The 57,671-nt window shown below is 46.7% G+C and carries 45 protein-coding genes (2 of these 45 running past the window's edge); 26 read left to right on the forward strand and 19 right to left on the reverse strand.

Going from position 1 to position 57,671, the window contains the following annotated elements; genetic code table 11:
* Window positions 1-10, forward strand: the end of a protein-coding gene (locus tag LEPBO_RS0133825) for a hypothetical protein (protein WP_144056467.1). The gene continues 503 nt to the left of window position 1, outside the view; only the last 10 of its 513 coding nucleotides appear in the window; the start codon falls outside the window, past its left edge; it ends in the stop codon at window positions 8-10.
* Between the two features lie 6 nt (window positions 11-16).
* Window positions 17-1,204, forward strand: a complete 1,188-nt coding sequence (locus LEPBO_RS39345; protein ID WP_017292030.1) for a relaxase/mobilization nuclease domain-containing protein — start codon at window positions 17-19, stop codon at window positions 1,202-1,204.
* 352 nt (window positions 1,205-1,556) lie between these two features.
* On the opposite strand, the gene LEPBO_RS0133835 is transcribed toward LEPBO_RS39345, so the two are convergent.
* Window positions 1,557-3,956, reverse strand: a complete 2,400-nt coding sequence (locus LEPBO_RS0133835) for a hypothetical protein (RefSeq protein WP_017292031.1) — start codon at window positions 3,954-3,956, stop codon at window positions 1,557-1,559.
* Window positions 3,957-4,643: 687 nt separating this feature from the next.
* Here LEPBO_RS0133835 and LEPBO_RS44700 point away from each other — a divergent pair.
* Window positions 4,644-4,775 carry a hypothetical protein gene (locus tag LEPBO_RS44700; protein ID WP_017292032.1) on the forward strand — a complete coding sequence of 44 codons (132 nt, stop codon included), beginning with the start codon at window positions 4,644-4,646 and terminating at the stop codon, window positions 4,773-4,775.
* Between the two features lie 455 nt (window positions 4,776-5,230).
* Here LEPBO_RS44700 and LEPBO_RS44705 read toward each other — a convergent pair whose 3' ends face one another.
* Complete coding sequence (locus tag LEPBO_RS44705; protein WP_263970857.1) at window positions 5,231-5,362, reverse strand: hypothetical protein; 132 nt, start codon at window positions 5,360-5,362, stop codon at window positions 5,231-5,233.
* A 36-nt stretch (window positions 5,363-5,398) separates the two neighbouring features.
* Between LEPBO_RS44705 and LEPBO_RS0133845 the strand changes: the two genes are divergently transcribed.
* Entirely contained in the window at window positions 5,399-8,581 is a 3,183-nt protein-coding gene (locus tag LEPBO_RS0133845; protein ID WP_017292033.1) for a plasmid replication protein, CyRepA1 family, read from the forward strand.
* A 563-nt stretch (window positions 8,582-9,144) separates the two neighbouring features.
* On the opposite strand, the gene LEPBO_RS45525 is transcribed toward LEPBO_RS0133845, so the two are convergent.
* A complete protein-coding gene (locus LEPBO_RS45525; protein WP_026149119.1) occupies window positions 9,145-9,339 on the reverse strand; it encodes a helix-turn-helix domain-containing protein in 195 nt (64 codons plus the stop codon).
* A 93-nt stretch (window positions 9,340-9,432) separates the two neighbouring features.
* On the opposite strand from LEPBO_RS45525, the gene LEPBO_RS39350 reads away from it, so the two are divergent.
* The gene (locus tag LEPBO_RS39350) at window positions 9,433-11,097 is read left to right on the forward strand and encodes a ShlB/FhaC/HecB family hemolysin secretion/activation protein (RefSeq protein ID WP_017292034.1); all 1,665 of its coding nucleotides are present in this window, start codon (window positions 9,433-9,435) and stop codon (window positions 11,095-11,097) included.
* 52 nt (window positions 11,098-11,149) lie between these two features.
* Here the strand turns inward: LEPBO_RS39350 and LEPBO_RS0133860 are convergent, their stop codons facing one another.
* The gene (locus LEPBO_RS0133860) at window positions 11,150-11,974 is read right to left on the reverse strand and encodes an FkbM family methyltransferase (protein WP_026149120.1); all 825 of its coding nucleotides are present in this window, start codon (window positions 11,972-11,974) and stop codon (window positions 11,150-11,152) included.
* 301 nt (window positions 11,975-12,275) lie between these two features.
* Between LEPBO_RS0133860 and LEPBO_RS0133865 the strand changes: the two genes are divergently transcribed.
* Complete coding sequence (locus LEPBO_RS0133865; RefSeq protein WP_017292036.1) at window positions 12,276-14,756, forward strand: two-partner secretion domain-containing protein; 2,481 nt, start codon at window positions 12,276-12,278, stop codon at window positions 14,754-14,756.
* A gap of 5 nt (window positions 14,757-14,761) precedes the next feature.
* Window positions 14,762-17,245 carry a CHAT domain-containing protein gene (locus tag LEPBO_RS0133870; RefSeq protein WP_017292037.1) on the forward strand — a complete coding sequence of 828 codons (2,484 nt, stop codon included), beginning with the start codon at window positions 14,762-14,764 and terminating at the stop codon, window positions 17,243-17,245.
* Here LEPBO_RS0133870 and LEPBO_RS0133875 read toward each other — a convergent pair.
* From LEPBO_RS0133875 to LEPBO_RS0133885, 3 genes are all read right to left on the reverse strand, one after another.
* Window positions 17,206-18,153: a hypothetical protein gene (locus LEPBO_RS0133875; RefSeq protein WP_017292038.1), complete on the reverse strand. Its 948-nt coding sequence runs from the start codon at window positions 18,151-18,153 to the stop codon at window positions 17,206-17,208. The genes LEPBO_RS0133870 and LEPBO_RS0133875 overlap by 40 nt on opposite strands.
* 150 nt (window positions 18,154-18,303) lie before the next feature.
* A complete protein-coding gene (locus LEPBO_RS39355) occupies window positions 18,304-20,019 on the reverse strand; it encodes a protein kinase domain-containing protein (protein WP_071596269.1) in 1,716 nt (571 codons plus the stop codon).
* Between the two features lie 52 nt (window positions 20,020-20,071).
* Window positions 20,072-21,484 (reverse strand): AAA family ATPase, encoded by a 1,413-nt coding sequence (locus LEPBO_RS0133885; protein WP_017292040.1) that lies wholly within the window; start codon window positions 21,482-21,484, stop codon window positions 20,072-20,074.
* 337 nt (window positions 21,485-21,821) lie between these two features.
* On the opposite strand from LEPBO_RS0133885, the gene LEPBO_RS0133890 reads away from it, so the two are divergent.
* Complete coding sequence (locus tag LEPBO_RS0133890; RefSeq protein WP_017292041.1) at window positions 21,822-22,685, forward strand: PAS domain-containing protein; 864 nt, start codon at window positions 21,822-21,824, stop codon at window positions 22,683-22,685.
* On the opposite strand, the gene LEPBO_RS39360 is transcribed toward LEPBO_RS0133890, so the two are convergent.
* Window positions 22,680-23,657: a SpoIID/LytB domain-containing protein gene (locus LEPBO_RS39360; protein WP_017292042.1), complete on the reverse strand. Its 978-nt coding sequence runs from the start codon at window positions 23,655-23,657 to the stop codon at window positions 22,680-22,682. The two genes, LEPBO_RS0133890 and LEPBO_RS39360, sit on opposite strands and share 6 nt — an antisense overlap.
* 127 nt (window positions 23,658-23,784) lie before the next feature.
* Between LEPBO_RS39360 and LEPBO_RS0133900 the strand changes: the two genes are divergently transcribed.
* The gene (locus LEPBO_RS0133900; protein ID WP_017292043.1) at window positions 23,785-24,495 is read left to right on the forward strand and encodes a tyrosine-type recombinase/integrase; all 711 of its coding nucleotides are present in this window, start codon (window positions 23,785-23,787) and stop codon (window positions 24,493-24,495) included.
* A 182-nt stretch (window positions 24,496-24,677) separates the two neighbouring features.
* Window positions 24,678-25,703 (forward strand): hypothetical protein, encoded by a 1,026-nt coding sequence (locus tag LEPBO_RS0133905; protein WP_017292044.1) that lies wholly within the window; start codon window positions 24,678-24,680, stop codon window positions 25,701-25,703.
* A gap of 201 nt (window positions 25,704-25,904) precedes the next feature.
* On the opposite strand, the gene LEPBO_RS0133910 is transcribed toward LEPBO_RS0133905, so the two are convergent.
* Window positions 25,905-26,804: a transposase family protein gene (locus LEPBO_RS0133910; protein WP_017292045.1), complete on the reverse strand. Its 900-nt coding sequence runs from the start codon at window positions 26,802-26,804 to the stop codon at window positions 25,905-25,907.
* A gap of 377 nt (window positions 26,805-27,181) precedes the next feature.
* On the opposite strand from LEPBO_RS0133910, the gene LEPBO_RS0133920 reads away from it, so the two are divergent.
* The 5 genes from LEPBO_RS0133920 (at window position 27,182) to LEPBO_RS0133940 (ending at window position 30,357) form a co-directional block, all read left to right on the forward strand.
* A complete protein-coding gene (locus LEPBO_RS0133920; RefSeq protein ID WP_225904001.1) occupies window positions 27,182-27,553 on the forward strand; it encodes a DUF1326 domain-containing protein in 372 nt (123 codons plus the stop codon).
* Window positions 27,550-28,317, forward strand: a complete 768-nt coding sequence (locus LEPBO_RS0133925) for a DUF2182 domain-containing protein (RefSeq protein ID WP_017292048.1) — start codon at window positions 27,550-27,552, stop codon at window positions 28,315-28,317. The genes LEPBO_RS0133920 and LEPBO_RS0133925 overlap by 4 nt, the downstream gene beginning before the upstream one ends.
* A gap of 291 nt (window positions 28,318-28,608) precedes the next feature.
* Complete coding sequence (locus LEPBO_RS0133930; protein WP_017292049.1) at window positions 28,609-28,899, forward strand: hypothetical protein; 291 nt, start codon at window positions 28,609-28,611, stop codon at window positions 28,897-28,899.
* A gap of 122 nt (window positions 28,900-29,021) precedes the next feature.
* Entirely contained in the window at window positions 29,022-29,585 is a 564-nt protein-coding gene (locus tag LEPBO_RS0133935; RefSeq protein WP_017292050.1) for a helix-turn-helix domain-containing protein, read from the forward strand.
* On the forward strand, window positions 29,578-30,357 hold the full coding sequence (locus LEPBO_RS0133940) for a transposase (protein ID WP_017292051.1): 780 nt from the start codon (window positions 29,578-29,580) through the stop codon (window positions 30,355-30,357). The genes LEPBO_RS0133935 and LEPBO_RS0133940 overlap by 8 nt, the downstream gene beginning before the upstream one ends.
* Before the next feature lie 69 nt (window positions 30,358-30,426).
* On the opposite strand, the gene LEPBO_RS0133945 is transcribed toward LEPBO_RS0133940, so the two are convergent.
* The 4 genes from LEPBO_RS0133945 to LEPBO_RS0133960 are packed head-to-tail and all read right to left on the reverse strand — an operon-like array spanning window position 30,427 to window position 36,215.
* A complete protein-coding gene (locus LEPBO_RS0133945) occupies window positions 30,427-30,942 on the reverse strand; it encodes a DUF1822 family protein (protein WP_017292052.1) in 516 nt (171 codons plus the stop codon).
* 32 nt (window positions 30,943-30,974) lie between these two features.
* A complete protein-coding gene (locus LEPBO_RS0133950) occupies window positions 30,975-32,444 on the reverse strand; it encodes an HlyD family efflux transporter periplasmic adaptor subunit (RefSeq protein ID WP_017292053.1) in 1,470 nt (489 codons plus the stop codon).
* A gap of 13 nt (window positions 32,445-32,457) precedes the next feature.
* A complete protein-coding gene (locus tag LEPBO_RS39365; RefSeq protein ID WP_017292054.1) occupies window positions 32,458-35,460 on the reverse strand; it encodes a peptidase domain-containing ABC transporter in 3,003 nt (1,000 codons plus the stop codon).
* Complete coding sequence (locus LEPBO_RS0133960) at window positions 35,457-36,215, reverse strand: peptidylprolyl isomerase (protein WP_190711068.1); 759 nt, start codon at window positions 36,213-36,215, stop codon at window positions 35,457-35,459. Before LEPBO_RS0133960 ends, LEPBO_RS39365 begins: the two co-directional genes overlap by 4 nt.
* A 226-nt stretch (window positions 36,216-36,441) precedes the next feature.
* Here LEPBO_RS0133960 and LEPBO_RS0133965 point away from each other — a divergent pair, with 226 nt between their 5' ends.
* From LEPBO_RS0133965 to LEPBO_RS0134020, 11 genes are all read left to right on the forward strand, one after another.
* The gene (locus LEPBO_RS0133965) at window positions 36,442-37,923 is read left to right on the forward strand and encodes a hypothetical protein (RefSeq protein WP_017292056.1); all 1,482 of its coding nucleotides are present in this window, start codon (window positions 36,442-36,444) and stop codon (window positions 37,921-37,923) included.
* A 344-nt stretch (window positions 37,924-38,267) separates the two neighbouring features.
* Window positions 38,268-39,119: an outer membrane protein assembly factor BamD gene (locus LEPBO_RS0133970; RefSeq protein WP_017292057.1), complete on the forward strand. Its 852-nt coding sequence runs from the start codon at window positions 38,268-38,270 to the stop codon at window positions 39,117-39,119.
* A 40-nt stretch (window positions 39,120-39,159) separates the two neighbouring features.
* Window positions 39,160-40,116 (forward strand): hypothetical protein, encoded by a 957-nt coding sequence (locus LEPBO_RS0133975; RefSeq protein ID WP_017292058.1) that lies wholly within the window; start codon window positions 39,160-39,162, stop codon window positions 40,114-40,116.
* 15 nt (window positions 40,117-40,131) lie between these two features.
* Window positions 40,132-41,055: a hypothetical protein gene (locus LEPBO_RS0133980; protein ID WP_017292059.1), complete on the forward strand. Its 924-nt coding sequence runs from the start codon at window positions 40,132-40,134 to the stop codon at window positions 41,053-41,055.
* A gap of 9 nt (window positions 41,056-41,064) precedes the next feature.
* The gene (locus tag LEPBO_RS0133985; protein ID WP_017292060.1) at window positions 41,065-41,901 is read left to right on the forward strand and encodes a CHRD domain-containing protein; all 837 of its coding nucleotides are present in this window, start codon (window positions 41,065-41,067) and stop codon (window positions 41,899-41,901) included.
* A gap of 48 nt (window positions 41,902-41,949) precedes the next feature.
* Window positions 41,950-43,821, forward strand: coding sequence for a serine/threonine-protein kinase (locus LEPBO_RS0133990; protein ID WP_017292061.1), 1,872 nt, complete (start codon window positions 41,950-41,952; stop codon window positions 43,819-43,821).
* Window positions 43,818-45,527, forward strand: a complete 1,710-nt coding sequence (locus LEPBO_RS0133995; RefSeq protein ID WP_017292062.1) for a hypothetical protein — start codon at window positions 43,818-43,820, stop codon at window positions 45,525-45,527. Before LEPBO_RS0133990 ends, LEPBO_RS0133995 begins: the two co-directional genes overlap by 4 nt.
* 3 nt (window positions 45,528-45,530) lie before the next feature.
* Window positions 45,531-47,096 (forward strand): FHA domain-containing protein, encoded by a 1,566-nt coding sequence (locus LEPBO_RS0134000; protein ID WP_017292063.1) that lies wholly within the window; start codon window positions 45,531-45,533, stop codon window positions 47,094-47,096.
* Window positions 47,097-47,200: 104 nt separating this feature from the next.
* Window positions 47,201-48,337 (forward strand): calcium-binding protein, encoded by a 1,137-nt coding sequence (locus LEPBO_RS39370; RefSeq protein ID WP_017292064.1) that lies wholly within the window; start codon window positions 47,201-47,203, stop codon window positions 48,335-48,337.
* A gap of 348 nt (window positions 48,338-48,685) precedes the next feature.
* Window positions 48,686-49,129: a hypothetical protein gene (locus LEPBO_RS0134015; RefSeq protein WP_017292065.1), complete on the forward strand. Its 444-nt coding sequence runs from the start codon at window positions 48,686-48,688 to the stop codon at window positions 49,127-49,129.
* 5 nt (window positions 49,130-49,134) lie between these two features.
* Complete coding sequence (locus tag LEPBO_RS0134020; RefSeq protein ID WP_017292066.1) at window positions 49,135-50,148, forward strand: tyrosine-type recombinase/integrase; 1,014 nt, start codon at window positions 49,135-49,137, stop codon at window positions 50,146-50,148.
* A gap of 533 nt (window positions 50,149-50,681) precedes the next feature.
* Here the strand turns inward: LEPBO_RS0134020 and LEPBO_RS39375 are convergent.
* The 6 genes from LEPBO_RS39375 to LEPBO_RS0134050 form a co-directional block, all read right to left on the reverse strand.
* Window positions 50,682-50,927, reverse strand: coding sequence for a helix-turn-helix transcriptional regulator (locus LEPBO_RS39375; protein WP_017292067.1), 246 nt, complete (start codon window positions 50,925-50,927; stop codon window positions 50,682-50,684).
* Between the two features lie 475 nt (window positions 50,928-51,402).
* Window positions 51,403-52,566 carry a ParB/RepB/Spo0J family partition protein gene (locus LEPBO_RS0134030; RefSeq protein WP_017292068.1) on the reverse strand — a complete coding sequence of 388 codons (1,164 nt, stop codon included), beginning with the start codon at window positions 52,564-52,566 and terminating at the stop codon, window positions 51,403-51,405.
* Window positions 52,566-53,414, reverse strand: coding sequence for a ParA family protein (locus LEPBO_RS0134035; RefSeq protein ID WP_017292069.1), 849 nt, complete (start codon window positions 53,412-53,414; stop codon window positions 52,566-52,568). Before LEPBO_RS0134035 ends, LEPBO_RS0134030 begins: the two co-directional genes overlap by 1 nt.
* 708 nt (window positions 53,415-54,122) lie before the next feature.
* Entirely contained in the window at window positions 54,123-54,707 is a 585-nt protein-coding gene (locus tag LEPBO_RS0134040; protein ID WP_017292070.1) for a hypothetical protein, read from the reverse strand.
* Between the two features lie 112 nt (window positions 54,708-54,819).
* Window positions 54,820-55,785 carry a tyrosine-type recombinase/integrase gene (locus LEPBO_RS0134045; RefSeq protein ID WP_017292071.1) on the reverse strand — a complete coding sequence of 322 codons (966 nt, stop codon included), beginning with the start codon at window positions 55,783-55,785 and terminating at the stop codon, window positions 54,820-54,822.
* Window positions 55,786-56,555: 770 nt separating this feature from the next.
* Window positions 56,556-57,671: the 3' portion of a Na+/H+ antiporter gene (locus tag LEPBO_RS0134050; protein WP_017292072.1), read on the reverse strand. 504 nt of this gene lie beyond the right edge of the window; only the last 1,116 of its 1,620 coding nucleotides appear in the window; its start codon lies beyond the right edge, outside the window — the gene reads right to left on this strand; the stop codon is at window positions 56,556-56,558.

Consider the following 57,671-nt stretch of genomic DNA (forward strand, 5'->3'; position numbering starts at 1 on the left):
TCGCCTATGAGTTGGGATGAAAATTAATTATGCTAAAGGCAATGACCCGATGGGACTGATGCTGTACTTACATGAGCCAGCAAAGCAGATCACTCCCGAAGCGAATCCAGTCCTAGCAACGAACATGAGTGGGCGTGATTGTGAGGAGCGAGCCGAAGAGTTTCGCTTTTCGCATGACCTAAACCCTAGAGTGAAAAAAACAATGGTTCACTTTGCAGTCTCACTACCACCTGGAGAAACTGTGTCACATGATCAAATTGCTCAGATTTCGCGATCGCTGCTGCAAAAAACTGGGCATCAAGATTGTCAGTATCTTGTGGTGCGACATCACGATCGCGAACACCGAAATCATGTGCAGCACTGGCACATTGCAACGTCTGCTGTCTCCCTCAAAGCGGGATGGGTTAGAGATAGTTTTGTCAAGCTCAAACTTCTACAGATTGAACGCCAATTGGAGGAAGAATTCAGATTGAGCAATCACCCGATTCGTCCAAAGGCTCAAAGACAGAATCTCAGCACTGGAGAGTACCGACTAAAAGAGCGCACAGGAAAGCCGATTCCGAAGGAAAAACTGTGGGACATCATTGATCGAGTGTCAGCCGATCCCCCGTCGATGACAGAATTCGTGGCTCGCTTAAAAGAAGAAGAAGTCGAAGTCAGATTTCGCCAAGCACAGGGCATGATTCAAGGGATTAGCTATGAAATCGATGGGGTCGCGTTCGCTGGCTGTAAGTTGGGACCTGCCTACAGCTTTGGAGGACTGCAAGCACACCGACAGATCGAGTACGACCCCGCTCAAGACCAGTTACTATTGCTAATGCAGAAAATGACGCGAGAGAAATGTCAGCAGTGGTTGAGAGACCAGGAGCAGCGCAAAAAGTATCAAGCGTTGTATCGACAATACTGGCAGACTGTCTTGCGGCAGTCAGAGACTAATTTGGCGGAAATTGAGGCAGAACGCCGTGATGTGATCGTCGCGGCTCGATCGCTTTCTGACATCCATCAAGATGAGACAAGCTTGATGATATTCTACGGGGACAAAGCCCAGAAAGTTGAGCAGCAGCAAGGACGACGTTCAGCGATCGTATACGTCAACCAAGTTATTCAGCAAGCGATCGTTTTTGCAGAGCTACTGATGCGGGACGGAACTAATTATCTCAAAACACTAGGAAACGTTAAAAGATCTGATCAGGAGCACTACTAGCAAGCAAACTCTTCTAAACTTAGGGAACATAAGAGGCGGTTTGCACCCTAAGTTTTATGCTAAAAAGATGTCGCACCAGCCCTATTTTGTACAAATCCACGATTCCTGAAAGACCATTGCGATTTCCGCAGGCAACAACTTCATCAATCTTCTGTCTCTAGCAAAGCTCCAAATATCGTTAACTGCTGGCATCTTTTTTCTGCAAGTTTCAAATAATCTAAGCTCAGATCAATACCGATACATTTGTGTCCAAGCGCTGACGCGACACAACCAGAGACCTCTCCATCTCATAAAATCACTTTTCCTAAAGGTGAAAATTAGCGCTGTAAGTTAGTGACTACTGTTTTTTCACTTATCTTTTTTTTTCGTTGACCTGTTTCAACGCTTCACGAAAAGCATCTACATCCGCCTGAGTCACTTTTGAATTCGCGTGATCGATCTTTCCATCAGCATCGAACAGTATCGGCTCTTTGCCTCGATCGTTCGAGTAGATCTTCAACGTATTCGTTCGCACGTTTAGCACGATCGTATATTTGTTTTTACCAGCGATGGTTTTATCACCATCCGGATCGGGAGGTTTAAGTGCTGCAATACTTCTACCCAATCGAGCCAGCGTTGTATTTAACTTTGCTTGTTCTGTTGATACAGGGACGGGAACTTCAACTTTTATTTCCGATGGTTCTTGAGTTGGCTCATTGCTGCTAGAAGCTTCGCTTACTGCTGCGTGATCTGTGCTAGTAGATTCTGAACGATCGTGTTCCTGTGTACTAACATCGACAGCAGGAGATCGATCTTCGACATCTTCCTCACTGCTTGGTTCAAATGGCTTTGTTTGAGAGTTCGGAATCGATGCAATGCGCGTCGGAGGAGGCAAAACTCGCTTCTTTGGCTCAGAGGTTTCGACACTAACCGTCTTCTCCACTCGCTCTCGGTACTGACGGATAGCATCAAGGACTGCTGGCTTGAGTTCGTCCGGACACGCTGCTTGAAAAACCATTTTATCGAGGTGATAAATTTGAACCCATGCAGGCACTTCTGAACCATCCGCTTTGTAAATCACACCAGGAATATGCTGATCCCCAATTTCATCAACTCGATCAAGAATTGCTGTGACTTTCTCTGGTGACAATTCAAGAACATTGGCAGCTTGATCAACGAATGTTTGAGCAGCTTGATCAAGGCGAATCTGTTTGCTTTGAGTCCAGTTTTGCCAGCCTCGTAGTTCTCGCGCCACCTGGTACAAAGAGCCTTCGGTATTGTTCTTGTAAAGCTGTTTCCCTTGAATAATGTTCTGTACAAGCTCTGAAGCTAGATTGAACAGCGGCAGGGGCGCTGATGGCGACTGAAGCATTGTTTGAGTCATCGGTTTAGGTTGCCTGTATAGAATTGCTGGTTCAGGCTGAGAAGATGGTGCGGCTAGAGGTTGCGAACTGCTTGGTGCAACCTTGGTGTTTGTCGGTCGAGTTCTCAGAATCGGTGTTCGCACTTTTGAAGAAGTTGAATTAGAGCGAGAGACTCGATTTGAGTTTTTAAATTCTGGGTGATCCGCCCACCATTGTTTCGACCAACTCGATAAATCAAACCGAAGTCTTTTCGCGATCGCAAGGGTCAAACTGATTAGTTCGTTGCCAGATGACACTTCAGCTCGCTTCCAGTCCCACTCCATCTCAGTCGCATATTTGCGCTCTGTTGGAAGTTTGTTTGCCCAAGCTTTGTCAAAACCAAGGCGATCATTGATCGATTTGTAGAAGGCGGCAATTAAAATTCGCTCTTCTCGATCAAACTCACCTACATCAATCCGATCCGCGATCGCGTTAATTAGATCTTGATTTTTTTTGTCGGCGGCTGGGTGAGATGCGTGCAGATTCGGAACATAGACCGACTGACGTTCCGTTTGAGCTTTAGCTTCTTTGGTTTGTTGTTCCTGAATTGCTTCGGCAACCCACTTGAAATTTTCAGGCTTTACTTCAATAAAGCGAGCGCATCCATCATCACAGGCAACCCATCGTCCTTGGCGATCGTAAAATACCATCAACTTTACGTCGTATCCAATTTTCCGCAAAGCAATAATATTCTTTGCTGTATTTGCTGCAACAGAACGATTAATTTCGGTGTCAGAGTCCTTTCTAAAGGGACGATCAAGGCAAAGAATGAATTTAGTCCATCCGTTTGCTTCTTTGTCTACCTTGATCGATTCAATATCTCGATAAATTGCACCTGCACTTCCTAATCCTTGATAAGTGGGCAGGCGAAACGCTCGATTCAGATAAAACGATTGAAAATCTGCACCCTCACAGCCAAGGCAGATTTTACTATGAGAATCCCCAGGCAGAAAGCCAGCTCTTTCTTGCCAAAGCTTCCCAGCACCGCCAAGCCGAACGGTTTTGATATCGTCTTCGTTTAAATACGCCTTCAGAAACCGTAAGTTGATCCCCACTGCTGTTCCTGTTCCATCACGCATTAGCGTTGCGATCGCGGGACTCCAGCTATGGACTTTTCTGTTGGGGTGAATTCCAGGAGTATCAGCTACTTGAGCATGAACCTCAGGGAGAAGTACCGGGTAGGGCGCGATCGCAACGAAGTCTGGAGGAGTCAAATCTGCTCCTGCTAATTGCGACCTCTCGGCGATCTCGGCAATCGCTTGGGAACGATACTGCTGCAATTCTTGCGATCTCAGTGCATCAAAAATGATCACCCAAGGATTGTTGAGATCTGGAGAGACATCAGCAGTTGAGGAGGTTTGCAACGGCACAAATGATTCCAAAGAAGGACGATAAAATGACCCGGAAAGGCAATGCGTCTCTAACATCGTAGTGGAAGATCAAAACTTAAACACCAAGCTCAAATAATGCAATAACCAAGGTTATTGAACATTAAAGTAGATTCAGCATTGTGATTTCGTACAAAAGCAGGAGTAATCTAGAGCGATTAGAGACGATCGACCTTCTAAAGAGGGACTTTTAGAAGTCGGTTTAAAATCAGGTGATTTTGATGTATCTTTGTAGTCAGTCGATTAAAAGTCTTATATGGCAGATTTCTGATCAACTGAGGAAGTATTCAGTGCCAGTTAAACGCTCTGGGGATTAGAAGTAGTTCATTGATAACAAGGAGTAGCTTGACCCACAAAAATTTTTAGCCGAAGCGATCCGAACAAGTCTAGAAACTAATTGCTTGAATCATCTAAGCAGCAAAGAATAGGAAGGGGAGAGATATTGAGCCTTGTGATCATGCTCTTAATCTCTAGCAAAAGCTAGAACAATAGCTTGTCCTTTTCTGCTCCTTGCTGCGTGGATAGGGTTTGTACTGGGATTGTGCTTTTTCATCATGCAGACACTTCTCTAGAACTTTCAGTGCCTCTTTTGAAAAAGTGAAAGATTGCCAAGTTATGAGGTCAATTCGCTTTGCTGTAGAGAAGCCATTTCCGTTAAAGATATTGGTCATGAAACAAGTTGCGACTAGAGAAACTGTTCTGGCACGCTTTGCCTCACTTCAGAAGCGTGAAGGAGCTTTCATGACGCGCCAAGTTTTCACCTTTGAAGCGGGAGGTCAACATCATGCTCTAGAACTTTAGGAGCAAAAATCCCCCTCTGTTTGCAGCAGAGAGGGATTTGAAAGCTCAAATATTCAGTTTGAATAACCGAGGGCGGGGACACTAACCGAAAGCTTTGGACGGCGAAAAGTTAGGTCTCCCAAAGTGCCATGTCTAGTATTATGCGGTAATTTGACCAACTTGGCAACAGTTTTTGCTGGTCATTTTTCAAGATTTAATCTGCGTGGTTCTCTCCCCCTCGCTTCGTTACCGGGATAGAGAGCAATTGAAAGTTTTTGAGATCCGGGCTAAATCGATAAATCAGTGAAAGCGAACGTATCTCGTCGCTGTAATTGCTTATGAACGCGATGCTGCCTTGAGCATGGCATCTCTACTTCATTGCTCTTTGTCCAACTGCCCCCTGTTGGACTTAGAACCATGATTCACTGTAAAACCTGTTTGTCTAGGAAAGTTATTCCTGGACTTAAACGCTCGTTCTATAAAGATTGTGAGCGGTGGATGCCCAATGATGCAAATTTTGAGTGGGCACCCATAATCCAATCTTCATCTGTCAAGACATCGCTCTCACCGAGTAAGCCCTGCTCTAAGCCAACGAACCTAGAACTCATAGTGGCTAGCCAACTGAGCCTGCTTGGAGGGGGATCATGATTGCAACCGTTCCACGTGGGTTCAATGTCAACCCTAAACTGTTTAGCGGTCACTCCGGCACTGCTGACTCTCTCTCTTTCGAGCAATTCAAGGAGAAGATGACTTCGGAGTTCTTAACGGGCAGCGTGATTCATCCGGCACTCTACCAAGCCTCGATCCGACTGGTTCGAGATCTTGAAGTCGCGTTTGGCGGAGAAGTCAGCACTCCGATTCACGATGCACTTGGATGGAGCTACACCCGATTTGGCAATTCTGTTCAGCCGACTTTGTATGCGGCACTGTTCAAGAACGAAGATGGATCGTTCTGGCAAAGCAAACTCAGCCATCCCCGCATCGACGATCGCGGAAAAGAGCGCAAATATGAATGTCGAAAAGGTGGAGGCTCAACCGCTTTCTTGCCACCGATTCCTCCGGCGATTCGAGAGATTATGGCTCAACATCTCCAGACTCCGGTTCCAACAGACGGCAGCTTCTGGAGCTGGGTTGCAGACACTCCTCAGACCCCGATCGTCATTACCGAAGGGGGGAAAAAAGCAGAGTGCGCTCTGTCACAAGGCTACATCGCGCTCGCATTGTTCGGCTGTACAGGTGGCTATCGCTCAAAAGATGCACTTGGTAATCCAGTAAAGCCCTATCTCATTCCTGATATAGAGCGATTTGCGGTTCCAGGTCGTCGGATTGTATTGGCGTTTGACCAGGACGAGCGCGAGAAGACTAGGCGGCAGGTTGGCGTTGCGATCGCCAGGTTCGGTCGATTGTTGGTTGAGCGCGGCTGCGAAGTTCTGGTTGCCACCTGGCGATCGCAGCAAGGCAAAGGGCTGGATGATTTAGTCGCGAATGCTGGTGCAGACGCATGGCACACCGCCTACGATAACGCGCTCCCCTTAATTCAATGGGAATTTACACAGCGACTAGAGCGCAGACTAACGTATCCGGCTAATTTGCTCACAGATATCGGGGATCTCTCAAAACTGCCAATCGCCCAAATCGAGCAAACTCCCGAAGCAGGAATCGTCGGCATTTCCAGCGAAAAGGGCACAGGTAAAACCAAATTGCTCAACCTCCTGATCCAGGATAATCCCAAAGTGCTGTCACTGTCTCATCGAATTGCTCTAGCACGAAATTTAGGAGAACGCTTAAATCTGACTTATCGCAGTGATGCCGATAAAGTGCAAGGTCGATTTATCTCAGAAGCCGGATTTACTCAGCGGATTGTTTCAGTCGTCGATGGGCTACTTGCGATCGATCCCGCACAATTCACAGATTGCGACTTGATTTTAGACGAAGTAACTCAGGAGCTGCGGCATCAACTCACGTCTGCGACTTGTGCCACAGATGGCAAGCGCCCAGTGATTCTGGCACGATTCACCGAACTGGTTCGCAATGCACGGCGCATTATTGTCGCAGACGCAGATTTAGACAACGCTGCATTAAACTATCTGCGAGACCTGCGCAGCGAGGAGCAAAAACCGTATCTAATTCGGAATCTGTTCAAGCCTGAGCCTTATGATTGTCGATTCATCATGGCTCGCGATCGCACCGTCATTACCGCAGATTTTCTCGAAGAAGTCACAACGCTACCCCAAGGAAAAGTGCTATTTGTTGCCACCGACAGCAAAGCCACAAGCAAATCGCTGACGAGACTCTTAGCCGAACAGCACCCTCAAAAACGGGTATTGCTGCTCAACTCTGAAACCAGTGGTGGCGAGTGTGAGCGAGCTTTTACTGCTGCACCGGATGCCGAGATTCAGCACTACGACATTATTATCTGCTCACCTTCATTAGCTACTGGGGTCTCGATCGAATGTCAAGGAATTGTCCATCGCGTATATGGCATTTTTACAGGTGCAAGCTCGAACGATGGCGACATTGCTCAATCACTGAGCCGAGTGCGGGAGCCTGTAGCTCGGGTGGTGTGGGTTGCAAGATTTGGGTCGAACCGTTCAAAAGTTAGCCGTTCTGCAAATCCCCTCGAAGTGCGTCACCATCTCCAAACTCTATCAACGGCAACTGTGCAACTGATTCGGACTAGCTTGAGAACTGAGGCGATCTCTGGCATCGAGCAATATAATTGGCAGTCTGATCCCCACATCTCGCTGTATTGCCACCTAGCAGCCGTACAGAATCGCTCAATGCAGCACCTTCGAGATGCCGTGTTAGCCAGAATCAGATTCGAGGGCAATCATGTGATGCTTGAAGAACGAACCCCAAATTCTGTCATTAGGCAAGAATTGGCGCGATCTCGCCAAGAAGCGCAAATCTTGGAAGCCGAAACCCTCGTACAGGTACCATCGCTCACCTATTTGCAAGTTCGGCAACTCGAAGAAAGGCAAGCATCTGGATCTGCGATCACACCGGAAGAGCAAGCAGCACTCTCCAAGTTTTACCTAATAGATTTCTACTGCCTTGAGGATCTGACGATCGACGATTGCCTCTGGGACAACAATGGACGACGGCGCGGAGAGATTCTGAACCTAGAATCACTTTTGTTTCCAGATGTTGCGCTTGATCGATCAGCAAAGTCTCTAGAAAGGCAAGCGACCTGGAATCAAGGCTATTGTCCTTGGGACTTCTCTCATACTGAGTTGCGGCGACGGGTGCGTGAACAAATTGGCTTAACTGAACTTCTTGATCGTGCTCGCAATGGAGAGCAATGGTGCAAATACGATCTGCAAGTGTATGCAGATCGTGCGCGGCAGTTTAGCGCCGATATCAAACTCACACTACACTTCACGATTAGCGATCGCGTTTCCGATGTCCAAATCATTCACCAACTGTTGTCCCAATTGGGCATTGTTCTCAAGCAACAGTGGTCGCGCTCAGTACCCGGTCACGAAGGCGAGAAGCTGCGAGTTTACTCGCTCGATCAAGCACATTGGCAGAATCTTTGGGGCATTCTTCAGCGCCGGGATCTCAAACGGCAACAGTTTCAAGCACAAATGCAAACGGAAAGCGCGGAGGACTTTGGATCATCCCCTCCATTAGAAAATTCTCAAGGAGGGGGTGATCCTTCTGGCTGGTTGAGTGAAGAGTGTTTAGATGATGTTCGCGAAATGCTTGAGGCAGCACAATCAGATCCGGAGCAATTAGCCGCAATCCGAGAATCAATACCGGAGCCAGTCTTGCGCTATTTAGCTCAAATAGCCAAAGCCTCGCACGTACGACAGGAGACGAAATGAATGGAGGTGAAGAGCGTTTTTTGACTAATGTAAAGTGAGAGCAGGAAACGCAGACAGTAAAGAAATCTGCTGACCTTTACAAATTTCGAGACACTCGTTAAAATTCTAGGAAATCACCTGATTTTCTAACCTGTTGCAACCAGCATCGTACAATCTGAAGTCACCTAACCAGTATTTAGCTCAGAGTTATAGCAATGAGTCAGTTAAAAGAACCGCTCTGCGTCTTCTCCAGGAAGATCGTAGTTGTAGAAACCCAATTTCATCTCACTCTGTCTTTGCATAAGCATAGGTCTTGTTCAGATGCAGCGAAAGAACAAGTGTTGTAGCGTTCAGCAACTCGAACTCTGTAAGACTTTGCAGCAGCACATCGAACAATCCTTATATTGCTCAGAATTTAATCCCAGTACAAGTGAGATCGACTATTTTGTTCAAAGCCTAATTTCATATCAAGTGATATGGAATTAAGTTGGAGGCAGTGGAATCCTGTTGACTGCGATCAAATTTGCGATCACAGTCACTATTCCAATTCAACCTTGATTCAAGTTTTGAGTTGAACGACTCTACTACTTTCTCGAATTGCTTCGGCAAGCACTGAAAGCGAGTACTGCAAGATATAGAGATTCGGTCTGATCCACTTTCAGGAACGGCTCAGATTGCCCTTTTTCCCAGTTCCGAATTGTCTGTGTAGATACCCCAATTGCTTCCGCAATTCGACGCTGAGAAAGTCCCCTCGATTGACGTAGTTCTCTTAAATCCACAAGCTCAAAAGTATTTCACAAACGGATTTAGGCAGTTACGATTTCTCAACGACATTTGCGATCTAGATGCTCTAAGCTTTAGCGGAAAAAACTGTGCCTACTCTTCCTTCGCTGCCCGCGCCAGAATTTGTCGCGCAAGTTTTCCCTCAGATTCCACCTCCAGTTACACCCTCTGATCGACTTCCTTCTCCACCAGCCATAAAGCCATTACCGTCCCCGGTCATTCAGGCACCAACGCCCCCAATTATTGCACCAGACACAAACACGTCGGGCACAATTCGAGTGAGGCGATTCCTGTTTCAAGGAAACACTATTTTTACTCAATCGCAGCTCGAAGCAGTAGTTGCTTCGTTTAAAGACCGGGATATTAACGTCTCGGAGCTGAAACAGGCAAGCGAAGTCATCACAAAGTTCTATACCGATGGAGGATACATTTCTTCAGGCGCGATCGTTCCACCCCAAAAGATTGATCTCCAAGATGGCTCTGTTGTGATTCAGGTTCTCGAAGGGAGAATCGAACGAATCAATATCGTCGGCAGTGAGCGCTTTGCTAGATATGTGCGTGAACGACTCAATGCTGCGACTCAGCCTGTTTTGCAATACGATCGACTACTCGAAGCGCTCCGTTTGCTTCAGCGCGATCCGCGAATTAGAAGAATCTCCGCAGCGCTCAATCCGGGAACAGAGCCGAATACTCGTATTCTAGATGTGGAGATCGGAACCAATCCCACTTCAACCGTAGAAATTGAGTTGAATAATGCCCGCTCCCCGCTCACAGGAAGCTTCGAGCGGCGGATTCAGTACAGTAATGGAAACCTGCTTGGACTCGGAGATACCATTAGCCTAGATTACGGGAATACCGATGGCTCGAATCGAGTTGGAGCCGCTTACACGATTCCAATTAATCCCCGCAATGGTGCGGTTAGTTTGAATTACACCTGGCTTAATAGCCGCATCATTCGCTCTCCATTCGATGCGCTGGATATTCGATCTACGTTTAACGTTTACGAGTTGACGTTTCGCCAACCGATTCTTCAGCGATCGGATGAGCGGCGAACCCAAGAACTTGCTGTTGGCATCACGGCTTCAAGATCAGACAGTCAGAGTTCGATTCTCGGCGTTGGTTTTCCGTTATCTGCGGGCAGTGACGATCAGGGACGCACACGCATCTCAGCATTGCGACTATTTCAGGAGTACACGAATAGCACTGACCAGCAAGTATTGTCGCTGCGATCGCAGTTTAATTTTGGTGTAGGTACATTTAATTCAACGATTAACGGCAATGCTCCAGATAGCCGATTCTTCACATGGCGGGGACAAGCGCTGTGGTTCCGACGCATCAACCAAACTTTAGATTTGTTATTGCGATCCGATTTGCAACTGAGCGATCGCTCGCTCGTGCCAATAGAGCAGTTCAGTTTAGGTGGACCTGGATCTGTGCGCGGATATGCTCAAAATGCGTTGATTGGCGATAACGGAATCTTCGGTTCCGCTGAGCTTCGCATTCACCTGACTCGTAGTTCTGCTGGTGGCTTGCAGTTAATTCCTTTCATTGATGCAGGGACTGTTTGGAATGCTGGTGGTGGCTCAATTCGCAACAATACAATTAGCTCTGTCGGAGCCGGGCTGCAATGGATTCAGAATGAACTACAGCTAAGAGCTAACTACGCAATTCCGTTGGCGACTTTTCCAAACGAGGGTAACAGTTTGCAAGAGCGGGGTTTTGATTTTTCTGTACGCTACAACTTTTCTTTCTGAGAAGAATCGAAGCACTCTACTACAGATTCTATGAGAAGCATATTCTGCGAAACTAACGAATGGCATACAAGTTAAAAATATCGGAGCCTTGTAAAAGCGGGTCTTGCTTGATTGTAATCTTGCTAAAGCCATGACTTTTTAGTAGCTCACACACGCGATCAACCCGTTGGGAGTGATCATGAACCTCGATTGTAATCTGTTTAATCTTGCACCAGTCTTGCGGCTCAATTCCCATCAGAACATCGAGTTCACTTCGTTCTACATCGATCTTAAGCAGGTCAATCTGCTGCACTGAATGGTCCCGAATAACGTCAGATAATCTGTGCATCTTGCAATACACAGGTTTGGCTTGAAATAATTCGTCTAATTTATAGTTAATGAGCAATGACCGAATGAATGACGGAAACAGTCGCAGCAACCATATATCGAAGGGTTCTCTTGGGTCTGGATTTGCAAGCGCTGTCTTGATTGCTTGCTCAACCGTAGCTCGTGTTTGATTACCTTCAGGATATGCCGTAGATAGAGCTGTTGCGTTGGGGTAGTAATCAAATACAACAGATTTTCTCTCTTGTGCCAATCCGAAAGAAAACGCCTTCATTGTCGCCGGAGCAAGTCGTTGAGCATTAAGCTTTAACGCCTCAAATACCTCCGGAATAGGTTCAAACGCATAAATCTGCAAATTACGTTGACATCGTTCATATGCCCAGAGGCTAAATAACCCAATGTTGGCTCCAACATCAAACAAAGTATCGCCTGGGTTCAGTTCAATGCCATAACGCAAATACTCTTGAACCTGTTCATATAAGACTGGTACCTCCGCTTCACGTAAATAGTATACTCTCATGCCATTAGGAAGTTTCGTCTCGGAGATTCCCATATCAGTCCCTTTTTCTTAGGAGAACTACTGCTTTGGACATATATCTAAGCAAAGCTGTCTGTTGTCGTGGGTCTGTACCCAGATCAAACATTTTATAATTCTACGCTCTGATGAAACACGATCGCTTTTTTGGCAAAATGCAATTCTAGTATCCAATTTGAGAACGCAGTTAATTCTCTAATTGAATTAGTCTGTAAGCCAATTGATTTGAAGGCAAAATCATTTTAAGATGAGCGATTTATTTCGATGAATTCGTAAGTTGATCTACTGTGCCGATCGTTCTCCTACTACTCATCTCACTATGATCAGACCGCTTCTTGTCTCATTATTACTACTGAGTACTCCCTTGGTAACGCTTGCTCAAGTTATTCCTGATTCGACGCTCGGTACAAATTCGTCGCAGCAAACCTCTGGCTTAGTTATCAACGGCGTACCTTCAGGACGAATTGATGGAGGACTCACTCACGGAACCTCCCTTTTTCATAGCTTTCGCGAATTTAATGTTGGAACGGGACGAGGAGTATATTTCGCTTCCCCAACTGGAATTGGAACGATTTTTACGCGAGTAACAGGTGCTAACCCATCGACGATTAACGGTACGCTTGGAGTGCTTGGACAAGCTAACCTTATCTTTATCAATCCCAATGGAATTCAATTCGGTTCAGAGGCACGGCTAGATTTACGTGGCTCATTCCTTGCCAGTACTGCAAAATCAATCCAATTTCCTAACGGTGAGTTCAGCGCCACCAATCCACAAACCCCGCCACTTTTGACCGTGGCTGCACCGATAGGCTTAATTTTTGATGGTGCGACAAAGCCAATTTCTGTTCAGGGTGGTGGGTATGCTTTCAACATCGAAGATCCTCAATCTCAAAGTGCTGGACAAAATGCACCCGGACTACACGTTGATCCTGGTCGCTCTCTAACACTGATCGGTGGACCTGTCAATTTAACTGGCGGAGTCCTGATTGCACCATCTGGTCGAATTGAAGTTGGGGCTATCGATCGTGGTGTCGTTACCGTGCGACCGGATGTGCAGGGATGGAACTTCGATTACACGGGTGTCGCTCAGTTTGCACCCGTTGATCTCACAAAATTATCGCTCATTGATGCTACCGGACCGCTTGCCGGAAAAATTAACATTCAAGCTCAGTCGCTCAGTCTTTCCGATGGTTCGTTTGTCACTCTACTGAATCAAGGTGCTGGTGCTGGTGGAATTATTCAAGCAACCGTTCAAGATCGCCTCGACATTACTGGGACAACTGATGCCTTAATTGAACGCCCGATCTCGTTTGATAACTACTATCGCGCTGGGTTTGCTACGAACACACTATTTGGCACTGGAGCGGATATTAGCATTCGTACAAAGCTTCTCTCAATGAATCAGGGGGCAGGAGTACGAACAGCGACCTCTGCTTCAGGATCGGCAGGAACGATTCGCGTTGATGCTACAGATCAAATTGATATAAAGAGAAGCTCCTTAAGGGGTCCACTCATCAGTCCGAGTTCAATTCAATCGGCGACTTTTGGTGCAGGGAGAGCTGGCAATATTACAATTAGCACTCCTGAGCTTAATCTCAGTGAGGGTGGGGCTGTATTTAATGTAAATTCCTCAAACTCAAGTGGAAACACTGGCGATATTGTCATTAACACACAGAGAACGCGCATCGAGGGTGTTGCTTCACCCTTCACGGCAAGCGTGATTTCAACAGGTTCAATTGGAACAGGCAACGCTGGAAATATTTTGCTTAATACTGACCGCCTCGATGTTCTGAATGGGGGACAACTGACCTCAATTGCGTCAGGGGCTGGAGATTCCGGCGATATCTCGATTCGAGCCTCAGAGATCATCCTCCGGGGACGAAATTCGATTTTAACTACGCCTAGTGCAGTTGGGACTTCGATCGTACTGCTTGAACCCACTGTTCGTCCTATTTTTAACGTGAGCGGCACACCTATTGGACGTGGAGGGACGCTAAGAATTCAATCTGAAAAAATCTCAGTTAGCGATTCCGCTCAACTTCGAGTCATCAATGAAGGAATTGGCGATGGTGGAAACTTACAAGTTCAAACGAATCGACTTGCTCTAACAAATGGTGGTTCTATCACCGCTGCAACGCAAACAGGACAAGGTGGCAATATTCTTCTGAGTATTGGTAAAGCTCTGAACCTAAGTAATAGTGAGATTTCAGCATCATCGCGTACAAGTGGACAAGGTGGCAATATCTCGATCGAGAGCGGTGTTTTTTCCGCTCTGCGTCAAAGCAGTATCTCAGCCAATGCAGCAGATGGGAGAGGTGGCAAAATCGCAATTAACAGCAAAGGGGTATTCATTGCCCCAGATAGTAGAATCACAGCAACCTCTGCCCTCGGTCGTACTTTTGATGGAACTGTTCAAATTAATACGATCGAGTCGGGCGTTAATCGAACGGCGATTCGACAACCTGCGGCACCACCCGCTGTGGGCGTGCAAGCAATTTGCCCCGCGCAATCTGATCCGAACATGAGCCAATTTATTAACAATGGTACAGGTGGAATACCACTAAGCTCTAGCACTCCGCTCACAGATTCTGCTGGTTGGATGCCTCGAAATATTACGTTAGCCAATCCAACCGTTCGCTCTTTAACAACTCGGACAAAATTGCCAATCGTTGAATTTAGAAGTTGGCGATTTAGCCCAGACAAAAAGACTGTCGAGCTAATTGCATCACCAGGCGCGGCTGATGTAGCTCAGTCCAACACTTCTCCGTGTCAACTCTCGTCCACTTCAGCAAAACCGTAATATTTATGGTGTATAAATTATTTACTCGCTTCGTTCAGTTTTTGCTTGGATTGGCGCTTGTACTTGCTTGCTCAGCACTCTCCGTGAGTTTTGGAAATAACGTAAGTGCGAGTATGACCGCTCCTGATGAGTTGACTGCTGAGGGCTTTACCCAATTTAATCAAGGCAATACGACAGCTGCCCTAAAACTCTGGCGAGCTGCAAGTGATTCATACCGCCAGACCAAAAATCAAGAAGGAGTGATTGGGAGCGCAATCAATCAAAGCCTTGCGCTGCGATCACTCGGACAATATCCCCAGGCTTGTCAAGTGTTGGCGCAGGAAGCGCTTCAGTTGCCAAGTGCCAACACATTGTGTTCAAAACAGCTTCGCTCTACTGAAGTGTCGTCACTCGATTTGTCGCGTATTCGACCGAATTCAACGCAGCAGCTTGCTGTGCAGCATTTAGGAATAGCGCTGCAACTGATTGGGGATTTATCGAATGCAAAGCTTGCCTTGCAATCAATCGAAAAAACAGCCGCGCCACAACGACGTGGAGAAATTCAACTAGCGCTGGGAAATGTGGAACGTGCTATTTATAGCCAACTACGCGATCGCGTTTCTCGGAGTAGCGATTCAGAAACCTTGGGAACGAGCACGATCGAGCTAAAATCGCAAGCCGAAACGGTTCTAACGCACTATGAACAAGCTGCCGCTATTGATTCGAGCAAATTGAAAGCCCAAATCAATCAATTCAGCTTCTTAGCTGATCTATCGCAATGGATTACAACTCAGCAAGAGCAAAATAATCAGCTTCCTGAAATTGTGGCACTCGATCAAGCGGTTCGCGATCGAATCATTAAGTTATCTCCAATCGTGGTTCAAACAAACTTTGCCGCATTTTCGCCGATCGATCAGGTGTACGCTCGCTTGAATGTCGTCAACAGTTTAATCGAGCAAACGCAGGTCGGGCAATCCATTAATCCTGCTGCCACTCAGCTTGCCACTGAAGCACTCTCTACTGCAAAAACACTCTCAAACCCCCGTGCGATTTCATATAGCCTCGGAACGCTTGGACGATTGGCACATCAGCGCAAAGATTTGAAAACAGCACAATCGCAACTGAGTGAAGCGCTGTCAATGGCGGAATCCGCGCAAGCTAGCGATGCGGCTTACCAGTGGGAGCAAGAACTTGCAAAAATTGCCAAACAGCAAGGAAACGCAGCCCTCGCATTAAGGTATTACCAGTCAGCGATCGAGAATTTAGATCGGGTCCGTGGGAATCTACTGCCGATCTCCTCTGACGTACAATTGTCCTTCCGCGAACAAGTTGAACCCATCTACCGTGAGTATATGGATTTACTGGTTGAGCAGTCCCAATCAAATCTATCGCCGATTATCGAAACGTATAATCGATTGAGAATTGCAGAAGTTGAAAATTTTTTGCAATGTGGACGTTTAGCGCTGGTTCCACTCTCGCAGCAACCGCAATCTCCGGATGAGACGATTTTTTATATTCTTAATTTGAATCGAAGCATTGGCGTAATTGTGCAATCCGCTCTAGGAACGCAGCGTTTCTATCGCGCAGATGCGGATGCTGTTCAAAATGCGCTGAATGGAGTGACGTTTAATCTGCAAAATGTTGTTCAAAACGATCGTGTCGTGCTGCCCGATGAAACCATCCTTAAAGAGTATGGTCAAACCCTCTATGACCAGATCATTGCTCCGGCTGAACGCGCTGGATTTTTAGCGAAGAAGGGTCGGATTGCTTTTGTTTTGGATAACACGTTACAAGGAATGCCAGTTGGACTTTTATATGATGGCAAGACTTACTTGAGTCAACGGTATCCCCTACGACTCTCAATCGGCTCTGAAATTGCTCAAGATCAGCGTTCCAGAGGAAGAAACACATTGATTGCCGCTCTGAGCGAAAGCAGTCCGAGCCTTCGCGATCGCAGAATCAACCAGATACTACCGCCACTTACAAACGTTGAGTCAGAAGTTCAAGCAATTCGATCTGCATTTCCGGGTAGCGAAATTCTTAATCAAGAGTTCACTCTGGAGCGATTGGAGGACAAAATCCAGCAGGGCAACTATGACATCATTCACATTGCGACCCACGGGCAATTTAGCTCAGTCCCTGACGAAACATTTGTCGTTGCTTGGAATCGGTTAATTACCGCTCCGCAACTAAGCGTGTTACTGAAATCCCGGACATCGGCTGAGATTGATCTGCTTGTGTTAAGCGCGTGCCAAACGGCGAAGGGCGACGTTCGCTCTACACTCGGACTGGCTGGAATCGCGGCACAGTCAGGCGCTCGCAGCACAGTCGCGAGTCTTTGGCTCGTCGATGATGCGGCGACCGCATTACTGGTGCAGAATTTCTACAGAAATCTGGCAGCCGGACAGTCAAAGGCGATCGCCTTACAACAAGCTCAAATTAGCCTGCAAAACTCCCCGTATTCAAACCCTTACTTTTGGAGTGCGTTCGTGCTGGTTGGGGCGGCTTGATCTGCGGATTGTTGCGAATCTAAGCTTTCTGATACAGTTAGGCGTTGCGCTGCCTGGTCTAACTGTTTTGCCATTTCATCCTCTCCCACCAGTCGATACCGTTCGCTTAGTAACCGATACACCTGAGCGGAACGACTGCCTGCTTTCACTCGTGCCGCGAGTGCCCCGATCGATTCATCGATTAGTCCACTCGCTCGGTAAATAGAATCAATCCCCAGTACTGTCGCTTCATCGGGGTCAAGGTTGAGTTGTTGCAGCGCTGCGATCGCGCGGCTTATCTCTGAAATTCGCGATTGCGGCAAGACGTTGATTGTTTGTTCACCGCTCAGCAACGTCTGATTCTCGCGATGTGCCGTGATGACAATTCGATAAGCCCCCCCTGGCTTGAATGCGGGTTGATTCTCAGGATAAGCAAGCTGGGATTGAGCCGTTGCAACGCTCCACGATACAGTTCCCAAAACTCGAACTCGGTAACTTGTGGCTCCCGGAACGCTTCGCCAGCTAAATCGCGGACGTAATTTGGTGGTGTTGCTGCCGTAAGGCTCTAAAATCTGCAAGTTCGCGGCGTTGGTCCCTCGTGGGCGTACACAAAATTGGAAGCGGGTTCCACACGCTTGCGGTCCGGTTTCTTTCGGAAGTCCGCATCCGGTTGGCGGAATTTTTCCGCTTCCGAGAGCGACAATTTTCCCAGTGGCAAAACATAATACGGTGAGGGATTGCTGAATTGTATCCCCTTGGCATAAGAGCGATCCCCGTTTGAAATTGCGATCGCCATCACTGAGGACATATGCGATCGGAATACACTGCCGAGGAATAGAATACGCAGGTTGGGGAGCAAGCAGGTCAACGATCGCAGCGGCAAACAGTCCGATCAACAAAAATGGATTGCGTTTTTCCAGATAAATCACGAGATTTTCAATTCTTACACGGTCTACGAACAGAGCGATGGCAGATACTACTTGATTAGTTAATCTATGTTCATAAAGAAAGACAATCTATCCAAGTCAATATTCTTATCCTTCTTTAAATTTCACCATAGCTCTAAGAGCATAAATCAATTATCCCTTTTGCTTATCAAGCTGTCGTTGCCATTCCTTAACTTCGGGCAAAGCCAATCTCGAAACCGAGAACTTACAGGTGCTTCTTTCAGCTTCAGCGTCAAAATTCCGTGCTTGTTTAACAAACGCCAGTAGACAATAAGTGTCAATCCGGGTTGGATCGAGCGGTAACGCTTTCTCCAGTGCCACTTGTGCTTCGGTATACTGTTTTAATCCAAACAATGCCCAACCTAAATTCTTATACAGAGATGCCAAGGTCGAGTTTGTCTGCGTTAAGTCAAGGACTGATCGCACGAGTGCTTCTGCTTCGGCGTACTGCCGCTGTCGGTTCTTCAGACGTGCAATGTTGTTGATTGCTAGGGCTTTTAGGTCATTCGAGCCGTTTGTGGCTTTTGTGTAGTACTCGATCGCTAAAGGAATCTTACCTTGACGATCGTAAAGTGCTCCTAGATTGTAGTGTGCCTGCCAGTTGTCCGGCATTAGCTCGATCGCACGCCTGTACTGCTTGATCGCGCAAGGATCATCGCTGAGGTAGTAACATGCCAGCCCCAAATTTGAGTGAGCATCTGAGGAGCGATCGTTGAGGCGAACCGCGACTTCAAGCTCCCTACGTGCTGTTTGATACTGCTCAGCTTGCAGATTCTGAAGACCGCGCCGCAAAGCTTCATCAGATCTCCAGGAATTAAAAATGATGCCCACTCCGATGACGATAGCAACAGAAACTCCGGTTGCAGTTACCTTAAACGCCCAAGAATTGAGAATTCGACTCACGCGAATTCGCTGTGGCAGTTGATAAGTTAATGTTTCATAAATTGCAATCGTTGTCGGGGGACGACGATCCGGAGTGGGTGACATTAACGTATCAAGCCATCGTGCAAACGGTCTTGAAATTTGGGGCGCGCGTCGATGCCAGTGCAATTGATTGGTTTGGGGATCAATTAGATCGATTGGCAGTTGTGCCGTCAGCAAGCGTACCCACGTTCTACCCAACGCATAGAAATCCGAAGCAAACAAGGCTTGAGCATTAATTTGCTCCGGGGCTGAATATCCGGGTGATGTAATAACGGTAACGCTGCGACGATCTGCAGCAATCTCCGCTTGGTAAGGGTTCGTTAATTCATACACTCCACCAAAATCAATCAGTGCCAGCTTCCCACTCGGTTGCAAAATCAGGTTGCTCGGTTTGAGATCTCGATGCACGATGTGGTTCTGATGTAAGTACGCCAGTACACCCGGAAACGACTCCGGATCTTGCTCGATCTCAGGCGCAACTAATTGTCGCAGCCACTCTAGAGCCATCTTCTCAGAGATTGGTCCGTTCTGAGTAATCCATTGCTCTAGTGTTTCACCTTCCATCTTCTGCATCACAAGACATAACATCTCATGACTGTTTGGTACTGAAACTCGAAAGAAATCATCCAGATCAACACGAGGAATATTTGGATGATTTAGCCACGACAGCACCGCATATTCTCGCTCGAACAACTCAATGCGCTTGCGATCGCTCGTCTCCGCTTGAATCACTTTCATGATGCGGCGAATCGTCCCACCGTCATTATTCTCTACTACAACTTCAAAAATCTCACTGTGCTGCGTTTTCTCAATCAACGCAACGGCTCGATAGCCACGAAACAACAAGGGTGTACCACAAGCTAGACATTGATTTTCTTCCGAGCTGCGATGAGGATCAGGACAGTTTGGGTTAATGCAGTACACATGCTTATTAGTTTAGTAGCCGTATCAATTATTTCGATCTGAAATACACAGATCAAGATCCACCAATAAAAGGAAACGACAGAATTACTTTTTTTACAATAGGATTTAAACCAAATAGTATCGCGTTGTTCTGCTGTTTTTCAACCAAATTCATTTCAGTTAAGTCGTTTAGTGCCTTGATTAAAGCGGACTGCGACTTCATTGAGGTAGCCAGATTAACAACCAACTGATCAAAATGAACCGGGTCCTTTAGCGCTGCGAGATGAAATAAAAGAGCGCGATGCTCTGCATTAATTTCTTGAATTTGAGTAATGTACTCTTGACAAACGATATCAGGCACAATAACAGTGTCACAGCGCAAAAACTCTTGCACGCTTCCACTAAAAACAGTTTGAATATATTCACTAATAGAAATTAAGTACTGTGGATTCCCAGCGTAAATTTGAATCAACCTCTGCCAGTCACTTGAATTCTTTAACCCATGAGCTTCAAAAATTCGCTGTGCCTCCTTTGGCTGTAATCCCTCTAGCCGCATCGTGGCAGCCGCCCGATTTGCACGGCTTAATCGCAGCACATCGTTGAACCTGCGACGACTAATGAACAGTAAAGAGCTTTGGTGTGGCTCTTCGGCAAAAAACCGAATCATCCGCCCATAATCCGGTGACGTATAGGGATCAAGTGCCGTAATCGCAGTGGTTCTAATCAGACTCTCCGCACTATCAAGTACGATAAGACACCGCTGCCGCTTTATGATCTGCATCAAAACGCTCATCTTCTCAGATAACTTCTGAGGCAATTCTTTGACTTCAAACTCCTGAAGCAGCTCGTTGAGTAGTATGTCTGGTTCTGGGGCGTGAGCGATCGATTTCCAAATAACACGATCAAAACTTTTTGCGCCAAACCGCTCAGTCCAACGCGCAGCCAAGGCTGTTTTTCCCACACCTACGTCACCGATGAGCGTGACAAGCCGATACTGGCTCAGCAACTTACCCAAGGAATCAAGTTCTTTTGACCTGCCGTAAAACCAAGACTCTGAGGGAGCGATCGCCCATTCGCCTTCACCAGGCTCGAAGATTTGGGCAATCTGATGCTGCTCTAAGTCTTGCTGTAGAAAGGAGTTGGGCATCAGTGACAACTTCTCTAAGAAACAATGAATGAAGTCGCCAAAATTTCGCTTGCCGATTTCTGCCCCATACGATCGACCGAAGACCTCTGTGAAATCTGCCCACAGTCTCGGTCCAACTTGTCCCCGTAGATAATACATCTGATATCCGGTTTTGTCTGCCACTGCCTGAAAATTCAGGCACGGATCTTGAATCAGGGTTTTCAGTAGCGCTACCTCTGCCGCTTCAAAATCTCGATCAATCGCGACTTGTAGCAATCGGATCAGAATATTCGCATCAATTCGCGGCTCTTCTAAAGTAGGGACTTGACTAAAAATGGCAGTTTTTCTCGGTTTTTCCATACTTCAAACCCTACTCATAGAAAATCACCTGATTAAAATAAGGTTTCCCTTCTTAACACTCAGATTTATCTTCTATCTTGCCATGCTTCTCAAAACTTCGTAAGTTGACCGAGAATTAAAAGCAGGAAAGCTGCTTTTACTCGTATTAAGCAAGCAATCTCAGCCTAAAAACCGTTTAATTTTATGGAATAAATATTGAGAGTCTTTACGGAATTCTGCTAGCTACGCTATAAGAATAAAATCAGGTGATTTTTAGAAGTAGAGACTACCAGTACAAATAAATGTCCAAGAGCAATCCGTTTTGCTTGATGAGCCTAGCCCCTAGAAGCCAGTAATAATGTCTTTCCTTATTCTTCTGCTCGGTATTCTGCTGGGTATCTTCGTTGGATACCTCGTGCGATACTTTCAGGTCCGCTCTCTCAAACCCTCTGAACTGGCACGCTACAATCGCGCCGTACTGGTTGAACTTGCCCAGGAAACCGGATTTGCGGAATGGAATTTGAAGACTCTCGCAGTTAAAGCGTCAAAGCGACAAGCGGAGTTGTATGCCCTGGGTAACGATCGCTTTGAAGGGCACTATCAACAGTACTTGGAATTTGTGCATCCAGACCATCGAGTGCGATTGGATCAAGCAATCCAAGGCGCAATCTCAAGTGGAAACGAGTTTGAATTAGATTTTTGCATTGTGGATTGCGACGGCGAGGAGCGCTGGTTGCGATCAAAAGGCAAAGTTTCGATCACAGGCGGAAACCCGATGCTAATCGAAATGACGCGCGACGTGACCCGGATTAATCAGTTACAGTCAGCTTATCGCCGCCAAGAAACGAAGTGGCGAACATTAATGCAAAGTCGAGTTGAATTAGTCCTTGTTCTCGATGAAAACAATTGCATTGCCTACGTTAATTCGACGATCGAGGGGTTGCTTGGCGCTTCTGCGGATGCCCTGTTAGGCGAAGAGTTTCTAGCCTTTGTTCACCCAAGAGATCGATCGCGCGTTGCTCAAACCCTCAAAGCAATTCATCAATCTCAAAAGGTTGATCCTCAAATCCTTTATCGCCTTCAAAGTGGTCAAAATGACTGGGTGTATCTAGAAACAATTGTCTGTGATGAACGATCGATTGTTGGGGGTCTCGTTCTGCGATCATGCAAAGTTAACGTAGGTTCATTAACCACAAAAATTCCACGATCGTCTCATTCATAACAGTCGAGCGAGTCCAGCTCCTCGGTAAAAGGTTCCTAAAAGGTGCAAGTGGGAATATCCCATATTTGCTAATTGTTGCGCTGTTGCCTGTGACATTCCTTGTCCAGCATGAGCCTCCTGTGTAACTTCTTCAGTTGAAGCATATTCCGACATGAGTACTTTCCCATCTTGTACTAACACTTGATGCTGAGTTAATTCAACAGCAGCAATTGTTTCCGGAGTGATGCTTTCAAGTCCACGATACACTTGAAAGCGTTCGTCGTTCCCTAAGTCGTACCAATCGCTCGGCGGCTGCTGCATCAGCGCAACTGCATAGGATCGAGCGGCGATCGCTTGCGCTTTCAATGCTTCTGTATGCCAGCTTGATGGCATTTCTGCGCCCACTACGCTCGTTAGATAAGTTTCTAAATCCAATGTATTAATCGCTAATAATCCGTCACCATTGTTGATTAATCGAACTCGACCGTGATAAGCGAGATCGTTAACCCAAATCGGTCCGTCTGCTTCAAGCCACAGATCATTTGTCAGTTGTCCGTTGCCAATCTGAATTCCACCTGTATTCTGGCTTGCCCAGTATGCCTGGTTCGGCTGTAATTTTGCGATCCCCCTTCCAGATGTGTCGCGGATGAGAACAGAATTTGTTCCTCCGATCGAAATTGTTTGTGCTTCAGCAACCAGGATGCGAACGTCACGAATGGACTTCTGGGAAGCAAGCGATTGTACCCCCGTTGGCGAAGGACGATCTCTCAATCGTGAAGACTTTGGTTGAGCTACAGACATTGCTGAACGATCAACCATTTGTTGAGTAGAAGTCGATCGAGACTGTTGCTCCAAACTCGATTTCGACACTGACGGTGGAATTATCGTTGAGGAAGCTGGCTCTTTATTTGCAATCGGTGTTGTTAATTGAAGAACAGCACTGAATCCAAGAAACAGCAAATTTCCCGCTGAATCAGCGATAGATCTAGGCATGATAAAAAACTGCGAGACTAGGGACAGAGCGGTAATGTTGCTTCTCTGCTTGGACTCATTGTATAACGACGATCAGAAAACAAAAAAATATTCAATATCATGGGATATGTAATCAATTCATTTCATTATGTTGTCATTAGAACAAGTTTTCTCAGAGTGGCTTGAAAACCATCCTGGAACTATTAACACTAAGACCACTTATGAACGAGGACTTAAGCAATTTTGCTTAAGTTTAGATCTAGACCAGCTAAGGCAATTGTCACCAAAATCCGTTCAAGCCAAAATTGGTGATCTGAATGGATCTGAAAACTCTTTGCGTACCTACCGAACGGCGATTCGGGCGTTCCTCAAAGATATGGGGAGTAAAGGACTCTGCGACAGCGCTTTATATCAAGCAGTTTCAGTTAACCCTAAATCTTTTAGCAAACAGCGACCCGATACTTATATCGTCTTTAAAAAAGATTTGCTCATCAATGGTGAACCAGAACTCCGCAACCGAGTAATTTTATTGCTAACGATTGCCAAGTGCAAGATTTCCGAGATTTTGCCGCTCACTTGGTTTGATGTCGATCCAGACAAGAAATCAATCAAAGTACGCTACAAAAAGTACGAGCGCACCATTGTCTTAGATGACCCAATTTGGTCGGAATTCATCCAGTTACGTCAAGGTCGATCGCTCGATGACTATGTATTTTATGGCGCTAGAGGCAGAAAGCTCAGCTCCACACAAGTCTATGGCATTATCGAAACCGCATTAAAAAGAGTAGGCATTGATGCCGAGCCTGGAGAACTCTACGGCGCTACGAGCACAAAAAAGCGTGAATATATTCTCTTGTAGCTCACTAGCGGATGATGAAGAGCAAGGAAAAATTACTTGTGAATTGAGAAACCTTTGATAGTATGTAGATTAAATCCTTTTGACGTGCAGCATTTCCTCACTCCTCGCCCTTAGATCTGCCATTTATAGGGGAAACTATATCAATAGATATGCTTTAAAGACCTTTCCCTAGAGTTTCTTCAATGTCTTCTCCTCAAGCAAAAATCTATGCGAAAGACGCTGCGGTTTTTATCGACTTTCCCGCAGCATCGATTCGCGATCGCTATTTAGGGCGATTGGTGTACATTCCTGGGAAAACTTATGCACTTACCCATAGAAATAATGCGATAACGCCAAAGTTATTCACAGTTTTGGAGTACCATCTTCCTGAAGACATGTCTGAGGTCGAAGTCGATTTAGTCATCAGGTCCTTTGATCCTTATACTCACATCCCCCGTTCATTAAGTCGTGTGCGGTTTCCCCGATGTCTTGATGGCAGTTTATCGCCGGAAAACTGGCAGATTAAAACCGTTCATGCTCCTGAACAGGCTGCATCGCTGAACGATGTAATTATTCCATTACCTGGTGCCATTGAACCCTTATCGCATCAATCTAGTCAAGTTGATCCGATGAGACCCTCCGCAGGCGCTGTTTCCGTATCGACTCAGCCGATTGTTCCGACTCGCGATCGCGGATCGAACCTAACTCAAAAGAACTCACCTTCCAATAAAGGGTTAGAGATTGTTGAACTGAAAAAAACGCAAGCTAAGCGTAATTCTGCTTCCACACCACCAGCACCCAAGCCATCTCCTGTTGGTGCTAAACAACAGTTTGAATTTATAAAATCTGATAAGGATCGAGTTCGAGAAATTCTTAAGCGCTGGGTACAATTATCGGAAGCAACTTCAGACTCCTGGCAGATTGAATGGAATGATGCAGGCTTCGTCGTTTGGGATCACTCGAATCGACTCATCTTTGAGTATCAAGTGACTGAAGAATCTTGCCGCATCGGGTCCTCGCTGTCAGGGCTGGTTCTTCAAGAAAAGATGACTCAGATTGCACTCAAGGCTCCAAATAAATTATCTCCAATGCACGATCGACAACTGATTGAATATGCGAACGAAGTTCTCGTTCGCGTACAAGATGCACCCACCGACACAATAGCTAGTTTCATGCAGTCAGTGTTTAAGCTCAAGCCTGCACACAAACCTAAAAAGCGATCTTCTTGATAATGTTTTTTTAAGTTGAGCGTCAAAGTTCTAGAACTTCGATTTAGGATTAGAACAAACAGCGATTCCAATTCGTTACTAGCTTTCAAGAAATTTATGAACTCTGATCCTGCTCGAACGGACTCTCATCCGTTTGAAAATATTAGAGTTGTTGGGGAATAAGTTAACCTGAAGCAGCAATCTTGCTCGTTATTTCTGAGCTTAAGCTGCTTTCAAGTAGAAGTTCCATAATCCAGCAGCAGTCAGCATCAAATGGTCATCAAAATCCTGGATGTGATTACGATAGATGGCGCTGATTGCTCGATAACGCTTGATGCCTGAGAACGCATTCTCGCAAACGACTCGCGACTGGCTCAGGGTACGATTTTCTTGCTTTTGTTCATCGCTTAACTCACCCCCTCTTGGCTTCTTGTGCGGAATGCGAATGTTCGTGTACTCGGACTGCAAGCCGTGAAACCCTAAATCGACTTCAATGGGAATCTCATCCGGGATATGAAAAGCAATCTCTTCTTCGGCTTCAAAGCGCTTGTCGTGGAGCTTTCCCTCGCGGGCTTTGCTCAACACCAACACTCGTTTGGTTTGGTCTACTGCCGCCAAATGCTTGCGGGTATGACGACGCTTTTTGCCGGAGTAGTTTTGCGTCTGCTGTTCTGCATCTTGAGGGCGTTGAATCGGACGCTCGGTTCCATCAATCATTACCCGTTCCACGCCTGGAAACATCTCCATGAAAGCGTCAATGCTGCGTAACTTGCGTTCGGGTAACACTAGCTCATGCCCCAATGCAGTTTCGAGAATCGGTTGCAGTTCATGCATCCATTCATGCGTTTGAGAACGGTCAAGGTCAAACAAAATCCCAGCTAAATCAAATGTCGGGTAGCATTTGAAGTAGAACAAAATGTAAAACAGCTTCGCTTCTGTGTTGTTCAACCTTGCTTTGCGCCCACCGCCCCTGGCTCGTTTTCGTACTGGCTTTGCCGCAGCGCGGCTTGCCTCATACGCTTGCTCAAAACTTGGTAGCAGTGCATCAAAAGCTTTGCGATTCAGCCCAGTCAAAGCTCGAAGCAAGCGGTCTTGGTTTAGTGCGCGTTCAAGGTTCAACATCAGATGCAATTCACATGATTTCTGTCTATTATTCTCTATTTCCCAACAACTCTATTGTCTTACCAACTGATCGCCCGGAAATTCTCGCTGCGATCGCAAGTTCACTGGGAGCGGTTGATCAAAGTCAAGAAGTTTTAGACAGCTTTCGCTCCATTTTCGGTGGTAGCAGAATTGATGATTCTGCAATCTCAAGCATGAGTTCCTGTGGCTGCGCGATTGCGTGTGGAGGATGCAGCTGTGGCTGTTCTAGCAGTACTTCGACAACTCAACCGCTTTCCTTCGACTCTACTTCAACCTCTGAGTGGTATTCTCCCAAGTTGTTCTAAATGTACAAGCTAATCGGGCAAAGCATCGGAAGCTGCGGCTGTTGAATAGAAATCAATTGCGCGTGCTGGGATCAAGCCGCCGCTTGTGATAGCTTTGTCGCTTATCACATCGAATCTGGCAATATTCAATCTGTTTCAGTTGATTCTTTGACGATCGTGCGATGGATACAAGAAGCGAATCAAACCTCAATTCTAATGATCGACGACCACGCCACAAGCGAACAGATTACTCAATTAGTGCAAGCATTTAATGGTTCTCTGGGCGGCATTCTTGCAGACATTAATCTTGCACTTCCGCCCTGCCAATCGGTAAATGTCTTTCCAATTCAATACAAACCACAGCAAGGATTCGCCCAACTACGGATGAGCGGCAGTTGCATCCGTGAAAAAAATCGGTCAAAACCTTTTACCTCTTCATCATGAATTCATCACGTCCATTCGGATCTACTGCTTGGATTAACTGGAGCAGTCGCCTACTTATTTGGACTATTGTTGCGATCGCGTGGCTTCTATTAATGCTCACTGGATATGATCATCAGCACCTCACGAGGCATCACCAATCAGTCACACCGTTGACGAAAACGATTGCCAGACCCTTCGCTTCCTGGCTACTCATGACCATTGCGATGATGTTGCCGAGTACAGTGCCAATCGCTGAGAAGTTTGTACAAATTGATGCACGACAAGCTGAAGGGACAACTCAAGCTACCTGTAATCAAATCTTGTTTTTGATTGCATGTCTAGTGATATGGTCAAGCTTCTCAATCGCGATGATTGCGATCGACATTGGACTTGATTTCTGGCTTTCTCCTCATTTCAAACATCATGTATTGTTTCAGCCTCTGATTCTAATCGGAGTTGGAGCGTTTCAATTTACTCCAATGAAACAAGCCTGCTTAAAAGGATGCCGTTCTGTGTCCGCTTTTATCGCTCAGTACTATCCGCAAGGCATGATTGGTAGCTGGAATTTAGGATGGCAGCATGGATTATACTGCCTTGACTGTTGTTGGGCACTCATGGTTGGATGCGCGGCGATTGGTATAGAGAATTTAAGCAATATGCTAATTTTCACCGCAATTATGACTTTAGAGCGACTTTGGAAGTACGGAGAACACTTATCCATCTGGATTGGTGTTGTTATGATCGCTCTTGAGATCGTGCTTGTGGTCTATCCTCAGATTAACTAAGCAGTGACTTCCATTGCTGAATCTTCTAATTTTTTCTTGATCGCTTTGATCAAGATAGTCACGCTCTCGCATTAATAACTTCAAGCGGCTTCGATCGACTTTAAACATTAACAATGTTATTGATAGCAGCACAAAATGCTTGTATTTCTCCTAAACTAACTTACAATGTGAGCAAGCAGCAAGACATCAATTTAGAAATCCATCCCTTCACCTAGACAAAGATTGAATAAACAAGCATAGGCTTGTAATCCCATAGCTGCTGCGTCACTACATTATCAGTGGAGAGTTATTATGAGTGGAATTACCAGTTCTAATGGGTCCGTTTCGGTTGGACCTGAAGGAGTCAGCTCGAATGCTGTGTTCCTGCCAGCAGGCAACCAATCGCAGTATTCTGTTAATTTATCGACTTCGGCTGGCTCTAGCTTTGTTGGAGGCGATGTCAGTTCTCAGCTTTCAAGTTTGTTAGAGAAGTCGAAGGTTACAGGTCAGCCGCAGTCTACGACTCAAACCACCGAGATTCCTGGTGGTTTCTCGCAGACAACTTTGTTTGCTTCTTCTAGCTCTTCTTCAATCAAGATTTGAAGCACAGCTTGAAGAAACGCCAGTTGTGGACATTTCTCCACAACTAGTGGGGCATTTGGCATGAACATCGCCATTTTTTTGCTTGGTCTGCCAATATAGAAGAACCTACCTCCTGAACTACTATGACTCGTCGCCAGAAACAACCTCTACGCCTGCTGAGTGCTGAAGAACAGCGAGAACTTGAACGCATTGCTCGTTGCACGAGCGAATCTGCCAGTCGTGTTGCTCGTGCCAAAGCGCTACTAGCCGTGGCACAAGGAAGCAGCTACACGGCGGCGGCTCAAGCAAGTGGAAGACGCTCAGGGGATGCTGTGGCTCAGGTCGTTGCCCGCTTCAATGCTGAGGGATTGTCCGCCTTGACCCCGCGACAGGGTGGCGGTGCAAAAACTCAGTATCAAGCTCAGCAACGGCAGCAGATTTTAGCGACCGCACAGCAACCGCCAGAACTTGCGGTCGATGGAGTGTCACATTGGTCGCTATCAAGCTTACAACGCCGTTTGCGTCAGGATGGAGACGGTGAATTTGCCACGATTAGTACCTACACACTCTGGCAGGTCTTGCACCAGGCAGGACATAGCTGGCAGCAAAGCCGCAGTTGGTGCAAAACGGACAGTGCTTTGCGTCGTCGCAAGAGCGGAGTTGTGACCGTCACAGACCCCGATGCAGAAGTAAAAAAACTTGATTGAGCGAGCATATCGTACCGCAGAAGCAATGGGAATTGCCGTATGGTGTCAGGATGAAGCTGGACCCTTCCAAACCGTGCCTTATCCAGCTTCAAGTTGGCAACTCGAAGAACATCCTCAACAGCAGTCGCATGAGTATCTGCGCGAGGGAACGGCGAAGTTGCTCACCTTGTTTCATCCGCACGATGGGCAAGTTCGGGTCAAAGGGGTGGAAAGCGCCACGAACTTAGTCCTTCATGCTTGGCTCAAACAAGAACTGACACAAATCATCAAAGCGTTGCCCGAAGTCTCACAGTCGTTGCCGAGCGAACTGATTCGCTCGATGTGGCAACAGTGGCGCGAAGGATTAACCATCAAGTTCACGCTTCCAACTCAACTGCCACCCTTGCGACTGTTGTTAGTGTGGGATAACTTGATTGGACACCGAACGCCTGAACTGATGCTATGGCTGTGTGAGCAAGGCATTTTACCGCTCTACACGCCACTTTCCGGCAGTTGGCTGAACATGGCGGAATCGATTCAGCGCATTCTCAAGCGTCGCGCTCTGGATGGTCAACATCCTCAATCTCCGCAACAAATCATTGAGCGATTAGAAACTGTTGCTCAAGTTTGGAACCAACATCCGACTCCGTTTGAGTGGGGTGGAAAACGAGCAGCACGAAGACAACGGGCAAGACTCAGACGACAGCAATATCGTTTAGGTGGGTCAGGTGCTTGTACTCAGAAAATGAATGATTCGCCTGCTGTCGCGAATGGCGATATTCATGCCAAATGACCCACTAGCGCATGTGGCAGATAATCACCAGACTTAGCCTTGCTGTTATTTCATGTCTAATGATGTGAATTAACAGCAAATTTGATTGATAATGCTAAGTACCGCGATGTCCGCAACCAGATTATTTGACTGGACCGTATAAGACTCTTTTTCCGAGTTGTAGGGCGATTGTTCCACCGTCTTGCGATCGATGAATCCAAAAAACTTTAGCCATAACTCATTACAGTCAATCTGTATCCAGAGAAAGTAGTCTCCCTGATTCGTTCCTGACAACCAGTAATCGGGGATGCTCATCGTTTTTGCATCGATCGTATCTCCAGGAATGATTACGACTGTCTTTCGACTTCTGAATCGCAAAGCACTGCCATCGACCTGCTTCCAGTTCTGATAAGGAATCGTTGGATATGGCATTAGATCGTCGCTCAACCAGTCGAAACCCATCTCTAAGGCAATGTGATTAAGATAAAGTTGGTATTGAACTTGAGGGTTAAGCGTTTGATCTAGCGTAGAGAGCGTTAACACTTTGTGGTGTAGCGATGGTTCGATCGGAACCATTGGCTGTGCCAGTGAATCTGTGTATTGCATGATTGAAAGTTGGATTTACAAAAAATCAATTCTTATCGCCCGGACTTTGCCGAATCTGCTAAATTTATCAGCGACCCCAACACCAATTCGATCGGGCGTTGAGTTCTCGTTTTCATTTGGGCGCTGATGGTCATGCCATTTTTTAACGGATGCTTTTGTGCCCCTCGCTCAAGTATCGGTTGATCTAGTCGAATCTGAGCATGGAAGAAAGGCTGCCCATTCTGGCTCTGAATCGTGTTACTGCTGATATTCGCGATCGACCCTTTGATCGCACCAAACTCAGTAAACGGCAACGCATCGATCCGCACTTCCACCGGAGTTCCTACTTTGAGATTGGCGATATCTGCTGGACTAATTTCAACTGTTGCAACTATCGATTCGTTCGGAATCACTTGAAGTAACGGCTGACCCGGTTGCACAATGCCTCCAGGCAGCGTGACCTCTAATCCTGTCACTGTTCCGGCAGTTGGAGCCACAACTTCTTGAGCCTTTAAGTCAAGGTCGATTTGCTTGATCTGAGCATCAAGCTTGATGAGTTGCTCTTGCGCTTCACGGAGTTTGTTGGCAATTTGGCTATCTGCCTGAACTTTCGCGTCAAGCAGTTGACGATAAACTTCATCAAGCTGTTGCTGCGTCGTTGTTTGAGTCTTTTGCTGTTCCGCCAGCACTTGCGCTTGCTGCGTCCGTGCTTGAATAATCCGGCTTTGAACTTCATTGGCTGCCCCAACTTGATCAAGTACTCCGTTGCGGGAAATGCCACCTTGCGCGAACAGTTGCCCTAGACGCGAGAGCTTATCGCGCTCAATCCTTAATTGGGCACCCGCATTTTCGATCTGTGCATTAGTGCCGATCGATTGCACTTGCGCTTGAGCAATTTGAATTTGCCGCTCTGATTCGATCATCCTTAATCGCTGCACAAACAAGTTATAGCTAATCAATTGATCCGGAGCCAACTCTGATGAATTATTCGTCAATTGGGCATTAATTAAGTTACGCTGCCGCAAGAGTGCTGCAATTTCTGGCAATGTTGCTAGCACTGAATCTTGCGGATTCACGAATAGCGCTGCACTTGCCTGCCGCAGCACCGCTGCTTGCGCTGCAAACGGTTCGCGCTGTTTCTTCAGCGACAATAGCTGATTAAACAACTCTGACTTATCAATCTGCACTAATAGTTGCCCAGATTGAACAACATCGCCGTCTTTGGCAAGAACTGCTGTGATGCGCCCGCCTCGAATCGATTTGAGCGTTTGCGCCGAGGATAATGAATCAATCCGACCCCGTGCCGAAACAACGACATCCAGTTCAGCTACACACGCCCAAACAACGGTTCCACTAAGTGTCACCACAAGTGATCCGATCACCATCATTACCCATCGGGGGCGATTGTCATATTCCGGTTCAAACGTCGATGCAACTTGCTCTTGTTCTGTTTCAGATCGCTTGATTAAACTTAATGGGCGCTTGATGCGATAGGTCAATTGCCAAATCCAATGTTTCAGCATGATTGTTCTCCAGTTAACTCGGTTGTTGTAATTGTTGTTGATACAAGCAGTAATAGTTTTGCCGTCGAGCCATCAATTCCAGATGTGAGCCTTGCTCGATAATCAATCCGGACTGCATATACAAAATCAAATCCGCTCGTCGCAAATTTGAGAGTCGGTGCGTAATAAAGAAGCACGTTGTGTCACCAAATCGCCGCATCAAGTTATCAACCACTCGTCGCTCGGTTTCGGCATCGAGCGCACTGGTAGCCTCATCGAGAATGACTAATCGCGGATTGCGATATACCATTGCCGCGATCGCAATTCGCTGGCGTTGTCCTCCAGACAGCGATGAGCCTCGTTCTCCGACTTCTGTTCCATACCCATCAGGCAAACTTAAGATAAAATCATGCGCTTCAGCAATTTTTGCCGCTTCTACAACGGCTGCTTCATCAACATCTTCGTTCCCGCCTGCAATATTCGATCGCAGCGTTCCCCGAAATAGATTGGGTTCTTGCTGCACTACCCCGATCTGCTCACGCAAGGATTTGAGATTGATTTTGGCAATATCAATGTCGTCGATATAAACCTGCCCGCTCATCGGCGCGTAATAGCGCGGTAGCAGTTTTAATAATGTACTTTTCCCAGAGCCGCTTTGCCCGACGACTCCGACAAAAGTTCCAGCCGGAATGTCGATCGACACTTTGTTAAGCTGTAGCTGTCCGGGCTGAAAGCCAAACTCAACCGAATCGTACTGCACATGACCCTCGATCTGAGGAAGTGCCAACCGACGCGCATCAACTTCTGAAAACTCTGGCGGTTCGTTTTTCACATCTGCCAACAAATTCATCGATACATCAGCTTCTTGAGCATTGCGCCACAACCCGGATAAGCGTACCAATGGCTGTGTGACATATCCCGCAATGATGCGAAAAGCAATTAACTGTCCGAGCGTGAGATCGCCATTGAGTACCGCATTTGAGCCGACCCATAGCACCAATAAGCTACTAAAGTTACTGACGAAACTATTCACTGCCTGAAACGATGCGCCTAACATCGTCGTTTTGAGTCCGGTTTTGAGATATGCCCGATACTGTTGCCGCCAGGTTGCGAGAATGGCGAATTCCATGCGTTGCGATTTAACGGTAAACATTCCGTTCAGCATCTCGATCAGATGAGACTGCATCTGAGCGTGTTGATCGGATCGCTTGCGAATCAGTTCTTGAAACACTGGAGCCGCAACCAGCGTTAAACCGATGATTACAGGGACTGTCACCAGCACGCAGACTGTTAGAACGCCACTGTAAATCAGCATTACACAGACATAGATGATCGAAAACAGTACGTCTAGTACAACTGTAAGGAATGTAGTTGTAATAAACTGCTGCACTTTTTCGAGTTCATTAATCCGGGCAGCAATTTCACCCACAGGGCGCTTTTGAAAAAAGGGCAGTGGTAGATTAAACAGATGCTCAATAATCTGGTATCCCAACAGTAAGTCAACGCGGTTCGTCGTGTTATTTAGCAAGTAGGTTCGTGCTACGGTTATTGCCGCCTCGATTGCACTTGATCCCATCAGCAAAATTCCAAAAACTGGCAACGCTCCAGGACTAGAATTAATGATCACACGATCAACGATTTGCTGCGTCAGAAGCGGGTTAGCCAGTCCTAGAAGCTGCACGACGATCGAAGCCATCAAAACGTACAGTAGCGTTGGCGTTTGTGGCATAAATGCGCCGATTAGCCACCACCAACCGAAGCGATCGGTACGGCTCTGGGCTTGACGACCGAGAACGATCGCAGTGCCAGTCGTATTCTTCTGAAGAACAGCAGCAATCTCACGCGAAGAACGCCGCATTAATCCCGATGGAGTCGCAAACACCACCGCCTGATCGCTGGCTTCGTACATAACGCACAATTCATCTTGAATCTGAATCAAAGCGGGCGTTTGTAGCCGGGATATACCGCCTGCGGTCGTCGGGAATTTTACTGTTTGAGCGCTTAATCCAAACGCATCTGCGATCGCAGCGTACCAATCCATCCGATCTCGCGGTTGCGATTCAAGCTGCTGACTCCACTGCCGCAAAAATTCTGGTTTGTATGGAACTTCTAATAATTCACATACATTCCAGAACGCAGTCACAACTGATTCCGCAAATGTTTGATTCCGCGCTGTGTGCGCTGGATAAAGTTTGGGAGTTCGATTCGGCAGAGGCCTTGGAACTGAGGTTTTTGCCAACGCTTCAAGTCGCGCCAACACTAACTCTCCGCTTCCTGAATCTGCAATGATCGCGTCTGGCGCGGGCAATAATCCGGTCGAAAGTGCGGCGCTCAAAAAGGTACGATCGATCCCTAACAGCCGGATTGGGATCGATCGGGATTTGAACTGCGGTAAGTCTGCGATCGATTCAACGATCGTTCCAATCGGTAACGACTGATGTGTACTGCTGCTGACAAACCATAAGTATCCAGATGAAAGATGAAACGTCGGGTCGTTTTGTCCAAACCAATGCCTCACGGTCGCACAACTTTGAGTCACAATATGACGACTCACTTCGCTTAGATCTGGCAGATTGAGTTTCGTCGGAATGGTATTGCAAAAGCGCAGTAGTACATCGTACACTTCAACGAAGCTAACGTGTTTTGAGAGCGTCGGCAGTAACTCTTGCAGAATCGATTCAAAATCCTCGATCGTTAAACCGAGTGTAATGACTTCTTCGAGACCCGCGGCACGTACTGATCCGAACGTAGACCGCCGAACAACGCTTTCCCATCCAAACACCTCCCCTTCATGCAGAACTCCAAGCGTTGGGGCTTCTTGATCCGCAGGTCCAACAACTCGCACTTGTCCTTGGACGACGCAACATACTTCGATTGGGAATGAATGTTCCGGCTGAATGACCTGTCCTGGACGAAAACTATTAATCCGAACTTTTGACGAAATCTGATAGCAAGTGTTTGGCAGCAAATCCTCGAACAATGCTGCACTGAAAAAGGTCGGCAGAAACGATCGCGGCTGAAGCGGCATTTCACTCATGAGTCACCCGCATTGATTTGAGCAATTTCAGCTTGTCGCGCCCGAACGGTCTGCTCGCTCAGCCAACGCGCAAATAAAGAATTGATTAACTCTGCACGGAGGACTTCGGTTAATCGTGCGCCGTGGAACCGCTCCAACCGAACAATACAATACTGACCATTGATCTCGATTGGTCCGTATATTTTTCCGACTTCCCCCGTACAAAACAACACTCGAATCGGCTCTGGTAAGTTTGCTAGCTTCATCGGTCCCACCCATCCTTGCGTCGATCTCTCAGATCCTTCTGAATGTCGCTGAGCAATCTCACCAAAATCCTTGCCATCATCGCGAATTTGAAACAGAACCTCTGCGGCAAAGTTAGCATCGCTCGTTTGTACAAGTGAAAATTCTACTTGGTCATAGTTTGATCGCGATCGCAAAAACTCTGATTCAATCTGGGGTGCAAACTGTTGCTTGAGTTTTTGCATCCGAATTTCGCGCATCGCCTTGGACTTTAGTTGATCGATCGACATCTGATACTGTTGTGCCCGCTCGCTCAAAAATTGCTCCAATGCTTCGGGATCAGGCATTGACGCACGATCGCGTCCACTAAGTAGTTCAAATAAATCCGCTCCAGTCACTTCGATACTAGGAAGAACTTGGAAGTCAAGAAAGAGTTGTTCGAGCAAGGTGCTGAGTAATCCATAATGCGCGATCGCATTATAAAGTTGCTCACCCGTTAGCTCTAATTTGCCGAATGTAAGACAAATAGACATATTGAAACTGTTTTGCTGAAACTTCGGTACGAGCAATCGTGGCATTAGTGCCAGTCTTTGAAGACTATCAATCCAATTAACTGGCTCAATTTTTCTTAATGCTAACGCTGGAACATGAAAATTGTGCTTACAATAAGTCTACAAGTTTCAACCCTATTTGATATTGGATCGATTGAGTCGATCCTGCCCCGCAAGCTTTGCAAAAAGTAATGGAGAAACGGAATCTATGAGTCGTTGGCTACTCGGCGGTAGTGCTGTTGCATCGATCGCGTCTTTAGGCGTTTATGCGTTATCGCAGAACCCGCTGTCATCAAAAGCAATTCCCCCCAACCGTGAAAAGCTTTTTCAGGATCAACTGAACGAAGCTCAGGCTCTAAACAGAAAGAATCTACCGCTCGATGCAATTAAAAATACGATCGGAGTCCCAAGCAACAGTAAGCACTTCAAATCCGCGCAAGTGCTACAAGAATCCTTGTCACAGCAAATCTTGGCTCAAGCCAAGGAAAAATACCGTCGTGGAAACATTAAAGAAGCTCTGACTGCGCTTCAAGTGATTCCAGCAGCAACCACTGCGGCTTCTGAGTCGCAGCAGTTACGGCGAACTTGGACAACAGAAGAGCAACAGCTACAGGCAATTCAACACTCCGCCTCGCAAGGCAACTGGAACCAAGCGATGCAGGATCTTGAAAAACTGCGATCAAGCGAAGTCTTCAACACTCCGCCTGTCCAAGCACTTCTGCAACAAGCGATCGCTCAAACAGGTGAAACGCCAAATTCACTCATTGCCACAACTTCTCCGGCTCCACTTCCTATCACGCTATCGCAGGTTCCAACTCTCGAGGCCGTTCCTCCCCCTCCTCCACCAGAAAACGCAACCGCTGTGAATGTTGATCGAACACTGGCATCTACGGCAGAAAGGCTTGATGGCTCAGTCCCAGTTGCTCCTCTAGATCCGCCTGTATCAATCCCGATCGCTCCTCCAGATCCGCCTGTATCGATTGCTCGCGTTTTACCCCCTTCACCGCCCTCAATGGTTGCCTCAGCCCCAACTTCGAGTTCGATTCAAGCCGTTGCTTCTAAATCGCCTCGTTCTGAATCGCAGTTCGATCAAGCATCGGTTAACTCAGTCCCGATCTCGACTGTGCCTGATCCGATGAGGACTGCTACTTACACGCAGCCACCCCACGTTTCTAATCATTGGCAGCCGCGCGATCGTTCAATTGCAGATCTTCCTCGTCCAACAGCGGACACAGTTTCTAAGCCGCCTGTACAACGGGAACTACCACCGACCCCGACAACCGTTACGGTGTCTACCCGACCGAATCATTCGCAAGCATCCAGTGAAGTAGCAGCAACCGCAAAAGCTCCAAGGCTGAATGAGGCTCCTAGCCCCATTACAGCCCCCGTCGCTGATCGATCGAACATGACTACGCTTATGAAATATGAAACGGTTCCCTTACCCGCAGCATCGGTTGAAGAGATGCTATCTGCCTCCACCTTTAAATCGAGCCAACATCCAGCGAGACAAACCTCTGGAAGCCGCCTATTAATTGAAATGCAGAGAAAATTGACCGAGAATAACACGACTGCAACCCTATCGATTAAACCGCTTATCCCACCAACGACGGCTAAAATTCCTGAGCAAGTGACTGATCTCGCTGAGCCAAAACCTCGGTTGCATTCTGACGAATTAAACAATTCGATTTGATGTGCATTGCTCCATTATGCAAGCCGACTCTAGGGCTAGGGTCGGCTTTTCTTTTACTTGAATTTATAAAATATCAATTGATATTTTATAAAAAAGCTTATCTGTATCTTAAGATTTTCTAAAATCATAAAATATCAATTGATATTGTTTATTATTCGATGAAAAAGCTTAAGCTTTGGGGTTGCGAATGCAAAGATGTCCCCCATATACTCAACATAGAAATCGCTAGATAACCGCGGTCTCCGGTTTGAATGATTTGAGCAACTGTGGATCGATCAGTTAAATTTGTAGGTTTCTAATTTTGCGTCACGCTTAGCAGTCCTTGCTGGACACTCATCAACACTATGAAACAGTTTGCCGCTGCTATTTCTTCGGTAAAAGTTCCTTTTGCCTTCTTGTTGTCTGTTGGTTGTGTTGCTGCTGGTTCAGTTGCGCTAACAAAGCCATCTGAACCAACATCAACATCGATCAATCCGGAGAATCAAGCAACAGCATCTGAGCTTGCACCTGAACTAATCGCTCAAATCCTTCATTTGGAAAAGCAATCACAGTTCAAGCAAGCGCTGAATGTGCTGGAGCCGATTCAATCGGCATCACCGTCTGTCGCATTACAGTTAGTGATGCTGAAGCAGCGGCTAGCTCAATCAATCTACGATCGTGCCTTGAATGAGTATTGTAATGGCAATGTTGCAAAGGCGATTCAAATTGCAGAATCGATTCCATCCGATGCACCCAGTCGCTCTCGCTATCAAAAAGTGCAAGCTGATTGGCTACGATCTCGAACAATTGTGGATTTGGCGCAATCTTATTTTCGCCAAGGTCAATTCTCGATCGCGCTTGATTTGATTGATCAAATCCATGACACAGCTCTAAAATCGAGCAGATCAGTGCGATCTCTGCGAGCCGAAATGCAAGCGAGTCAACCTGTTGCAGCGGTCGCTCCGCCCGAATCAGTCATCGAACCCGAAATTGCCTCGCCCAAATCACACGAGCCACAAGCTTCAATCGAAAGCAAACCTTTAGTAGAGCCGCCTTCGGAGACTGAACCTGAATCGGCATCAACTTGGTCGGTTCCAAGTCAGCCTCCCTATCATTCAGCGATTTCTACCCCAGAGCGTAGCGAATCGATTGTTCAACCCCGTTCCGTGCAGTCGTCCTGCGGTCGTCCGGAGTGCGAGTTTGCAGGCTTTAATTAGTTGAGCCTGTTTGTTCCTTGTTCTATTACCCCACTCGATTATGGCTCTACTTAACTGGCATCGGATTACTCCGGTTGTGGCGTTATTGGCTATGTTCAGTTTTCACTCACCTGCGGCGGCTGAACCGCAAGTTAGCCTCGAAGATGTTCGGCACTATCTTGCAGGCATCAGTACAAGGTCGCTGCCCAACGTTCGTTCACAAGTTGATCATCAAGCACTGGTCAAAACTTTGAAGCAGCACGATTCGACGACTGCTTGGTACATCGGGCAATGGGCAACCGAAGACGGGTTCGTGGCAGTTTACCCAGCGACAAAACCTGGAAAAGTGTGTTTGATCACAAAGTCGAGAAGCACCGTCGCTTATGCAGACGGAAAAACTGAAGGCGCAGTGATCCGAACCTCGAATCCACTGTTCACTAATGAACGTCAGCAGTTCTTACGGTATGCTGCTTCAGATCTATTCATTCCAGTACAGTATCGCGGTAAGTCTTTTTTGGTGTGGGGACTGTATGATCCGAATAAAGCACGATCGCGCTTTCTCACCCTGGCATTTCAGAATGTTCCACCTGACTTGAATACCTTCCTTCCGTCAGGGCGAACTGCTGATGCCATTAAAGCTCAATTCTCAGCCGCTGGGTGTTCTGCGAATGTAAATCAGCCTGCAATGATGCCACAAGCGAACAAGCCAAGCGGCATGATTCAAGTAATTGATGGAATTACGATCGCAGTTGTTCCGAAGAAAGCAAATCAGTTTGACATTCAAATTAGCAACAATACTACGAGTGATTTTGGGATTTTTCCCAACCGCATCGTGGCTTTTGATCGAAATAAGCGTCGCATTCCTGTTCAGTTTTCAAGCTTAGTGCATGGAACTGTAGTTAGACCTGGTGGTGTTCTACGCGCTACCATTCGCGCAAATCGCTCACCGATGTGGATTCAAATCCCAGAAGCAACCCCGCAACGCCGTATGTTCAATTTTCAAACGCCCACTTCATGATGGTTAGACGTAACAATGCAACAAAACTCCAAGACTGATCGCAACAGCGCGGGAGTGGTCACACTAGAGCAATTACATAGCTCTAGCCAGAATCATTCTTCTAGCGGATTCGCTAGCCAAGATAAAGAGATCAAAAGAGTACTTGGCAATGTTTTTAACATCAATATTGATGTTAAAAACCACACAGATAAATCATCGTCGTCTGGGCAGAAGAAAGACGAATCGAAGTCGATCGATGCTGCCTTCAAAGACAATAAAGACCACAAAGACAAGAAAGCTCCATCGACCGGGAACAAAGAAGAAACGAAAAAGCTCGATGCCAACTTTGACCCTAAATCGAACATCAACAGTAAAGATCAATCAAAACCATCCGGAAAGTCCAGCGATCAAAAATCTAAAGAAACTGATCTTGGCATTCCCGAAGAAGTCCTCCACATTGATCCGGCGAAGCTCAAAGATGTGAAGTCGCTCGATGCAAGCAAAGTCAAAATCGAGCGAGATCTTGAGAAGAAGCTTGGAAAAGACGGAGACTTCCTTGATCCTGGCGGTGGAATTAACACCGTGATCGGTGGCTTCGGCAATGATATTGTTCGCGGTGATGGTAGAGGCTTTAATACGATCGCAGGTGGCGGTGGTGAAAACCTCTTCATCCTCGGTTCTGAAACTACTAACCGCATTTTCGACTTTGACCCGACCAAAGACCGCTTCGGATTAACAGACGGATTGCAAGTTGCAGATATTCAGTTTGGACAAGGGACAAATCCTACGAAAGCAGGCATTGACTCGCCATTAGACAGCAATGCCACAGTGATTTTTGACAAGAACGGCGAAAACCACATCTTAGGCAGTCTCGCATTCACTAAAGCTGTTGATTTGAGCGAGAAGAATTTTGTTGTGGTTCGAGACAATGACTTGAATAAAGTTGCACAAACCGTTTAGGAGGGATACATGGTAGCAACCCTAGAAAAAAAAGGAACGCAGTTTGGCGCTGATACTAGCATCGAACAACACAAATCGGACAATCACAATCATGGCAGCCAGGGGTCGTCGATTCAGAAAGAAGATGCGGCAAAAAGCTTGAATAAAGCTTTGGGCGGAGACGATCATAATCATGCCATTCCAGAGGGAACGATCGAGCTACAGCGCACCGACAAAGGTGGCTACAAACAGCAAGATTTGCTGAAACAAGGCAAGCTGTTTGGTAGCGATGGCAATGATTTTCTGAACGCAAGCAAAAAAGAAATTAAAGGAACGGCAACAGGTACTGGCTCTGGAGAGTTTCCATTTCCCAACGACTCAAAAGGAACGACAACCCTCACTGCTGCATTGAAAGCAGATGGCAACCTAAAGATCGACGGCAGTTTCAAAGACTTTGATGGCGCTCCGTTGTTTAGCCAGGGAGAAAAGGAGATTGATCCTAAAGCTAAGATTCTCAACGGATCAGATCCGAAAGCGCTTGTCGATGGATTTCTGAAAGTGCCGCATGATGTTGAAGGTAATCCACTTTCTGGAACACATTTGCACTTCGCGCCTTCTGGCGATCAACGCGGAAACAATGCGGATGCTACTGTTGTTCGCTTCCTGGATAACAAAGTGAACCGCGATGGCAAATCTGGTAAGATTTCCGGCGACTTTAAACTCAAGCCAGAAGAACAAGCCGCCTTTGCAGCAGGAAATCTTTACGTCAATGTTCACTCGAACGTGGACGTGAATAAAGATGGAAATGCAGGTTTTCCCACCGGAGAGAATCGCGTCAACTTTAATCAGAACGTCGTTAGAAAATAGCCAATTGCTCAGTAAGCAATTGCGTACTGTCGCCACACATTTAAAGCAATGGTTGATCAAATTGAACAATTTTGCGATCGCTATTTCGTCATCAAGGAACTCGGTTCTGGAGGATTCAGCCGAACCTTTCTCGCTCGCGATCTCGAAATGGTTGGGTACCCATTTTGCGTCGTCAAGTGCCTGACTCTGGATGCGGCAAACGAAGTTGGCAACATGGCGGAATTGCGGCGACAGTTAATCGTTCAAGAAGCTCGCATTCTAGAGCGATTCAAAGGATCAACTGCCAATGTTCCACGCATTCTGGCATGTCCCGAACATCATCATCCGGTATACCTTGTTGAAGAGTACATCGAAGGTCAAGTCCTGGAAGTTCTCAAGCAGCAGCCTTTTAGCGAAGCACAAATTGTTTCATTACTGCAAAATGTGTTGTCGGTTCTTGAAGTAATTCATCGCCATCGTGTCGTTCATCAAGATATCAAGCCGAGCAACCTGATTCGTCGCAACGACGGGTCGATCTCGGTGATCGATTTTGGCGCAGCGATCGATTTAGATGAATTCGTCGAAGACAGTTCAATCTACGGCACACCTGGCTATAGTCCACCCGAACAGCAAGACGGCAAAATTGACTTTCATACCGACTTGTATGCACTAGGAATCACGGCGATCGAGCTGTTATCCGGGGTCGCACCCCAACAGCTTGAACGTCATCCAAATTCAGGTAAGCTACAGTGGCAGGAGCAACTCGGTGCATCGATTCATCCAAAAGTTGCAGCAATCCTTGATCGCTTAGTTGCTCTGCGTCCTGCGGATCGCTACATAAGAGCAATCGATGTGTTGGCAGATTTACAGCAACTGCGTGTTGATTCTCGGCTCGCGGCACTTCCGAATCGAATCGGTCATTCAGTGATTCGTTCGATCCTCCAAGCTTCCCAGCCCATTGTCTCGAAATGCCGTTCGATACAGTCACAATCACTCGTGACTCCAACTATCTTTGGTTTAGCGATTATTTGTGGCTTTGGATTTGTTCCACTGGTCCCGCGTATGACCGATACAATCGCTGCACAAATGAGCATAATACAAAATCAGCCAGTCGTTGATTTATCGCTGATTCACAAGTTACCGCTCTCCAGCACGATCGATCAGTTTCTCGTTGTCGATCATCAGCTCGTGACGTTCGATCGCAACGATCAGGTTCAAGTTTGGGATTTATCAACCGGAAAAGTTCAGCAAGGCTGGACGACCTCAGGCATGATCGAAATGCTAACAATGACACGCAATCATTTAGTGAGCCAGCGCGACGAGTCGTTGACCGTTTGGCAACTCTCCACAGGAAACGTTCTTCACCAGATCGCATTGCCCGAACCTGCCAACACTGCATCGCTGAGTGCAGATGGACAGCACCTCGCAACCGTAAGTCCTAGTCACACTTTGCGAGTGTGGAACATGACGACCGGAAAGTTACTGCGAACTGTTCCTGGGATCACTGCCGCACAGTACGCCCCAGATAATCGGCTGTTTTGTGCAACCACGCGATCGCGTATTGATGTTTGGGATGCTGAATACAGTCAATTGCAGCAAAGTTTAGCTGGACATCTCGGCAATATTACAGTGTTTAACTTTAGTGAGAATGGAACTGGATTAACCAGTACAGCGAGCGACGGCACGATCGTCTGGAATCTGGAGACTTCAGAACTCCTGCACGTGTTGCCGACCAAGGTAAGAACAGCTGCAATCTTACCGAACTATCTTGTAACTCAGCATGAAGATGGGACAGTCCGGTTGTTGGAATCAACTGGAAAACTGGTTAAGCCACTCGCTTATCTTCAAAGCAGAGTTGCTATGACCGCTAACGCTCACTATGTCGTGCAAATCACGCCTCAACAACTCGAAATTTGGCAGCTATCTAAAACAGAACCATGAACTTTTTCCGCGTCAGCGAAGGTAAACTCCAATGGATTCGCACTGCTTTGCTTCTCGGTTGGGCAACAATCATCCTCTCAATGTTTTGGGACCCGATCACCCCTCACCTTACTAACCCTAGTGCGATCGGATCTCCGTTTCGGCTCAATCCAGACATCTACCTCAATCCAGACCGTTGCGTGAAGATTCGCGTCGATTGCATTCCAGAGCAACCCTTTTCATTGGGAACCTTGCTTTGGTGGGCAGCGATCGTGCCAGCGGCAATTCTCATTCTGCTCGTGCTTGGACATGAATTCTGGCGGCGCATTTGTCCGTTGTCATTTGTGTCGCAGATCCCCCGTGCTTTGGGCATTCAACGCACACGCAAACTGATCGACCCGATCAGCGGCGAGATTCGACGGGAACCTGTGATCATCGACGAGAACTCTTGGCTGGGTAAAAACCATCTAATCGTTCAGTTTGGCTTGTTCATTCTGGGATTGTGGGCACGACTTGTATTTGTGAACGGGCATCGATTCACGCTGGGTTGCTTTTTGATTGCCACAATCATTAGCGCGATCGTCGTAGGCTATCTATATGCCGGAAAATCCTGGTGTCAGTATTTCTGTCCGATGGCTCCGGTACAGATGGTTTACACCGGACCACGATCGCTGCTTGGGTCTAAAGCTCATTTACAGCCTAGAGGAGCCGTAACGCAATCAATGTGTCGTACTATCGGTGCAGATGGCGTTGAAGAGTCTGCTTGTGTAGGTTGTAAGCGTTCGTGCATCGATACCGATGCAGAAAATACATACTGGACGGAGTTGAACAAGCCAGGACGCAAATTAATCCAGTACGGCTATTTAGGAATGGTGCTAGCGTTTTACTGGTATTTCTATCTGTACGCTGGCAACTGGGACTATTACTTCAGTGGGGCTTGGGCACATGAAGAAGCCTTGCTCGATCGATTACTTGATCCTGGTTTTTACATCAGTGGCGTTGCTGTTCCAATTCCCAAGATTATTGCCCCATTGTTGCTATTTGCAGTTGCTGTGACTGCTACTTACTCCCTGGGCATCTGGTTAGAAAAACAGTATCGATCGTATCGTCGTCGTCAGCAGCCTGTGAGTAAAGAGCAAGCACAGCACGTCATTTTCAGCTTGTTCACTGTGGTTTCGTTTTGGGCATTTTTTGTCTTTGGCTCACGTCCGACTCTGAACCGCTTTCCGATGATTGTTCCGGCAATTAATGTCGTCATTGTCATTGTTGGGGTATTGTGGCTGTTGCAAACGATCAATCGTAAACGTGCCCATTACGATCGTGAACGTACCTCGATCATGCTGCGCCGACAGCTACACCACTTTGATCTTCCTGATTCTTGGCTCGATGGTCGATCGATCGAGGATTTGAGTGCCGATGAAGTCCATTTATTAATCAAAGCATCACATGGGTCCCGCATACAGGCATATCTTGGCGTGGTGCAAGAACTGCTCGAACAGGGGGTGATCGAAGCATCAGATTCGCTCCACTTTTGCCGCAATCTCCGTCAAAGTTTGGGACTCTCGGACGGTGATCACCAAGATGTAATTCGACAGATCCCCAGTCATCTGCTGTATCACATTCCCGCTCCGCAGCCCGTTTCCACACAAACTGCAACCGTGGTGTTTAAAGACCGTCAACGTCCAACATCGACTACGTTGCAGACCGTTCCTTATCAACGGAAATAGATCATGCTAAGACTGCGATCGAGCTATCTTCCAGATTTATTCTCAGGCTCTAGCTTTGGAAAGCATCTGTTAGCTCAGAACGACCATAATCAAACGACCTGGAAAATTGGGCGATCTCCGGAGTGTGACTTAACACTAAATGATGCCAAAATTAGTGGTACTCATGCGATTGTTCAGTTTATCGACGGCAACTTCTACTTTATGGATGTGGGGAGTAGCAATGGCTCGATCGTCAACGGCGACCTGTTGCCGCCCAACACCTTGCATAAAATTGCCGTAGGGGACGAAATTGCAGTAGGGGAAACCTTGTTGCACGTTGATGAAGTCATGCTGCTTCCATCTGCGACTCACACATCGAGCGTGAATGTTTCTTGGTGGATTAATCAAGATATCGATGCTCACTGTGTTGATATTATTGATGAAACCCCGGATGTGAAAACGTTCTCGTTCGTTGCAGATCCCGCACTGCTGTTTCTTTATCGTCCTGGGCAGTTTGCGCGGCTAGAGTTTCAAATCGAGGGAGAGCGAATCGTTCGGGCGTACACGATGTCGTCAAGTCCATCTCGACCTGACCTGCTACAATTCACGGTAAAACGTGCTGTGCGCTCTGAAACAGACATTTCGGTATCGAATTGGCTGCATGATCGGTTTCAGGTTGGCAATTCGATTCGGATTTTAGGAGGTGCGAAAGGATCATTTACGCCCGCACCGCAGTTTCCACCAAAATTACTGCTTGTCTCTGCTGGCTCAGGCATTACGCCGATGATGTCAATCTCTCGGTATCTGTCTGATTTGCGATCAACGATCGATGTCGTGTTTTTCCACTCCGCCCGGACGCTTGACGACTGCATTTTTCTCGACGAGTTAGAGTTAATTGCGAATCAAAACGTCAACTTCAAGCTCAAAATTGCACTGACGCAACCACAGCCTAAATCTGCTTGGCTTGGATTTACTGGACATTTAGATACAGCGATGCTGCAAATGATCGCACCGGATGTCGCAGAACGTCATGTGTTTGTCTGTGGTCCCGATGGCTTTATGAATCACGTCAGACAGTTGTTTGGAATAATCGACTTTCCAATCGCGCAGTATCACGAAGAAAGTTTTGGTGAAGTTGAAGGCATTCCGGTAGAGCCAATTCCGGAGACGATCAATGACGTGCCTGTTCTCGATCCGACTCCGCTTCCGACCATAGAACTTAACTCTAATGAGGTAGCTTCACCCGACACGATCGCGCCTGAGCCAGTCCCTCAACCGAGTACTGCTCCGTCTGCATCAAGTCCGTCATCGACGACTGCTCCCACCATTCGATTTAAGCGATCCAACAAGTCAATGGCAGTTGATATAAAAACGAGCATTCTCGATGCGGCTGAAAAGCTCGGAGCCGATATTAACCTGAATGGCTGTGGGGCAGGACGATGTGGGGCGTGCAAGGTGAAGGTTTGCGGCACGATCGAGTATCCGAATAAACAGCCCAATCCGGCTGCTTTATCTGCACAAGAACATCAAAACGGCTACGTCTTATCTTGCATTGCTTATCCAATCGGCAGCGTTGAAGTAGACGCTTGAGCAGATTTTCTATCTACCAAAATCTTTATTGATGCTCGTTATCCTGTCGAGCAGTTTTCAATCCTCCACGTTGCAAACTTTTTGTACAAATCAAGGAACTCATCATGGCTCAGAAATTTCCAGTTTTTCCCACAGTTCCCACTCGTGGTGGAACCCGCAATAACGATGTCTTGCTCGGTGACTCCAATCGCGGTAACACTTTGGTCGGCAACGGTGGTAGCGATCGCATCGTTGGCGGTCGCGGTAACGATGTGCTGGTATCCGGCGATGCTTCTAACTTCATTTTACCGACCCCGATGCCCACGTCTCCAGAGGCAATGACACCGCTTGCCCCAACGACACCTGCAATTCAACCGCTCACAGGAACTCCAGGCAACGATACGCTGAATGGAACCGAGCAGGCTGAGATTATCACGGCTGGTAAAGGTTCAGATACGATCTCTGGGAATGGCGGTAATGATTTCTTTATCTGGAACCCCGGCGACGGACCAGATATTGTTCATGGTGGCGCAGGGTTAGATACTTCGGTGATCAATGGTGGCGCTGAAGGCGAGCTCTCCATGCTGCGAATGAACAACGGAGTCGCTGTGTTCAATCGCTTGACTCAGACTCCCTTTAGCGTAACGCACGACGGAACTGAGGTTGTTCAGGTCGAGTCGAACGAAGGGAATGACATTTTGATCGCAGACAAAATTGCAGGTTCAGGAGCGTCGCTGCTCGCATTTTCAGGCGGCGGAGGCAACGATGTCTTGTTTGCTGGAACCGTGGATACCGAGGTTTCCACAACAGGCGGTGCAGGCGATGATATCCTCATCGGCGGTCAGAAACTGAATACGATCGATGGTGGCAGCGGCAATGATTTTCTCGTTGGCAATCAAGGCATGGATCGCTTCGTGTTTAGTTCAGGCAAACCGTTCAATACAACTGACCTCGGCGTAGACACGATCGCGAACTTCAACCCGACTCAAGACAAGATTCATTTGAGTAAAGCGACGTTTGCTTCGATTGCGACTCAACCCGGACAGACACTCGGAGCCTCTGACTTCGCGCGTGTGGATAGCGACGAAGCAGCAGCATTAAGTGCTGCCAAGATTACTTATGTTCAACCGACTGGCAGTAGCTCTGGCAAGCTGTTTTATAATGCTAACGGTGCTGAAGCTGGACTGGGCAACGGGGCGCAGTTTGCTGTAGTTGCAGGCGCTCCAGCACTAAGCGATCAAAATTTCGCACTGGTCGCGTAGCTGCGATCCGATCGTCGTTTTCAGGGAGAATTGGAGGCTTTTCCAATTCTCTCAGGCGGATCAAAAGCGCGAATTCTACGGGAAGCGTTTTTTACGTCATGAAGAGCGTCTAAAACCAGATATCGCTCTGAGGCGTTCTACCGAAAGATATCGCTTAACGAAAAGCTTTTCAATGAGTGTGGTAAAGATATCTCTCGTTACTGCGATCGAAATTCTCGTATCACCTTGAAGCGAAGTTGATTGAAGGCTTGCATCGGATAGCGCTCGAGCAATGCTTCTCACCCCTTCTAACTCTCAGTTGTACTGATAAGTTGCTCGGTTGGCGCAATTGAGCCAGGATTTTTACAAATGCTAGAGTCTAACCCTGAATCAAGTTGGCTTACAAAATCTCAAGTCGATCGACTCACTCAAGTCTTAAGAGAGATCGTTGGACCGATTGCGCCAGCCCTGCTGCAAGCCTCACTCGCAGACTGTACATCGCTGTTACAACTCTTATCCAAGCTAGAACAGCAAATTCCAGAAGCTACGAGAAACAAATTTCACCAACAAACTCTTTGGCTAGTTGAAAGAGCGATCGATGATCCAGCGTTCATTAAAACGTGTGAGGAGATTCTCGAAAGATATGTTGACAGGGTAGCTGGAATGCTAGTGCTCACAATTCTGCAACAGCAACCAACAATTAGCAAATATGATTTTGTCGAGCTTCTCGCAACATCTCCAGACTCCGCTCAGAAAGACAGAGTCCGTCAAACAATGATGAATCAACATCATTCCAAAACGATAGCCAGATAACTCAAATGATGACCAGCAGAATTAATGAGAATGATCGTCTCCTATCAGAGTGGCTAGAACAATATCGAGAGACTACCTCAACCTTCTATTCATATCGAACAGCAGGGGAGCTATTTACTCGTTTTTTGGGAGACCGCTCGATCACCGAAATTCAACCTGAAGACGTTGAGCGGTTTGTGCAGGAGTTAGAAGGCGATTCAAAACTTGCCTTTAATTCGTTGCGATCGTATAAAGCTGCAATTCGCTCATTTCTAAAATACATTTCAGCTCGTCCTGATCTGCTTCACCCTTTGAGCATTGCTCATCCACCTCGGCGTAAGCTCCCCGACTTATACATCGATCTCCGGCTCAATGAAGTCATGCAAAAAGAAGACAATGCTCGGAATCGGGTGCTTCTCTGGTTAACGATCGTCGTCCGATGCACGACGACCGAAGTGTTAGGACTCAGATGGCAAGATGTTGACCCCCAAGAACGCTGTCTAGTTTTGCGCGACCATACTCTACCAGAAAGCCAAGATAAAGAGCCACGCAAGGCGTTTCTCTGTAATCCAATTTGGTCGGAACTGATTGCGCTGAGAAAAGGACGATCGCTCGATGAGCATGTTTTCCACGGTACGAGGGGAACCCGACTCGCCCCTGCTCAATTAAATCAAATTATTGTACAAGCACTGCATCGAGTTGGGATTGATGCAACGCCTCGCGACGTTTGCTTTAGCGTTAAAGGCAAAGACCGAGACTACCATCTTGCGAGTTGGACTGAAGTTCAGTCTCCAAGTTACAGTCAACTTCCGCCCTACTACGCTCCACGCACGGCTTCGATCCAAGTTGGCGGAACTGAGGTTCTTCGGATTGAAAACGGAAAGTTGCTCGACGCGAATCGCCCATGGGCTGCTCAAAACTTAACGAATGTGGCAATGTTCTGGGACGATGAGCCTGTTTATGTTGTCGAAGCAAATCTTGTCACACTCAATCGACTGCGAATCATTACAAACGCCTACGGACTCTCTATCCTCCAGTGATGTAGTTCACACAATCGGTACTCATCCTAATGATTCGTTTCATTCCACAGGTGGCACGGTTGATGATACGCCAATTTTCCTGCTAGCTCTAAATGTGCATTGTTCATCACTAGTTTGTGCAAATTATAAGATTCGTTTTAACTTTACACTCCAGTTGTTTACTTTAGAAGTCATCGTAGCTCAAATAGAGAATTTAGCGTTGTTGATGCGATCGCACAAGAGTGGTTAACTGCACGAGTTCAGAATGAAGATCCCACGATTGGAACGCGACTCATCTTTACTGTGCCAGAATACACGGTCTTTTTCCCAATTCGAGATCAGTTAAAAGGCTTGATCGAAGCACGTTCGCTTGACACTCAAATTTGATCTCTCGAACCGATCGATTGGGTGAAGCAACCAGAGTGCCTAGCCGTTCTAATTGGAACGCAGCACCAACTGATTAGTGGCTTACTGAACCGTAGCACGACCAACGATCGCATATCTTTGAATATTAAAGAGAAAAAATAATTCTAGTCCTCAATGCCTATTTTTGCTCAAGATGCTTTCTGAGCAAAATTTTCAATACCGAGCATTCCAATTTGATAATCCGCAAGCTCATCGAGTGAGCAAGACAGCAACTGACAGAGTTCTCTCATTTGATGAGGAGTTAATTTTGGAAAACTTTCGCCTGTTTCCCAACTGCTAACGGTTTGAGAACTGACACTTAATGCCTCACCCAATTTTTTCTGACTTAAACCGCTCCGGCATCGTTTGAGTCGGAGCCATTCGTTAAAAGCCATAGGTGTTGATACGGGCAGCTTCATACCTTCATACCAATGGATACAAAAGACGTGCCATAAGAATACCGCAAATTTTAACAAAATGCTTGAAACGTTTTGCTGTAGTTGAAGATTCTCTGATCCACTGGAAGACTCCAGAATTTTATCGTTATCTTCCTAGAGTGGATCACTTGTCAGTAATTACAGAGGTTCTGCTTTTTCCTGAAAGTTGCGAAAAAGTATAGCAGTTCGGGAATCGTTGTGGCACGAAAGTTTGAATGAATCGATTTTTAACGCGATCGTCATTGCGTTGACTTCAAGCGATTTAATTGGCTCAAGCTCGGCTCTTGACGAAAATCAGAACACAACTCTTTGTTGTCGTAAATCAAGGGTTTGTGGATGGTTTGTCACAGCGAAACAATCCTGCTTGAATATGAATTCAAACAGAGGCATCTCGAATTGAGCGACACACGATCGCCTATTTGGATGAGATTAGTCAGGATTTTTCGGATTTCAGATACTGCTTTAACTCGCGTGTTTTTGCATTGAAGGCTGCCAGAATCTTCTTGAGTTGGCTTTCTTCAAAATCACTAAAACTCGCTTGCTCGATCGTCTGAATGAATCGATCGACTTTTCTATCCGCTTCAGAGGTAGCATTTGGGCTGTAATTTGCGATCAAGTTTGCAACATACTGTTGTGTTTCTGTTTTGCTTAACTTGTGTTTGATGACGTGTGCAGTTGCATCTGCTCGAATTCCAACAACTTCATCTTCCGCCTCAAGCCCTAAGTTCTTTGCAGAAATACGTTGAAGTGCGTCTGCTGCAAATACTTCTAGTCCATCAAATCGAATTGCTTTCTTCAAATCTTCAGGCAGTTTAAGTTTAGGAAACACATTAGCATTGACAGAGCTAGGGTTTTGCTTAAACCGCATGAGAACTTGAAAAATCCTCAGTTCTGCTTCATCGAGATCCAAAGCTTTTAATCGAGTCTCTCGATCGTGAAGCGGAAGTCCCATTATCTCTTTTAACTGAGCAAGCTCTCCACGCCGCTCTATTCGCCGTACCGCATTTCTTAAAGCTTTTACAACTTCGTCATCGCTTAAATTGACAACGTATCGGCACTGCTGCATAAGTGCCTTAGCTAGATCTAGTGGATTTAGCCCATTGCGAATACTTGCCGCTAAAACCTTCCCGTGGAGGTCTTCTTCGGATAATTCTTGATCTAAATAAACTGCATCGAGTTCTGACCATCTTTCTGGATTTGTCGGGAACAAGATCTCAGTTGCTGCACGCCAACGACATTCTCCATCGAATAAAATCTCTCCGGGTAGCAGAATAATAGGATCAAGCTGCCCTTCTTCTTCAAGCGAGGTTGCCATTTCAGCAATCATCGCGCTTGTAAAAGTTTCTCTTGGCTGCTTGGAATTCCGTTTGATTGCCTTAATTGAGACTCGGACGACTCCTTTTGAGCTTAATTGTTGACGCAGATCAGCGAGTAGGGACTCGTATTTATGACGATCGCTTTCACTCAACTGGTGTTGAGAATTCTCTTGTTTCAGTCGTTGGATTTCTGCCTGTAATTCTTCAACCTGAGACTCTGCATCACTTCCAAAAAGACCCAAGAAGTCTTCATCAACTCGACGACTTTTTTCCTTAACCATTACACCGCTCCTCGACTTGTGTTCAATTCGTCAATCAAAGCTTGAGCAATTTCTAGGTATTGCTTTCTCACAGGTTCATTGCGACGGTATAAGCCCAACGGAAGTCCTTTTCCAGCAGCTTTGGCAATATAGGCATTTTCTGGAATCGGAGTAAAGTATCGGAGCTTTCTTCGTTTCGCCACGACTTCGATCGAATTTGCAATCTTTTGCTGAAATTCCCAATCAGATTTGATTCGGCTCACAACCATACCAACAATTTTCGGAGGCGGGTCGCGATCGAGGTCATTGATTTTTTTGTCAAACCAAGCCAGCATAGTTGCCGTGCCAAATCCTGCTTTGTACTCTGGGTGAATGGGCAAGAGTACATGCGTCGAGGCAGCCAGCGCGACGAAAGGGAGTGGCTCTAGAGTTGCAGGACAATCGATAATGATGAAATCTTTGTTGATTGGGTACTGTTTGAATCGCTTCGCGAGCGTCATAACTCCCATCGGGTCTCGATCGATCTGGCGAATGCTGCCATAGAGCGGATCTCCACCAACGCACATCTGGACATTTTTCGTTTTATCCTCCCAGATGCTGATCCAGGGGTAGGCTCCATCGAACTCTGAATCTAGAACGTCAGCCGTTGTTCCAGGAATCTCTTTTGCTAATTTCCCTTGTTTTATCAGACCACAAAATAAGGCAAGGGATAGGTTTGGATCGAGTTCGATCAAACCGACTTGAAATCCCATTACTCCAAGCTCATAGGCAAGATTGTAAGCAATGGTGGACTTACTGACACCACCCGCATTCGTCTCGATCGATAAAACGACTGGCTTTTTGGACGTTGACTGTTTTGAAGATGCCATAGAGCTAGTTGTAGAGTTGCTGCGCTAATTTTTGGAAGACAGTGACCTGATTGCCTGCCTTTATTGAACAATAACCGTTGAAAGCCTCATGGATAGAGACTTTCAATTCCACCAAGCCGAAGAGTAAAAGATGTGGATTCTGATATTCCACAGATGAAATACACAATATCATTATTTCCTTCACGCTGCGCTAAAGTTCTGTTATGTCTTTTCAGTTTTTTGTGGAATATCAGAATCCACAGCAAGAAACAGGCGAATGTTTATCGAAGATGACTTATATGCGGTGTTTTATATGAAGGTTGTAAGCAATGGTGGACTAACACCACCTGCGTTCGTCTCGATCGACAAAACGACTGGGTTTTGAAGGTTGACTGCTTTAGAGTTGCCACAAAGCGATTGCTTGTAAAGTTGCCGAATTAAATTCTGAAAGACAGTGCCTTATTTGTCTTTGTTAAGCGATAGACCATTGAAGTTCCCATTAGCAATGGTTTGCACTCTCGCTAGGTCAAAAATTGAAAGATGTGGATTCTGGTATTCCACAGATGAAATATACAATATCATCATTTCTCTGATGATGGACTAAATTTCTACTATATTTATTCATGTGGAATACCAGAATCCACAGCAAGGATCAAGCAACTGTTTAGTTGTAGGTGCGATCACCCTTTCGATAGAACGTATTGGATGACGATAAGTTTGATGACTTCTTTACTGTGCTCGCTTAGGGATGAAGGTCTTCTCAATCTCTGTCTTGACGTATTTATCCTTGCTTGAGAGACACTGGTTGAGTTGGTCTATATGACCTAATCGACTCGTTTGATGATGCCAGATATCAGGACCAAACCCATCTCGAAACGATGTAGAGCTGTGGATTGAGATAGCAAACCCTGTAGCATCGACATAGAAATCTCCATCGTGCCAAGAGATGCTGCTGATCGTCGTTTGTAGATTCCCTTCTGTAAAAGCGTTCGTGGGTCCGGCAACCTGAACAATACAACTTCGATTTGGGGTGCTAGCGATTTCTTGCCATGAGTTGTGATAGAGCGATCCTTGAGCAGAATAAGATCCAGTTTCAAGTGGGAATTGAGGGGGTGCAGCTTGATTTTTGGTCGGTTTGTACGGGCAGAGCGGATGAGTAGACCCTCCTGGCTCAAAACCGAAGCAGCGCCCAAATTCAGGCACAGCTAAAGCTCCAAAATATGCAGCAACTACTGTTACTATGAGAGGAACGAGATACGCGAGTTTCTTGCCCAAAGAACTTAAACGCTTATTTTGATCCTGTCTACCATTCATCTTAATGACAGCTCGCCTAAAACCGTTTTATGGAGGGTACTGTCTACTTTAACAGTGGAGCCTAAGTAAAAACAATCGTTCGACCTCTCGCTTTGTCGCTTAGCAACTCTGGTTATTCTTCAAATCGATAAAACTCTTTTTCTGCTGCGACTTGCTCTGCTGCTTTCGTGTATCGGCGGAAGTTATTCGGATTCTTGTGACGCATGATCGTCATGATATGGTGTGGGTTCATTCCCGCCATTAAATGATTCGTCCCAAACGTATGCCGCCCCTGATGCGAATGAAAGTCAATCCCCGTCTTCTCACTTAGCTTGTCAACGAGGGTGCGAATGCCCCCATACGCTAACCGTGCGCCTGCATTCTGGCGCGAATAGGACACAAATAGTGGATCACTGGATTCTAGTGCCTCTCCTCGTTCTTTGCGCCAGCCCAAATAGCCGTTGAGCGCTGCTCTTGCTGCTGCGTTCAGGGGCACTGTTCCCTTGCTATTTGCCTTACTTTGGCGGATATGCAAGCGCCTGCCATCTTGGTAATCTTCAACATTGAGCGCACAGACTTCACTCGCTCGCAGTCCATGTAGCAGGAGCATCAGAATTGCCAAATTTCGTTCAGGTAGGGTTGTTTCGTCGATCGCAGCATCGAGCAGTTTTTCTACTTGGGTTTCTGATAGGGCATCTGCTTCAGGTTCCGGCAGCTTGGGTAAATCAATCTCTAGAGTCGGATCAAACTCAATATAGCGAGAGCGCACCATCCAGCCGAAAAAGTTCTTTAATGTTCCAAGAATTCGCCGCACTGTGGCATCAGAGCGCACACGTTTCCCGTTTTCTTTCTGCATCAAGTGCGCTTTGAACTGTGCCACCATTCGTGGGCTAACCATCGCCCACGGTGCATTTGTCCAATCGGTAAAGGCTTTCAAATCTTGTCGATAGGCACGCTTACTGTTTTCTGAGAGCGATCGTGCTATCAAGAACTCTTCAATCCGAGATGCTCTCAAATCTACAGCAGGTGATATTAGTGCTGGAGATTGAGAGGCAGGAGTGCGAACAACAAAAATGGGATCAGGAATGGACTGGGGCATTCTTCGGTTCAATTGCTTGCATACTTCCACCTTATCAGGATTAGCCTTTCTGGAACTGACTCGATGAATGCCCCCAATAACTAGGGCAGAGAAGCTTTCGCCAAATTCTGCTTTTTGTCGTGTTCTCTATGAGTTCTTCTCGATTTCAAAAGCTGTTGGCTCCCAAGCAAAACCATTTGATTGGCAGTGTGTCCTAAATCTTGCTAAGGTCGAGTCGGGTTCGGAATCGTTGCTAGGTGTGGAGATCGAAACAAATCGAGATCCAGATCTATTTTGATTTATCGTTTTTAGAACCTCAATTGTGAGCTAGTTTTAGAAGCTCAAGATTTTAGAACTGTTCCATTCATAAATGTTGCAATCATTGCACCGCAAGTATTTCATCAGATGATGTCGAAATAGATCCAGATCCGAATCTAAATCGATCTAAGCTTATCATTCGTTTCATTCAGCACTCAGGCTCTTTCGGAACTGACAGTCGATGATGACCCTAAATCTCGCCAGCATAGCAGTCCGTTCCTTGGTCTTCTAATTGATCGCCACCGAGTAACAGCCCTATCCACACTTCAATCCACGGCAAGTCGATCGATTGCCCAAACGTCTATAAAGAAACCAACTCTACTTCAGCCACTTCCAAAATACGCTGAAATCGCCTTGCCTACGCTTCTATGTCCTCCTCATACATTAGTGCAATACACTTCCATTAGTGCATTACACTTCGAGGTCAATTTCTTCGACTTCAGGCGTTGCTTCCAACCCCTTATCATTTCTCCTTACTCGGTATCGGATTCCTGTGCCCCTATCTCCCGAACTTTGAATTCTTCCACATCGGTTAATAAAAGATACTTCCTGATCAACTCCTCGTCAAACTCGGCACGGCGATTCATTTTGTTCAGTAACTCGCGTCGTCGCTCCAGCACTTTCAGGTAAATCGATTGGTAGCCTGTTAATGAGTTCTGCCATGCAAAATTTGATTCTGCGAGTTGCCGATCGAAAAACTTCAGATCAATTTCGAGCTTCGAGAACAAATTATCCAAGTGTTCGTTTCGCGATCGCTCTGCACCATACTTTTCTTCCAAAAATCGAAGCGAAGCCAGTGCGATTTTCTTCTGAATGATGATCTCCTGCTGTTGTTGAGGGATAAGAGTGAAGCGATCTCTGAGATGGACTTTGCGGATCAGCCAGGGCAGCGTTAATCCTTGAAATACTAGAGTAATGAGAATGACGATGAACGTGATGAAGAGAATGAGTTCACGGTAGGGAAACGGCTGTCCTACTTCAGTTAGTATCGGGACGGAAAGCGCGGAAGAGAGCGATACCACGCCGCGCATTCCCGCCCAGCCAAAAATCAGCGGACCTCGCCATCCCGGATTCGGGTCTGACACCGGGATAAAACGGCTCATCACTCTCATCCAAACAGAAGTTCCTAACGTGCAAAGCAGCCGGGTTGCGATCAGCACGATCGCGATGATCAATCCATACCCAACAGCACTGCCTAAACTAATGTTGCCAAGCTGCTGAGTGACAAACGGCAATTCGAGTCCGATGAGCAGAAAAATCAACCCATTCAAGACAAAGACTAGATTCGTCCATACATTCACGCCTTCAATCCGGCTCCGGTAGCTCAGTAAACTATTGCGCTTGCTCGATAAGAGCAGTCCACCACTAACGACCGCTAGCACGCCCGAAACATGAAAGTGTTCAGCAAAGTAATACAGACAGTAGGGCGTGACCAGTGTTAAGACGATTTCGATACTAGGCGTTGTCGGTAATAAGCGATGAATGCCGTAGAAAATCAAGCCAACCACGAGTCCGCTCAGGATTCCGATGAGAATAACAGCGACGAAGTTAACGGCTGCGGCTTGAAATTGGAACTGTCCGGTGAGGAC

The organism is Leptolyngbya boryana PCC 6306 (genome assembly GCF_000353285.1).
In the GTDB taxonomy this organism is placed as follows: domain Bacteria; phylum Cyanobacteriota; class Cyanobacteriia; order Leptolyngbyales; family Leptolyngbyaceae; genus Leptolyngbya; species Leptolyngbya boryana.

Bases quoted from the DNA above. Each gene is read 5' to 3' on its own strand.
- LEPBO_RS39345 (WP_017292030.1), top strand. From the start codon at position 17: ATGAAAATTAATTATGCTAAAGGCAATGACCCGATGGGACTGATGCTG.
- LEPBO_RS44700 (WP_017292032.1), top strand. From the start codon at position 4,644: ATGAAACAAGTTGCGACTAGAGAAACTGTTCTGGCACGCTTTGCCTCA.
- LEPBO_RS44705 (WP_263970857.1), bottom strand. From the start codon at position 5,362: ATGAGTTCTAGGTTCGTTGGCTTAGAGCAGGGCTTACTCGGTGAGAGC.
- LEPBO_RS0133845 (WP_017292033.1), top strand. From the start codon at position 5,399: ATGATTGCAACCGTTCCACGTGGGTTCAATGTCAACCCTAAACTGTTT.
- LEPBO_RS0133860 (WP_026149120.1), bottom strand. From the start codon at position 11,974: ATGGGAATCTCCGAGACGAAACTTCCTAATGGCATGAGAGTATACTAT.
- LEPBO_RS0133865 (WP_017292036.1), top strand. From the start codon at position 12,276: ATGATCAGACCGCTTCTTGTCTCATTATTACTACTGAGTACTCCCTTG.
- LEPBO_RS0133870 (WP_017292037.1), top strand. From the start codon at position 14,762: ATGGTGTATAAATTATTTACTCGCTTCGTTCAGTTTTTGCTTGGATTG.
- LEPBO_RS0133885 (WP_017292040.1), bottom strand. From the start codon at position 21,484: ATGGAAAAACCGAGAAAAACTGCCATTTTTAGTCAAGTCCCTACTTTA.
- LEPBO_RS0133890 (WP_017292041.1), top strand. From the start codon at position 21,822: ATGTCTTTCCTTATTCTTCTGCTCGGTATTCTGCTGGGTATCTTCGTT.
- LEPBO_RS39360 (WP_017292042.1), bottom strand. From the start codon at position 23,657: ATGCCTAGATCTATCGCTGATTCAGCGGGAAATTTGCTGTTTCTTGGA.
- LEPBO_RS0133900 (WP_017292043.1), top strand. From the start codon at position 23,785: ATGTTGTCATTAGAACAAGTTTTCTCAGAGTGGCTTGAAAACCATCCT.
- LEPBO_RS0133905 (WP_017292044.1), top strand. From the start codon at position 24,678: ATGTCTTCTCCTCAAGCAAAAATCTATGCGAAAGACGCTGCGGTTTTT.
- LEPBO_RS0133910 (WP_017292045.1), bottom strand. From the start codon at position 26,804: ATGTTGAACCTTGAACGCGCACTAAACCAAGACCGCTTGCTTCGAGCT.
- LEPBO_RS0133925 (WP_017292048.1), top strand. From the start codon at position 27,550: ATGAATTCATCACGTCCATTCGGATCTACTGCTTGGATTAACTGGAGC.
- LEPBO_RS0133930 (WP_017292049.1), top strand. From the start codon at position 28,609: ATGAGTGGAATTACCAGTTCTAATGGGTCCGTTTCGGTTGGACCTGAA.
- LEPBO_RS0133935 (WP_017292050.1), top strand. From the start codon at position 29,022: ATGACTCGTCGCCAGAAACAACCTCTACGCCTGCTGAGTGCTGAAGAA.
- LEPBO_RS0133945 (WP_017292052.1), bottom strand. From the start codon at position 30,942: ATGCAATACACAGATTCACTGGCACAGCCAATGGTTCCGATCGAACCA.
- LEPBO_RS0133950 (WP_017292053.1), bottom strand. From the start codon at position 32,444: ATGCTGAAACATTGGATTTGGCAATTGACCTATCGCATCAAGCGCCCA.
- LEPBO_RS39365 (WP_017292054.1), bottom strand. From the start codon at position 35,460: ATGAGTGAAATGCCGCTTCAGCCGCGATCGTTTCTGCCGACCTTTTTC.
- LEPBO_RS0133960 (WP_190711068.1), bottom strand. From the start codon at position 36,215: ATGTCTATTTGTCTTACATTCGGCAAATTAGAGCTAACGGGTGAGCAA.
- LEPBO_RS0133965 (WP_017292056.1), top strand. From the start codon at position 36,442: ATGAGTCGTTGGCTACTCGGCGGTAGTGCTGTTGCATCGATCGCGTCT.
- LEPBO_RS0133970 (WP_017292057.1), top strand. From the start codon at position 38,268: ATGAAACAGTTTGCCGCTGCTATTTCTTCGGTAAAAGTTCCTTTTGCC.
- LEPBO_RS0133975 (WP_017292058.1), top strand. From the start codon at position 39,160: ATGGCTCTACTTAACTGGCATCGGATTACTCCGGTTGTGGCGTTATTG.
- LEPBO_RS0133980 (WP_017292059.1), top strand. From the start codon at position 40,132: ATGCAACAAAACTCCAAGACTGATCGCAACAGCGCGGGAGTGGTCACA.
- LEPBO_RS0133985 (WP_017292060.1), top strand. From the start codon at position 41,065: ATGGTAGCAACCCTAGAAAAAAAAGGAACGCAGTTTGGCGCTGATACT.
- LEPBO_RS0133990 (WP_017292061.1), top strand. From the start codon at position 41,950: ATGGTTGATCAAATTGAACAATTTTGCGATCGCTATTTCGTCATCAAG.
- LEPBO_RS0133995 (WP_017292062.1), top strand. From the start codon at position 43,818: ATGAACTTTTTCCGCGTCAGCGAAGGTAAACTCCAATGGATTCGCACT.
- LEPBO_RS0134000 (WP_017292063.1), top strand. From the start codon at position 45,531: ATGCTAAGACTGCGATCGAGCTATCTTCCAGATTTATTCTCAGGCTCT.
- LEPBO_RS39370 (WP_017292064.1), top strand. From the start codon at position 47,201: ATGGCTCAGAAATTTCCAGTTTTTCCCACAGTTCCCACTCGTGGTGGA.
- LEPBO_RS0134015 (WP_017292065.1), top strand. From the start codon at position 48,686: ATGCTAGAGTCTAACCCTGAATCAAGTTGGCTTACAAAATCTCAAGTC.
- LEPBO_RS0134020 (WP_017292066.1), top strand. From the start codon at position 49,135: ATGATGACCAGCAGAATTAATGAGAATGATCGTCTCCTATCAGAGTGG.
- LEPBO_RS39375 (WP_017292067.1), bottom strand. From the start codon at position 50,927: ATGGCTTTTAACGAATGGCTCCGACTCAAACGATGCCGGAGCGGTTTA.
- LEPBO_RS0134030 (WP_017292068.1), bottom strand. From the start codon at position 52,566: ATGGTTAAGGAAAAAAGTCGTCGAGTTGATGAAGACTTCTTGGGTCTT.
- LEPBO_RS0134035 (WP_017292069.1), bottom strand. From the start codon at position 53,414: ATGGCATCTTCAAAACAGTCAACGTCCAAAAAGCCAGTCGTTTTATCG.
- LEPBO_RS0134040 (WP_017292070.1), bottom strand. From the start codon at position 54,707: ATGAATGGTAGACAGGATCAAAATAAGCGTTTAAGTTCTTTGGGCAAG.
- LEPBO_RS0134045 (WP_017292071.1), bottom strand. From the start codon at position 55,785: ATGCCCCAGTCCATTCCTGATCCCATTTTTGTTGTTCGCACTCCTGCC.